The sequence below is a fragment of the Streptomyces sp. HNM0574 genome, from assembly GCF_012726235.1.
Taxonomy (GTDB): Bacteria; Actinomycetota; Actinomycetes; order Streptomycetales; family Streptomycetaceae; genus Streptomyces.
The window spans coordinates 398848-453521 of the sequence record NZ_JAASAH010000004.1 but is presented as its reverse complement, the minus strand read 5'-3'; the positions used below and the strand labels follow the sequence as shown (position 1 = coordinate 453521).

Genomic DNA, 54674 nt, shown 5'->3' with positions numbered 1-54674 from the left:
AACCGGCACCGCCCATCGTGAACGAGGGACGCACCACCACCGGGTAACCGCCCAGCTCCTCGACCCCGTTGAGCACATCGTCCATCGAGTGGCAGATGTAGGAACGCGCGGATTCGCCGTGCCCGGTCTTCCGCCGGACGGCCTCCACGACGTCCTTGAACTGTTCCCGGTCCTCACCCTTGTTGATCGCCTCGACGTTCGCGCCGATCAGCTCCACGCCGAACTTCTCCAGCACCCCGGAATCGTGCAGGGCGATGGCGGTGTTCAGCGCCGTCTGCCCGCCCAGGGTGGGCAGGAGCGCGTCCGGGCGTTCCTCCGCGAGGATTTTCGCCACGTATTCGGGAGTGATCGGCTCGACGTACGTCGCGTCGGCGATCTCCGGGTCGGTCATGATCGTGGCCGGGTTGGAATTCACCAGAATCACCCGCAGGCCCTCGGACTTGAGGACCCGGCAAGCCTGGGTACCGGAATAGTCGAACTCGGCAGCCTGGCCGATCACAATCGGTCCCGAGCCGATGACCAGGACGGACTGGATGTCGGTGCGCTTAGGCACGCTGGCCCTCCATCAGGCTCGTGAAACGGTCGAAGAGATACGCGGCGTCGTGCGGACCGGCCGCCGCCTCCGGGTGGTACTGGACGCTGAAGGCCGGCCGGTCGAGCAGGCGCAGGCCCTCCACCACGTCGTCGTTCAGGCACACATGGGAGACCTCGGCCCGGCCGTACGGGGTCTCGCTCGCCCCGTCCAGCGGCGCGTCCACGGCGAACCCGTGGTTGTGCGCCGTCACCTCGACCTTGCCGGTCGTCCGGTCCTGGACCGGCTGATTGATGCCCCGGTGCCCGTACTTCAGCTTGAACGTGCCGAAACCCAGCGCCCGGCCGAGAATCTGATTGCCGAAGCAGATACCGAACAGCGGGGTTTTCCGCTCCAGCACCGCACGCATCAATTCCACCGGGTGCTCCGCCGTGGCGGGATCACCCGGGCCGTTGGAGAAGAACACCCCGTCCGGACGCACGGAATAGAGATCCTCGACGGTGGACGAGGGCGGCAGCACATGCACCTCGATACCGCGTTCCGCCATCAGCCGCGGCGTCATTCCCTTGATGCCGAGATCGACGGCAGCGACGGTGAAACGCTTCTCACCGACGGCGGGGACGACGTACGCCTTCTCCGTCGCCACCTCGCCGCAGAGATCGGCGCCCTGCATCGGCGGTGCGTTCCGTACCCGGGAGAGCAGGGTCGCCTCGTCGGCCAGGGAATCGCCGGAGAAGACGCCGGCCCGCATCGCGCCCCGTTCGCGCAGATGACGGGTGAGCGCGCGGGTGTCGATTCCGCTGATCCCGACCACGCCCTGGGCGCGGAGTTCCTCGTCGAGCGGGCGCACGGAGCGCCAGTTCGAGGGAACCCGCGCCGGATCGCGCACCACATAGCCCGAGACCCAGATACGCCGGGACTCGGGGTCTTCGTCGTTGACTCCGGTGTTGCCGATGTGCGGGGCGGTCATCACGACCACCTGGCGGCGGTACGAAGGGTCGGTCAGCGTCTCCTGATACCCGGTCATGCCGGTGGAGAACACTGCCTCACCGAACGTCTCCCCCACGGCCCCGTAGGCACGGCCGCGGAAACTGCGGCCGTCCTCCAGGACGAGGGTCGCCGGGGAATGCTTACGAGTCGGCATCAGATCACCAAATTCACCAGGACCATGTAGAGGGCGAGTCCGCCCCCGATGGAGAGAAGGGAGTTGTCGGTCTTCCAGTACATGACTGCGGCGACCACGAGCGATCCGAGCAGGGGTAGCCCGTAGGGATAGGTCGTGAGGTCCTCGTCCTTGACGGTGTAGGCGACGAGGAGAATCATCACGCCGGTCGGCATCTTCTCGCCGAGGTACTTCATGTAGGCGCTGGACGAGAGCTGTCCGATGGCGAAGAACGGAATGACGCGCAGGGCGATGGTCACCAGCGAGATGACGGCGATGACGACGAGTGCCTGGGTGTCGCTGACCATCAGCCCTTCGCCTCCTTTTCCTTCTTGTACATGAAGCTGACGGCGGCGACGTAGAGCAGGAGGCTCACGATCAGGAAGGACTCCCCGACGAGATACTTGTCGACGAGGAATCCGACCACGCCGGAACCGGCCGCGAGGTAGACGAGGACCATGCTCCTGCTGGCCTTGACGGCGTTGACGGCCAGCGTCAGGAACATGGCGGTGAGGGCGAATTCGAAGCCCTTGACGCTGTCCGGGATGACCTGGCCGATGAGCGAGCCGAGCAGGGCGCCGAGCACCCACCAGACGTGGCTGACCACTTGGAGGATCGTGATCTGCCGGCCGGTCAGGTCGGTTCCGGGGCCCGCGGTGGTGATGCCGTACGTCTCGTCCGTCAGCGCGAAGACGCCGTAGATCTTCTGGGATTTCGTGCGCAGTCTGTGCAGCGGAAAGGAGAGTCCGTAGAAGATGTGCCGGAAATTGACGATGAAGGAGGTGAACGCCACCTGGTACGCGGGCAGTCCGGCGACCATGAATCCGACGGCGAGGAACTCGATGGACCCCGCGTAGATGACCAGCGTGGAAAGCGGCGCCCAGTACCAGTTGATGCCGCTGGCCGTGAGCAGCACGCCGAAGGCGATGCCCAGGGGAATGTAGGCCATGGCGACCGGGACGGTGAGCTTTACCGCCTGCCGTACCCCGGAGGACTCTTCGGGGCGGTCAGCGAGGTGTTCCTGTCGTGGGGGCGGATGCACTGTCTCTCCTAGGGACTCGGTTTACGCGCGCGGCCGTGGCGCGCGGCGGGGCAGGCGAGCGGGCGGGGAGGACGGCCGCGCGTACCCGGCGCCGGGATCGCCGTGCCGGGCCGCGGTCGGCCGTCCTCCCCGTTCACGTTCCGTCGTGTCCCGTGGTGCTCGGGGCCGGCGCTCAGCGGGCCGGGCTGGACGGGACCCAGTATGTCCCCGCGTTCCGGTCCCACTTCCGGGCGAGCGGATCACGGACCAGCCGGCTCACCAGGCCGACGGGCGTGACCACGACGGCGTAGACGACGGCAAGGAGTGCTGTGCGCACGGGAATCACTCTCATTTCGTTCGTGGACGGGCAGGGGCTTGCGGGGCCCGTCGGGGACGGCGGCGGCGCACCGCCCCCGACGGGCCTGGGTACGGGGCGTGTTCAGCGCAGGGCGACGAGCGCGCCGGCGCCGATGAACATGCAGCCCGCGATCCGGTCGATCCAGACCTTGGACTTCTCGGCGGCGAACGCCCTGCGTGCCGCCTCGGCGAGCAGCCCGTAGCCGAGGACGACGAGTGCCACCACGCCCAGCAGGATGGCGACGAGCAGCAGGTACTGCTCGACGCCGACGTGCGCCATGTCGATCACGCCGGGCAGCAGGGCCAGGTAGAAGGCGAGGGCGATGGGGTTGGACAGCGTCATCGCCAGGCCCAGCGAGAGGTCCGGCAGCAGTTTCCGCCGTCCCTCCTCGTGTTCCTCGGCGAGCACGGTGGCCCCGGCCCGGCGCCACCGTTTGACGCCGAGCCACACCAGGTAGAGCGCGCCGCAGTACTGGAGCACCGCGAAGGCCGGGCCCAGGCCCGCCGCCAGCGCCGCGAGACCGGCGACGGCGGCGGTGAGCATCGCCCACTTGCCCACGGCGATGCCGAGGGCGAGCGGGACGCTGCGCGGGATGCCGCCGGACAGCTGGCGTCCGAGCAGCGCGGCGATCTCGGGCCCCGGTGCCGCTGCCGAGGCGGCGAAGGTCACGGCGAAGAGCGCGTACTGACCCGAAAGGATCACTGGAAGCACCGGTGACCGGGGTCGACGGCCTTCGTCTCCTCGATCCACTGCTTCAACTGCTTGCTGGTGTAAAGACGTTCGCCCCACTGCTCGGGCGAGCTCGGCACCGGCTTGCCCTGGGCGATGTGGTCCGAGACGAGCTCGAAGTACTGCGCCAGGGAGACGGCGCCGACGTGGTGGCGCAGCGCGGTGGCGGTCTCGCCGGGCGCGATGGTGAACCGCTTGACGTCGATGATCTGGCCGGTGTCGACGGACTTGGCCATGTGGTGGCAGGTGGTGCCGAACGTCTCGTGGTTCTCGTGCAGGGCGTAGACGTGGCCGCCCAGCCCCCGGAAGTGCGGGGGGCTGGGGTGGAAGTTGATCGCGCCCTTGGCGGCCTTGGAGTAGACCCGCTCGGGGACGATCAGGTCACCGCGGAACGAGATGATCCACTCGCCCTCCCAGGCGTCGAGCTCCTCCGGGTACGGGTCGCCGTGGCCCCAGTAGATGGCCTGGACGTCGGCGAAGACGGCCCGGGTGAACTCCTCGGCGGTGCGGCACCATTCGACGGTGTCCGGGTCGGGGGACAGCAGGAGCAGGACCCGGTCCTGGCGGGGGTCGGTCGCGTCGGGGGCGGGGTGCGAGCCGGTCTCGGTCCGGGAGTGGGACATGGTGCCGCCTTTCTGGTGGTGCCTGAGGTGCGGTGAATCGGTGGTGCGGTGGTGCGGGTGGCTCCGGTGCGTCCGGGGCCGGGGGTGCGCGCGGCCGGGCTCAGTCGAGCGGGATGGCCTCGCGCCAGTCGCTCTCCTCCTTCCACTCGGGCTGGTCCTCCTTGCGCAGCAGCACGTTGCCGAGCGCGAGGACGTCGATGTTCGTCCGCATGAAGCATGCGTACGCCTCGGCCGGGGAGGCGACGATCGGCTCGCCGCGCACGTTGAAGGACGTGTTGACCAGCACCGGGCAGCCGGTCCGCGCCTTGAAGGCGGTCAGCAGCCGGTGGTACGGCGCGTTGTTGTCCTCCGTGACGGTCTGCACGCGGGCCGAGTGGTCGACGTGGGTGACCGCGGGGATGGTCGAGCGGTGGATCTTCAGCTTGTCCAGGCCGGTGACGTCCGCTTCCTGCCCGGCGTCCGTCTCCAGCCGCTGGGCGGGGGAGATGCCGGTGACGACGAGCATGTACGGGCTGGGCTGGTCCAGGTCGAAGTAGTCCTTGGCGTCCTCGGCGAGCACCGAGGGCGCGAACGGGCGGAAGGACTCCCGGAACTTGATCTTGAGGTTCATCGCGGACTGCATCGCCGGGTCGCGCGGGTCACCGATGATGGACCGGGCGCCGAGCGCGCGCGGCCCGAACTCCATCCGGCCCTGGAACCAGCCGGCGATCTTCCCCTCGGCGAGCACGCCCGAGACCCGCTCGCACAGCTCGTCCGGCGAGTGCACCGTGTACGGGGCGCCCTGGCTGTCCAGGTACGCGGTGATCTCCTCGTCGCTGAACTCCGGGCCGAGCAGCGAGCCGGACATGCCGTCCCGGCCCTCCGCGAGGTGCGAGCGGGGCGCGCCCCGCTCGGCCGCGACAATCAGGGCCGCGCCGAGCGCGCCGCCCGCGTCACCGGCCGCCGGCTGCGTCCACACCTCGTCGAAGATCTTCTCGTTGATGATCCGGCCGTTGGCGACGCAGTTGAGCGCGACGCCGCCCGCGAGGACGAGGTGCCGCTCGCCGGTGACCTTGCGGGCGTGCCGGGCGAGCAGCACGACGACCTCTTCGGTGACCTGCTGGACGGAGGCCGCGAGGTCGAACTCGCGCTCGGTCAGCGGCCCTTCGGGCGCGCGGCGCGGCCCGCCGAACAGCGTCTCGAAGCCGCTGCCGGTCATCACCTGGCCGCGCAGGTACTCGAAGTACCGCATGTCCAGCCGGAAGGAGCCGTCCGGCTTGATGTCGATCAGCCGGTCCTTGATGAGCTGCGCGTAGCGGGGCGTGCCGTACGGGGCGAGGCCCATCAGCTTGTACTCGCCGGAGTCGACCTTGAAGCCGCAGAAGTAGGTGAAGGCCGAGTAGAGCAGCCCGAGCGAGTGCGGGAAGCGGATCTCCGAGACGGGCGCGACCTCGCTGCCCCGGCCGTGCCACAGCGTGGTGGTGGCCCACTCGCCGACGCCGTCGACGCACAGCACGGCGGCCGACTCGTACGGGCTGGGCAGGAACGCCGAGGCGGCGTGCGACTCGTGGTGCCGGCGGATCTCCAGCGGCGGACCGCCGCCGTGCACGGAGCCCTGGCCGAGCGCGGCGAGCTGGGAGCGGACCACGTCGGCGGTCCGCCGCTTCCAGGACAGCCAGGCCGGGAGGGTGTCGCGGAAGGAGGCGAAGCCCGCGGGCGCGGCACCGGCGAAGGTGGTCAGGACGCGGCGGAACTTCAGCGCCGGGTCCTCGTAGTAGGCGACGGCGGAGACGTCGGCGAGGGTGACGCCCGCCTCGCGCAGGCAGTACTCGACGGCCTTGCGGGGGAAGGCCGAGTCGTGCCGGACGCGGGTGAACCGCTCCTCCTGGGCGGCGGCCACCGGGACGCCGTCGGCGACCAGCGCCGCGGCACTGTCGTGGTAGTAGGCCGAGATGCCCAGCACCAGTTCCGTCATGGGTTCTGCTCCTGATGAAGAGTCCGGGGGTGCCCGGAGTCCGTCGGGGACGGACGAGGGGTGGGTGGTCGGTGCGGCGCGCGGCGGTTCAGCGGGCGCGGCCGCGCGCGGCGAGGTTCGCGGCGCGGCGGCCCGCCTGCCGGGCGCGGAAGCCCGAGGGCGGGTTCAGGGAGCGGTATCCGGTGCGGATGCGGTCCCACGCGGTGTCCAGCGCGCCCTCGCCCTGCGAGGCGGTGATCGAGGAGAGGTAGGTGTCGATGGCGTCGGCGGCCCAGGCGGAGTGCCCCGTCGCGACGTTGTCGACGGTGTTGTGGATGTCCACGAAGCGGGTGCTGAAGCCGTACTTCTTCAGCGCGAGCCGGGCCCGCCGGTAGCTGCCGCCGACGCCGGACAGCTCCATCGCCAGGTTCAGCCCGAGCACCTCGGGCAGGAACGTCTGCGGGAACCGGCCGATCGCCAGCCAGTAGACGGGCAGTTCGAAGGAGCCGTCCCGGAACCCGTCCCACTGCGCGAACTCCCGGCTGGCGGTGGGGGGAAGGTGCACCCCCATCTCGTCGAGGACCTCGCGGTAGATCAGCGGGTGGTTCAGGTGCGCCTCGCCGTTGCCGAGTTCGTCCCAGTAGGTGTCGAACAGCGAGTGCCCGATCTGCGAGGAGGCGTGCGCGTAGTCGGTGAAGCCCGCGATCCAGGCGCCGTCGATCAGGGTGAGCGGCGCCTGCTGCACGGTGGCGTCGATCAGCGCCTCCTTGCTGGGCAGTTCGTCCTCGCTGCCGCGCTCGAACTCCTCGCTGTGCTGGTCGTGCATCTCGACCAGCCAGGGGCGCAGCCCGCGCGGCGTCCAGCGGTCGGGCAGCGGCATGCCGCCGCGGTCGATGCCGTGCCGGGAGCGGCCGAGCCAGCCGTGCACATAGGTCGTCGCCCAGTCGCGCAGGGCCGGGCTGCCGGTGCGGCGCAGCAGCTGGTGGTACGCCTCGCGCAGGTCGCGCGGAGCCGCCTCGGCACCGGCCGCCTCGGCCGCCGCGTCCCAGGCGGACAGGGCCAGCGCGGGCGGCTCGGACAGTACGGGGTTGCCGCCGAGGCCCGCGCCCCGCTCGGCCGGTCCGCTCAGCGAGCCGATCCAGCGGCGGACGACGGCCAGGTCCTCGGGCGAGAACACCCGGAACATCCGGCCGCGTTCCCCGACCAGACCGGTGACCAGCGGGCTCTTCTCCGGCTTGCCCGGCTTGATCAGCCGGCTGCGGGAGAGCGCCTCCAGCATCGGGTACGGGTCGGTGGCGCACTCCCGCAGCCAGTCCGAGAGCGGCTTGTCCTCCAGCGGGAACGTGTGGTGGTAGACGGCGCCCTCGCGGGAGCGCAGCCGCATCAGCTCGGCCATCTCGAACACCGGGTCGCGGGCGACGTCCAGTTCCTCGTGCAGCCGCTCGCTCCACTGCCGCAGCGCGGCCAGCGCCCAGCGGAAGCCGAGCCGCACCTCGTCGGCGGCGGCCGGGCCGTCCCGGGTGACGAGGGCCTCGACGGCGGCGCGGCTGATGGTGAGCCCGCTGTCGGCGTCCTCGGCGCGGGCGCCGGACGGGTCGATCACGGACCAGTCGGTGGCCGTGGGCAGCTCCTGGCGGACCAGGGCCAGCGCGGGCAGCGTGCCCACCGAGCGCAGGCACAGGTCGGCGCCGAGGAGCTGCGGGGTGAAGTCCTCCGGCCTGCGGCTCATCGTCAGCAGCAGCGCGGGCAGCAGGAAGTGGCCCTCGTCCAGGCGCTGGTCGCCGACGAGGCGGCTGGCGGGCACCGCGTTCTCGGAGAGCTTCAGGTGCCGCAGCAGCGCGAGGTAGGCGTCGCCCCGCGAGGCGTGCGGGGCGCCGACGCCGACGTCGTGCGCGTACAGCGCGAGCATGCGCAGCACGGCCGGGTCGTCGCAGTTGCCCGAGCTGGGCAGCCACTGGAGCCAGGCGCCGGAGTGCAGGGCCAGCGGCGCGCAGCCCAGGGTGGCGCGGCGGACGAGGACGGCGCGGTCCTCCGCGTCGTCGAGCAGGCCGAGCAGGCGCGTGAACCGGCCCGCTTCCTCGGCGGACCACGCCGCGGCCTGCTCGACGAGGGCGTCGAGGGTGTCGTCCGGCACGGCGGCGCGGCGCAGTTCCTCGCGCACCTGGTCGAGCAGCCGGCCGCCGGGGAGACCGGCCTCAGGGTCGGTGGCCCGCAGGTATGCCGTACGGACGGTGGGCGCGTGGGTCGTCGGCCCGGTGGGTGGTGCCACAGAAGCGGCGGACACGAGTGACCTCTTCTCTGGAGGGTCGGGTCAGGACGTCAGGACTCGGGAGGGCGGGAGGGGCGGCAGCGGGGCGGCCCGGGAGGGGGCGGGCCGCCCGGGCCCGGGGTGTGACGGCCGGGCCCGGGAGGTGCGGCGTACCGCTTTAGAACATCGGGTAGATGGAGGCGTCGTTCTTCGGCTTCGGTTTGCGGCCGAGCAGCTTGTTGATGATCTTGCGCAGGAATCCCATGGGTGTGCCTTTCGGATCGGTTCGCTGTGCGGTGGACGCACAGGGCTCTGAACGACGCGCGCGCACCCGGGCGTTGACGCGCGGGCGCGGGGCGCGTCAGGAGAGGCCGAGCTGCTGGGCGAGGAGACCGGCGACGAGGTTGTGGCCCTCGTCGGTGAAGTGGATGCGGTCCACGAAGATCCAGTCCTTCGGGCCGAGCGCGTCGGCCAGGACGGGGTTGAGGTCGACGAAGTTCACGCCGCTCCGCTCGCAGCCCGCGCGCAGTTCCTTGGCGTAGGCCGCCTGCGCCTCCATGGAGGAGATGTCGCCGTACACCGCACCGAAGTCGGAGATCGCGTCCAGTTCCTGGAAGAGCAGCTTCTCCTCCGGCGCGGGCTCCTCCCGCACCCAGGTGGCCAGCGGCTGCATGACGAAGGTCAGCTTGGCGCCCATGCCCTGGGCGAGCAGCCGCCAGTTGTCGAGGTTACGGACGGTCAGCTCGGTGGCCAGGTCGATCTGCTCGGACAGTTCGGGCACCGCGGTGTCGGCCGGCGCGGGCGCCGCGTTCTTGCGGGAGCCGAACAGGCCGAAGCCGGAGCTCTTGCGGTTCTTGGCCCGCAGCTCCTCCATCTGCCCGTAGAAGTCGTTGCAGTTGAAGAAGGCGCCGCTGTCGCCGCGCACCGACTCGGGGAGCCGGCTCAGGCCCAGGCTGTTGAAGCCGGAGAACAGCACGATCTCGTCCACCTGCGGCAGCAGGTGCCGGTAGAGCGAGAAGAGCAGCATCTCCTGGGTCGAATTGTGGCTGCGCCCCGCGAAGTTGAGCCACGGCAGGGACGGCGCGTGCCGGGACCACAGGTACGAGGGCAGGGTGTGACGGTCGCTGCTGGCGCCGATGCCGAACGCGGTGGAGCTCCCGGCGAGCAGCCGCACCGGGCCGTCCGGCAGCTGCTCGCCGACACCGGCGGCCGAGCCCTCGGGGCCGTGCGAGAAGCGGAAGCCGAGACGGTCGGTGTTGACCACCTCGGAGCGGTGCCCGGCGGCGTGGAAGTACATCAGGTACGGCATCCAGCGGATGTCGCCGCGGTCGTCGAACTTCTCCGCGTACTGGAGCATCTGGGGGGTCAGGTCAGCGCGATGGGACACGGGTGACTCCGTCCTGTGAAGAGGGATGACCGGTGCCCGCCAGGGCATGGCGGGGCAGCACCGGCCGCCCGCGTTCCGCGCGCCGGGCGCGGTGCGGTGGTGCGGCGGTGCGGATGCGGGGTGGTGCGTGCGCGGGTCGTGCACGGGCGGGAGCGTGGCCCGCTCGCGTGGGGGAGGGGCCGGCGGCGGTCCCGCGCGGGAAATGACGAAACCCCGGCGCGCGGCCGGGGTCCGGGGTGCCTGCGGGCCCTCCTTGCGGAGGCCAGAGGCGGGTTCGGGCACAGCTGTGCCGTGGAAGAAGCGTGACAGCAGGTTCGCTCCCGGTCAACCCCCGTCCGTCTCCGGCCACTTGGCGGCCAACTCGGGAAGACGACCCGGTAACACCCCGTCAGCCGCGGCCCGGAGTGCCGCGCTACCGCGGTGATACGGCGGTGATACAGGCCCGAAGGAGTCTCTTCGTGATCGCCCCGGAAGACGTCCGGGCCCTGACGGAGGGAGCGCAATGCCGCGGCTCGACACCCCTGCTGTGTACGACCTGAGCACCGCCGAACTGCGCGATCTGGAAGCGCTGTTGAGCGATGCGGCGCACTGCTCTCCGTCGGACGATCCGGGCAGCGAGGCGTACTACGAGCAGGTGCGGGAACTGGCGCACCGGCTGCCCTCCGGGCTGCGCCGCTTCCTGCGCGGGCTGCGCTCCGCCGCGTCCCCGCCCGCAGGGCTGATCCGCGGCTTCGGGGTGGACGACGCGGCGATCGGCCCGACCCCGGCGCACTGGCGCGAGGCCGCCGCCTCCCCGGCGGCCCGCCGCGAGGAGCGCTGGCTGGCCCTGCTCGGGCTCGCGACGGGCGAACCCTTCGCCTGGTCCACGCTCCAGCGCGGCCGCCTGATCCAGAACATGCTGCCGATCGCGGGCGAGGAGGTGCAGCAGAGCGGCCACGGGCAGGTACACCTGGAGTGGCACACCGAGGACGCCTTCCACCCGCACCGCTGCGACCACCTGATCCTGCTCGGCCTGCGGAACCACGACGCGACCGGCACCACCCTCGCCTCGGTGCGGGACGTGACGCTCGGCGCCGAACACCGCGCGGTGCTCGCCCAGAAGCGGTTCCACATCCTCCCCGACGAGGAGCACCTCAGACAGCTGGCCCGCAACGACCCGCACTCGCCCGCGCTCGCCCGGATGCTCGCCATGCGCGACGACCCCGAGCCGGTGGCCGTCCTCTCCGCCGCACCCGGCACCGGGAGCCCGGAGCACACCACCGAGGGGCTCCGGCTGCGCATCGACCCCTGCTACATGCGCTGCCTGCCCGGCGACACCGAGGCCGGACTCGCGCTGAAGCACCTGGTCGAGGAGCTCGAAAGCGCCCAGCAGAGCGTCGCGTTGCGGCCCGGGGAGGTCCTGGTCGTCGACAACCACCGTGCCGTGCACGGCAGGCAGGACTTCACCGCGCGCTTCGACGGCACCGACCGCTGGCTGAAGAAGATCACCGTCACCGGCGATCCGCGCCGCTCCCGTGACCTGCGCGCGCCCGCGGCCTCCCGGGTGATCTCGTGAGGTGCCCGCGCGAGCCCGGAGCCGTCCGCCGACGCGGCACCGGGGACTGACGCGCATGCCCGCCGTACCCCGCCCCACCGCCCCGAGCACGACCCTGCTCCTCGGCGGCGCCGTACCGCGCGCGGACTGGGACGCGCACGACAGCGCGCTCGTCACCCTCTTCCGGCTGCGCGACCGCGACAGCCGGATCGTGCTCACCGACCGCGCCGAACACCTGGCCGCAGCGCCCGAGTTGACCGCGCTCGCCGACGAGGTGCACGCCCTCGACCACGGCGACGTCACCGGCTGCGTCGCCTGGAGCTGGGCGCAGGGCCCCCGCTTCGACGCGGTGCTCGGCTTCCGAGAGGACGCCGCCGAGTCCGCCGCCGCCGTCGCCGAGGCGCTCGGCCTGCCGGGCAACCCGCTCACCGCCGTACGCCGGGTGCGGATGCGCGACCGATGTCGCGACTACCTGCGCAGACACGGATTCCGGCAGCCGCGGCTGCTGCTGTGCACCCGCCCGGAACAGGCCGAGGAACTGCTGCTCGCCAGCGGCCGCGTGGTCGTCCGGCCACGGGACGGCGCCGGGCCCGGGCGGGTCAGCCTGGTCACCGAGGCGGACCGGCTGCCGGACGCGTTCCGGGCCGCCGGCGCGGACGAGCGGGCCCCGGTCCTCGTCGAGTCCTGGGTGGGCGGCGTCGGATACCGCGTCGACGGGGTGCTCCTCGCCGGCCGCCCCCGCGTCCTGGCCGTCACCCGGCAGCCTGCCGCCCCGGAACCGGCCGCGGCCGCGCCGGTGCCCCGCCCCCGGACCCCGCCCGCCGCTTCCGCCGCTCCGGCCCGGGACCCGGAGGCGGCCGTGCGCGCCGAGGTGTGCGCCGCGCTCCAGGTGCTCGGGCTGCGGACGGGACCGTTCCAGGTGGAGTGCCGGACCGGTCCGGCGGGCGTGGTCGTCGGCGGCGTCCATGTCGGCCCGGGGGAGGCCGCGGGCCCGGCCGGCTGCCACCCGGGCTGCGAGCTGTACGGCACCTGGCTGGACGACCTGCTGACCAGCGGCCCCCCGCCCACCGTCCCGTCCCGCGCCCCCACCGAGCCGGGACCGCTCGCGGGCCAGGGCGGCGGCCCCGTCCCCGGCACGGCGGACACCGGACGCACCGGAACCCGCGACGCCGACGTCCAGGCCAACGGGCCGAGCGGCGCCGCCCGTTGACGCCGGCCGCCCGCAAAGGCGCCCGGGGCGTCAGTCGACGGTGGCCGGGCGCATCTCCTCCTCCAGGACCCGGGTCCTGGCCCGCAGCGACTCGGCCTCCGGGAGGCCGAGTTCGTCCAGGATGCGGATCGCGCGGCGCCAGTACTCGGCCGTCGCGGCCCGGTCGCCCAGCGAGAGATGCAGCTCGCCGCAGCGGACCAGGGTCTGCGCCTGGTTGTTGCGGCTGCCCAACTGGTCCAGCGAGGCGTCCAGTTCGATCGCCCGCAGATAGCAGCGCCGCGCCTCCTCCCCGGCCCCGGCGCGGTGGTGCGCCCAGGCGAGGCTGTCCCACACGTCGGCCTCGCCGTGCCGGTTGTCCAGTTCCCGGTACAGCTGAAGGGCCCGGCCCAGCGCGTCGACGGCCGTGTCGTGGTCGCCGAACTCGGTGCAGTACCAGCCGAAGGTGTTCAGCGTCTCGGCCTCGCCGTCCCGGTCGCCCGTCTCCCGGAACAGCGCCAGCGCGCCCCGGACGTGGGAGCGGAAGTCGTCCTCCTGCTCGCGGCGCCCGCAGAAGCGGGCCAGCCGCAGCCGGGCCCGCGCCTGCCCGTCCGCGTCGCCCAGCCGGTGGTACAGCTCCAGGGCCCGCAGCAGGTGCGTGTGCGCGGCCGGGCCCCGGTCGGTGAGGTCGGTGGCCCAGCCGAGCTGGAGCTGGGCCGGTGCCTCGCCCTCGTCGCTGTCGCCCTCCGCGACGGCGGCGGCCATCGCGCAGCGCGCCGCGTACGCCCACTCCTGCCAGTGGCCCGAGCGGCGCAGGAACACGGCCATCCGCTCGGCCAGCAGCCAGCTGAAGCGGGGGAAGCCGTCCTCGCGGGCGTGCGCGAGGTGCGCGAGCATCGCGTGCCGCTCGCGGACGAACCACTCCCGCGCGCTGGTCGCGTCCGGGAAGCACTCGACGGGCACCTCGCGCGGGCACGGTTCGGGCAGCGGGCCGCAGTGCTGCGCGGCGGCCGGGTCGGCGAGCGTCGCGGCGTGCTGCGCGGAGTGCAGGTAGTAGGCGAGCAGCCGCTCCACGGCGGCCCCGCCCTCACCGGCCGCGGTTTCCTCGCTGCCGCGGCGGGCCTGCTCCAGCGCGTACTCGCGGACGATGTCGTGCATCGCGTAGCGGCCCGGACCGTCGAGCGTGACCAGGTGGTGGCGGGCGAGTTCGGACACGGCCGAGTAGGTGTCGCTCGCGGGGGCGCCGACCAGCGCGGCGGCGGCCCGCAGCGAGACCCGCCCGCCGCGGTACAGCCCCAGCGCCCGGAACAGCCGGGCGCCGACGGGGGAGAGGTTGCGGTACGAGCCGACCAGCGCGGTGCGCACGCTGGTGCGGGTGTCGCCGGTCTCGAAGCGGTCCAGCCGGCTGGGGACGGCCTCGAAGTGGCCGATCACCTCGCGCAGGCTCAGCCGGGGCTGGGCGGTGGCGCTCGCCAGCAGGATGCGGGTGGTCAGCGGCATCCTGCCGCAGAGCTCGATCATGGTGGAGGCGAACTCGTCCGTCCCCGCGAAGCGTTCGGGGCCCAGCACCCGCTCGCACAGGCTGCGGGTCTCCTCCTTCGACAGCAGGTCCAGGTGGATGCCCTGCCCCGCGTCGCCCATCAGCAGCCCGGGCAGCTGCTGGCGGCTGGTGACCACCACCATGCAGCCGGACCCGGCGGGCAGCAGCGGACGGATCTGCTCCTCGTCCCGCGCGTTGTCCAGCACCAGCAGGACGCGGCGGTCGACGAGGACGCTGCGGTAGAGCGCGCACTGCGCCTCGAAGTCGGCCGGTATCCGCTCCTCGGGGACCTCGAAGGCGTCCAGCAGCCGCCGCACCGCCAGGGACGGCGCGAGCGGGACGCCGGTGGGGTCGAAGCCGTGCAGGTCCACGAAGAGCTGCCCGTCCGGGAACTCCCCGGCGACGCGGTGCGCCCAGTGCACGGCCAGCGCTGTCTTGCCGATGCCGCCGATCCCGACGACGGGCACCACCACGGCGCCCTGCCGCGGGTCCCGCCGGACCTCGCGGATCTCGTCCAGCATCCGCAGCTCGGCCTCCCGCCCCGTGAAGTGCGAGGTGGCGACGGGGAGTTGACGCGGCACGATCCCGTGCCGCCCCACGGCCCGCGGAGTCTCCTCCCGCCCGGGCCCCTCCCCGTCCTCCCGGCCGTCCCGCCCGTCCTGGTACGCGCGCCCCTCCGGGTGCTCCCGGCGCGCGCTCCCGTCCTCCTCGTCCCGCGCCGCCTCGCCCGGCGGCCCGTCCCACGGCGCCTGCTCCCGGGGCCGGTCCGGCGCGGGCTCCCGCGCCTCGGGCTCGCCCTCGGCGCTCCCGGGCCGGCGGACGGTGGTGGCCTGCCGGGGCTCGGGGACGGTGTCGGTGAGGATCTGCTGCTGGAGGCGGCGCATCTCCTGGCCCGGGTCGATGCCCAGCTCCTCGGCGAGCCGCCGGCCCGTCTCGCGGTAGGCGTCCAGCGCGTCGCTGCGCCGTCCCGCGTGGTGCAGCGCCGTCATCAGCTGGACGCAGAACCGCTCGCGCAGCGGGTAGCGGTCGACGGCGGACTGGAGCTCCCGCAGCACCTCCTGGTGCGCGCCGAGGGCCAGTTGGACGTCGTAGTGCAGCTCCAGCACGTCCAGCCGGAGCTGCTCGATGGTGGGCAGTTCCTGGTCGCGCAGCCGCTGGGAGGCCACGTCGACGAGGGGTTCGCCGCGCCACAGGGCCAGCGCGGTCCGCAGGTCGCGTTCGGCGGGTATCCAGTGGTCCGCGCGGACGGCGGTCTGCGCGGACCGGTGCAGCCTGCCGCAGTGCAGCAGGTCGATCTCGTCCGGCTCGGCCTGGACGAGGTACCCGCCGGCCCGCGTCAGCACCCGGGCGCCCAGCACGGAGCCCAGCGACTGGCGCAGCCGCATCACATAGGTGCGGACGGCGGTGTGCGCGTTCCGGGGTGGCCGCTCGTCCCACAGCACGTCCACCAACTGGTCCTGGGAGACGACCTCGTTGGCGTGGAGCAGCAGTGTGGCCAGCAGGGTGCGCTGCTGTCCCGAGGAGATCCGCACCGACTCCCCCCGGTGGGCCGCCTTCAGTGGTCCGAGTACTCCGGCTTCCACGCCCTCTTCCTCTCCCCGACGATCGAAGACTGCAGACCCGAAAGGGCGCCCGTGCCCGCGCCCCGGAACAGCGCGCCCCTCGGACAGTGTGCGCACTGCGGGGGGAACGGGTCTTCCCCCGGCCTCAGGCGGCCGACCACTTTGCGAGGTCGGTGCCGGTTCCCGGCGGGGCGCGGCCCGCCGCGTCCCCGTCCCTGCCTCTGGCCCCCGCCTCTCCCGTGGGCCCGTCCGGGCCCCTGCGCGGACCTGCCCCACCCGCGCCCCGCTGCCGCACCCGAGTATCGCGGGCCCCGGTCACGGCGGAGGGGTGGAGCGATGGAATCTGGCCGGGCGGTGCCTGTTCGTCAGCGAATTCCGGCCGCTTGACGGGAGGGGCGGCCCGTGCGTCCCGGCCCCGGGCGGGGCGCACACGGGGCGCGCGGCGTCCCGGGCGGGGGTGCTGTCGGGAGCGGGGCGGTACGAGATATCTTGATGTCGAGACGATATGGGACGTGAATCGGAGCATCGTGACTGACTCGACGATCATCTACACGCAGACCGATGAGGCCCCGGCCCTCGCCACCTACTCGTTCCTGCCCGTGGTCAAGGCGTACGCCTCGACCGCGGGTGTGGACGTGGAGAGCCGCGACATCTCCCTCGCGGGACGCATCATCGCGGGCTTCCCCGAGTGGCTGGAAGAGGGGCAGCGCATCGACGACGCCCTGGCGCAGCTCGGCGAGCTGGCCAAGACGCCCGAGGCGAACATCATCAAGCTGCCGAACATCTCGGCGTCGATTCCGCAGCTGAAGGCCGCGATCGCCGAGCTCCAGGAGCAGGGTTACGCGCTGCCCGACTACCCCGACGACCCGCAGACGGACCAGGAGCGGGACATCCGCGCCCGGTACGACAAGGTCAAGGGCAGCGCCGTGAACCCGGTGCTGCGCGAGGGCAACTCCGACCGCCGCGCGCCCGCCTCGGTGAAGAACTACGCCAAGGCGAACCCGCACCGCATGGGCGCCTGGAGCGCCGACTCGAAGACGAACGTCGCGCACATGGACGGCGACGACTTCCGCAGCACGGAGAAGTCCTACGTCGTCCCCGAGGACGGCGCGCTGCGCATCGAGCTCGCCGGTGACGACGGCTCCACCACCGTGCTGCGGGAGTCCGTGCCGGTGCTGGCGGACGAGGTCGTCGACGCGGCCGTCCTGCGGGTCGCGGCCCTGCGGGAGTTCCTCACCGCGCAGGTCGCGCGCGCCAAGGCCGAGGGCGTGCTCTTCTCCGTGCACCTGAAGGCCACCATGATGAAGGTCTCCGACCCGATCATCTTCGGCCACGTCGTGCGGGCCTTCTTCCCGAAGACCTTCGCCGCGTACGGTGCCCAGCTCGCCGCCGCCGGCCTCACCCCGAACGACGGCCTCGGCGGCATCTTCAAGGGCCTGGAGTCGCTGCCCGAGGGCGAGGCGATCAAGGCGTCCTTCGAGTCCGAGCTCGCCGAGGGCCCGGACCTGGCGATGGTCGACTCGCACAAGGGCATCACCAACCTGCACGTGCCGAGCGATGTCATCGTCGACGCCTCCATGCCCGCGATGATCCGCACGTCCGGCCACATGTGGAACAAGGACGACCAGGAGCAGGACGCGCTCGCGGTCATCCCGGACAGCAGCTACGCGGACGTCTACCAGGTCGTCATCGACGACTGCCGGGCCAACGGCGCCTACGACCCGTCCACGATGGGCTCCGTGCCCAACGTCGGTCTGATGGCGCAGAAGGCCGAGGAGTACGGCAGCCACGACAAGACCTTCGAGATCCCCCGCACCGGCACCGTGCGCGTCCTGGACGCCGGCGGCACCGCCGTGCTGGAGCAGGCCGTCGGCGAGGGCGACATCTTCCGGATGTGCCAGACCAAGGACGTGCCGATCCGGGACTGGGTCAAGCTCGCCGTCACCCGCGCCCGCGCCACCGGCGACCCGGCCGTGTTCTGGCTGGACGAGGGCCGCGCGCACGACGCCAACCTGATCGCCAAGGTCAAGCAGTACCTCCCGGAGCACGACACCGAGGGCCTGCGGATCGAGATCATGTCGCCGGTCGACGCCACCGCGTTCTCCCTGGAGCGCATCCGCCGCGGCGAGAACACCATCTCCGTCACCGGCAACGTCCTCCGCGACTACCTGACCGACCTGTTCCCGATCCTGGAGCTCGGCACGAGCGCCAAGATGCTGTCGGTCGTCCCGCTGATCAACGGCGGCGGGCTGTTCGAGACGGGCGCGGGCGGCTCGGCCCCCAAGCACGTCCAGCAGCTGGTCAAGGAGAACTACCTGCGCTGGGACAGCCTGGGAGAGTTCCTCGCCCTCGCGGTCAGCTTCGAGCACCTCGCGCAGAAGACCGGCAACGCCCGCGCGCAGATCCTCGCGGACACCCTCGACCGGGCGACGGGCACGTTCCTGGCCGAGAACAAGTCGCCCAGCCGTCGCGTCGGCGGGATCGACAACCGCGGCAGCCACTTCTACCTGGCCCTCTACTGGGCCCAGGAGCTGGCCGCGCAGACCGAGGACCAGCAGCTCGCCGAGGCGTTCTCGGCCCTGGCCAAGACGCTGGGCGAGCAGGAGCAGACGATCTTCGACGAGCTCGTCGCCGTCCAGGGTTCGCCCGCCGACATCGGTGGCTACTACCAGCCCGACGACGCCAAGGCGTCCGCGGTCATGCGTCCCTCGAAGACGCTGAACGAGGCGCTCGCGATCCTCGGCTGACCCTCCGGTCCGAGTGAGCGGTGACAAGGCCCCCGGGTACCGCCCGGGGGCCTTGTCCGTGCCCCGGCGCCCGCGGCCCCCGGTCCTCATCGGCCCTCCTCGGCAGCACCGGCGGCGCGGCCCCGTGCTAGAAAAGGGGGCATGGTAGGGCGAAACGGTCGATTCTCGGCCCACCGCGCCGGGGACGGTTCAGGACCGTTGCCGCCGCTGCTCTACGCCGCGCTCGGCGCCGCCGCGGCCCTCGCCGCCACCCGCGCCTCCGTCCGCCGCCGCATTCCGCACGACCCCGACGACCCCGCAGCCCCCGCCCCGCCGCCCGCGCCCGCCCGCGAGGACGCGGCGCCCGGGCCGCCCAGCACCGCCAGCACCCGGCTGGAGCTGCTGTACGACGCCGGGGTGCTGATCGGGACCACGCTCGACGTGGTGCGCACCGCCCAGGAGCTGGCCGAGGTCGCCGTCCCCCGGTTCGCCGACTACGTCACCGTCGAGCTCGCCGAGCCGGTGCTCAGCGGTGAGGAGCCGGGGGGCGAGGCCACCGAGATGCGGCGCGTCGCCGTCCACGGCATCCGGGACGACCATCCGTTCACCCCCGTGGGCGAGATGATCGGCTTCCTGCCCGCCGTCCCGGAGACCGGTCTCGGCCGGGCCTACTCGGTTCTCGCGCCCGATCTGGAGGCCGCGGGCCGGCGCTGGCAGGGGCGGGACCCCGAACGGGCGCGGCGGGTGCGGGAGTTCGGCGTCCGCTCGCTGTTGTCGGTGCCGCTCCAGGCCCGCGGCGTCGTCCTCGGCATGGCCGACTTCTGGCGCGCGGAGTCGGACCGCTTCGACGAGGACGACCTGTCCTTCGCCGAGGAGCTCGCGGCCCGCGCCGCGCTCTCCCTCGACAACGCCCGCCGCTACACCCGCGAGCACGACATGGCCGTCACCCTCCAGCGCAGCCTGCTGCCGCGCAGCCTGCCCGAGCACACCGCGCTGGAGGCGGCGCACCGCTACCTGCCCGCACAGGCCGGGGTCGGCGGCGACTGGTTCGACGTGATCCCGCTGCCCGGGGCGCGGGTGGCCCTCGTGGTCGGCGACGTCGTCGGGCACGGGCTGCACGCGGCCGCCACCATGGGTCGGCTGCGCACCGCCGTGCACAACTTCTCCGCGCTCGACCTGCCGCCCGACGAGCTCCTGGGACACCTGGACGAGCTGGCCTCCCGCAGCGACATCGACAACGGCAGCGAGGGCGCCCACGACGGCGAGGCACCCGGCCTCACCGGCGCCACTTGCCTGTACGCGATCTACGACCCCGTCACGGGACGGGCCACCCTGGCCAGGGCCGGGCACCCGCCGCCCGCGCTGGTCGCGCCCGACGGGACGGTCAGCTTCCCCGACGTGCCCGTCTCCCCGCCGCTGGGCCTGGGGGCCGGGCTGCCGGTGGAGACCGCCGAGCTCCAGCTGCCCGCCGGGTCCCTGCTCGCGCTGTTCACCGACGGGCTCATCGAGGCCCCGGACCACGATCTCGGCGCCGGCCTGGACCGGCTGCGCGGCGCGCTGTCCGGCCACCCGGGCCGGTCCCCCGAGGAGGCGTGCGCCGCGGTGCTGGAGGCGCTGCTGCCGGGACGTCCCGTCGACGACATCGCGCTGCTGGTGGCGCGCACCCGGCTGCTGGACCCGTCGCAGGTCGCCGACTGGGACGTGGTGCCGGAGCCGGCCGCCGTGGCCCCGCTGCGCGCGCAGGTCGACCGGCAGCTGGAGCAGTGGGGGCTGGCCGAGGTCGCGTACACCACCGAGCTCATCATCAGCGAGCTGGTCACCAACGCCATCCGGTACGGCACCGGACCGATCCGGCTGCGGCTGCTGCGCGAGCGCAACAGCCTGATCTGCGAGGTCGCCGACAGCAGCAGCACCTCCCCGCACCTGCGCCGCGCGACCACCACGGACGAGGGCGGGCGCGGGCTGTTCCTCGTCGCCCGCTTCACCCAGCGCTGGGGCACCCGCTACACCGCGCGCGGCAAGGTCATCTGGACCGAACAGCCGCTGCACGTCCCGTCCTCCGGCGACCCGGACGAGGAGACCACCGACGACCTCCTCGACCAGTGGACCGACGAACTCTGACCGGACGCCTCCTGGTGTACTGGCCGCACCGGCGCGTGAGGCGCCGGACGTCTGGAGAGGGAAGCGCCCTGTGAAGACAGTGATCCTGCTGTACGAGGAGTTCACGTCGCTCGACGCCGTCGGCCCGTACGAGATCCTGGCCCGGATTCCCGGCGCCGAGGTCGTCTTCGCCGCCGGCCGCCCCGGCCCGGTCACCGCGGACACCGGCAGTCTGCGGCTGACGGCGCAGGCCGCGCTGGAGGACGTCACCGAGGCCGACCTGCTGCTGGTGCCCGGCGGCCCGGGCCAGCACGCGCTGATGGCGGACGCGCGTCACCTCGACTGGCTGCGCGCCGTGGACGCGACGACCACCTGGACCACGTCCGTCTGCTCCGGCTCGCTGCTGCTCGCCGCCGCCGGACTGCTGCGCGGCCGGCAGGCCACCACGCACTGGATGCTGCGGGACGCGCTGGCCGAGTACGGTGCGGCCCCCTCCGGGGAGCGGGTCGTCTTCGACGGCAAGTACGCGACGGCCGCCGGGGTTTCGGCCGGCATCGACCTCGCGCTGCACCTCACGGGCCGGATCGCGGGCGACGCCACGGCCGAGGCGGTGCAACTGGTCGTGGAGTACGACCCGCGCCCGCCCTACTCCTCGGGCTCCACCGAGACGGCCCGCCCCGAACTCGTCGAGTCGCTCCGGGCCAGCGGGCTGATCGTGGAGCCGGGCACGGGCGGGAGCTGAACGGCCCCCGCCCGCACGGCACTTCGCCGCCCGTCAGTTCGCGGTGACCGGGTAGTGGTCGGAGAGGTTGGTGTAGGTGTACTCCTTGCCCCAGCTCTTCACCGTCCAGGGCGCGGAGCGCTCCTTGACGACGTGGTTGCCCCAGCCCTCCGGGCGCAGGTGGCCCTCGCGGTGCAGGACGAAGTCCAGGTCCTCGCTCGGGTCGTCCGGGTAGCGGTCTGCGGCGACGGAGTTCTCCGCGGTGTCGAACGAGTACCGGTGCCCGGTGCGCTCGTCGGCCGCGACCAGGCCCGCGTTGCCCAGCATCGAGGGGTACTCCTCGCCGTGCCGGTCGACGTTCATGTCCCCGGCGACCAGGACCTGTTCGTCGCCCGGGATGTTCTTGGCGTCGAGGAAGCTGTCGATCGCGCGGAACTGGCGGGCGCGGTCGGCGACGTCCTCGCCGTCGCCGCAGGAGGAGTCGGTGGCCTGGGTGTGCGTGCCGACCACGTGCACCTTCGTGCCGTTCACGTCCAGCACCACGTAGGCGAAGCCCTTGTTGGACATGGCGTCGGAGCCGCAGGCGTCGGCGTAGACGTGCTGTTCCTTGTGCAGGATCGGCCACTTGCTGAGCACGGCGACGCCGCCGTCCTCCGGGGTGGCGCCCGAGTAGGCGCCGCCGGTGGCGTCCCAGCCGTCCTTGCCGCGGCCGACCACCGGGGTCTGGTGCGGGTAGCGGTCGGCGGCCTTGCGCATCAGCGCGTCCGAGGAGGAGTTGTCGAAGACCTCCTGGAGCACCACCACGTCCTGGTCCTGGAAGAACCCGGCCTCGGGGATGGCCTGCGCGCGGTGGTCCTGGCCCCAGTTGGGGTAGAGGTTCTTGCTGAACAGGAAGGTGTTGTAGGTGAGCACCTTCAGCCGGGGCGTGGTCTCCCCGGAGCCGGACGGGGCCGCGGCGGCGGCCGGTACGGCGCCGGTCAGGGCCGTCGCGGCGAGCGCGGTGGCCACGGTGAGGGCGCGGGTCGTGCGGAGGACCGGTATCGGGACGCGCACTGGGATCTCCCGGTGATGTGGGGGGCGGGTGGTTTCCGTCGGGCCCATGTAAGCAGGCGGGCCTGCGAACGCCGACCCCCGGGACTCAAGGGGCGCGGGGAACTGCGCGAACGGCCACCTCGGACCCGCGGTCCACGACGGCACGTTCCTTCCCGATGAGGGGCGGCCCCTAGCGGCCGCCCCGCCGCGCCTCCAGCACCATCAGCGCCGTGTGCAGGGACGTCCTGGACTCGGCCGACTCCAGCGAGACGCCCAGCACCCGTTCCAGCGTCCGCAGCCTGCTGTAGAGCGTGGGCCGGCTGAGGCCGCTGCGCCGTGCCGTCTCCGTCTTGGAGCCCGCCGACTCCAGGTGGGTGCGCAGCAGTCCGAGCAGGTCCTCGCCGGTGCGCGCGTCGTGGTCGAGCAGCCGCCCCAACTCCGTCTCCGCGAAGGCCTGTACGCGGTGGTCGTCGCGGAGCAGGGCGATCAGCCCGCGCAGCCGCACGTCCGTCGAGCGGTACAGCCGCCCCCGCTCCGGCATGGTCACCCCGACGTCCGCGACGTGCTCGGCCTCCGCGATCCCGCGCGCCGCCGCCACCAGGCTGCCCGCGGCCGGTGCCGTCCCGGCCACCCACGCGGCGGTGCCCTCGCCGCCGGGCCGCCGGGGCGCGTGCCGTTCGGTGAGCCGCTCGCGCAGGCCGCGGCAGACGGCGGCGAGCGCGGTGTCCGCGTCCCCCTGGCCGAGCGCCCCCGCGCAGGTCATCACCACGGCGACGGTGCCCTCCCGGCGGATCGAGACGATCGCCGTGTGCCCGGCCGAGGTCACCGACTGCCGTACGGCGGTGAGCAGTTGACGGTCGACCTCGCCCTGCCGCAGCGCGTCCCCCTCGGGCAGCCGCGGCACCCGGACGACCAGCGGCACGTACCGGGTGCTGGGTGCCAGCCCCAGCGCGCCCGCGCGGGCCAGCGCCTCCGACTCGTCGCCGACCCGGCCGCTCAGCAGATCGTCCAGCAGCCCGCCGAGGGCCTGCACGACGAGCGCGTCCCGCTCCTGCTGGAGCATGCGGTGCAGTTGCAGCGACTGCGCGGCCCGCTCCAGCACCATCCGCGCCCGCGCGGGCGAGGGGCCGGCCGCGGGGAGGACGAGCCGCCCCCAGCGCTCGGCCCCGACGCCGACGGGTACGGACGGCCACGCGGCCTGTTCCGCTTCCTGGTCCGGGGCGCGGAGGCGGGAGCGTTCCGCCCAGTTGTCGAGCAGTCCGGCCGCCGGGGCGCCCGCCGTGCAGAAGGCGAGGACGTGCCGGGTGAGGTCCTCCAGGACCAGCGGGGCGCCGAGGATCTGCGAGGCGCGGGTGACGATGTCGGTGGTCGAGGCCCGCGCGATGTTGAGCGAGGTGAAGACCTCGTGCGTGGTGCGCGCGAACTCCACCTCCTCGTACCGGTCGGCGACGATCAGCCGGTGCACCTGCTGCGTCACCTCGACGAAGCGGATCTCCGCCGTCAGCGCCACCACCGGCACTCCGGCCGCGTCCGCGAGCGCGCCCAGCCGCCCGGGCACCTGAGCGATGTGCGTCCCGAGCTCCACCACGAGCCCGGCCACCCGCTGCTCGCCCAGCATCCGCAGGTACGCCTCGACGGACGCCTCGTCGCCGGTCAGCGGCAGGCCGGTGCTGAGGACGAGCTCGCCGCCCTCCAGCAGGTGCGTCAGATCGGTGGCCTCGCTGATGTGCACCCAGCGCACCGGACGGTCCAGGTGCCGCTCGCCGCCCACGACGAGGGGCCGCCCGGCGGCGAGGACGGGCAGCGCGAGCACCTCTCGCACGGTCGGGATCACCCCGGCAGTCTACCGACACTCTGTAAAGAAGACCTCGAACATCCGTACAGACCGTCGCCCCGAGCTCTGGCAGCCTCAACCGTGCAGAGGGCCGCCCGCGCATCCGCCTCCCCCCCCCCGGCGGGCGCGCGGGCGGCCGGGCACCCCGGGGCTCGGCGAGCGCGCGAGCCCCTTGAGCGAGCGAGGGCGAGGACGAGACCGTGGCGAACACCGCACGTGCGCAGATCAGCCATTGGCTGGGCAACACCACCTTCACCGGGACCAGCGGCAGCACCGCCCCCGTGACCAACCCGGCCACCGGCGAGGTCACCGGCGACGTCGCGCTGGCGAACGCCGAGGACGCGCACGAGGTCATCGCCTCGGCCCGCGCCGCCTTCCCCGGCTGGCGGGACACCTCGCTCTCCAAGCGCACCGCCGTCGTCTTCCGCTTCCGCGAGCTGCTGAACGAGCGGAAGCAGGAGCTGGCCGAGATCATCACCAGCGAGCACGGCAAGGTCGTCTCGGACGCGCTCGGCGAGGTCACCCGCGGCCAGGAGGTCGTCGAGTTCGCCTGCGGCATGCCGCACCTGCTCAAGGGCGGCTTCACCGAGAACGCCTCCACCGGCGTCGACGTCAATTCCGTACGCCAGCCGCTCGGCGTCGTCGGCATCATCTCGCCGTTCAACTTCCCCGCGATGGTGCCCATGTGGTTCTTCCCCGTCGCGATCGCGGCGGGCAACACCGTCGTCCTCAAGCCCAGCGAGAAGGCGCCCACCGCCGCGCTGTGGCTGGCGGAGCTGTGGCGCGAGGCGGGCCTGCCCGACGGCGTCTTCAACGTCCTCCAGGGCGACAAGCTCGCCGTCGACGAGCTGCTCACGCACCGGGACGTCAAGGCGATCAGCTTCGTCGGCTCCACCCCGATCGCGAGCTACGTGTACGCGCAGGGCACTGCCAACGGCAAGCGCGTGCAGGCCCTCGGCGGTGCCAAGAACCACGCCGTCGTCCTCCCCGACGCCGACCTCGACCTCGCCGCCGACGCCATGGTCAACGCGGGCTTCGGCTCCGCCGGTGAGCGCTGCATGGCCATCTCCGCGTGCGTCGCGGTCGGCGGTGTCGCCGACGAGCTCGTCGCGAAGATCGCCGAGCGCGCCCGCACCCTCAAGACCGGCGACGGCACCCGCGACAGCGACATGGGCCCGCTCGTCACCGCCGCCCACCGGGACAAGGTCGCCTCCTACGTCCACGCCGCCGAGCAGGACGGCGTGGACATCGTCGTCGACGGCCGGAAGGTCGCGGCCGACGGCGGCGAGGACGGCTTCTGGCTCGGCCCGACCCTGCTCGACCACGTCCGCACGGACATGAGCTGCTACACCGACGAGATCTTCGGCCCGGTGCTCTCCGTCCTCCGCGTCGACACGTACGAGGAGGCGCTGGAGCTGATCAACTCCAACCCGTACGGCAACGGCACCGCGGTGTTCACCAACGACGGGGGAGCGGCCCGGCGGTTCCGCAACGAGGTCGAGGTCGGCATGATCGGCATCAACGTGCCGATCCCGGTGCCGATGGCGTACTACAGCTTCGGCGGCTGGAAGAACTCGCTCTTCGGTGACACGCACGCGCACGGCACCGAGGGCGTGCACTTCTTCACCCGCGGCAAGGTCGTCACCACCCGCTGGCAGGACCCCAGCCACGGCGGCCTCAACCTCGGCTTCCCCCAGAGCTAGGCCCTTCGCGGGGGGCGGTCGCTTCTCGGGGTGCCCCTCGCTGCGCGCGGCCGGCCGCGGGCCCGTCGTGGCCGGTCGCGCAGTTCCCCGCGCCCCCGCTTCTCCCGCCGCGCTTGGGAGGTCTGCGCGAAGGCGCAGGGCTGGCAAGCGCAGCACCCCGGCGCGGGGTGCGCCTCGCTTCATGGGGTGCCCCTCCCCGTACGACGGCGCGTGCGGGTGCGTCCCGCTTGAGCGCGCAGTTCCCCGCGCCCCTTGACGGGCTCCGGGGTGCCCCGCCCCGAACGTCGCCGTGTGCACGCGCGTACCCGCTGAGCGCGCAGTTCCCCGCGCCCCTTGACGGGGCGCCCCTCCCCGCGCCCCTTGTCGGCGCGCCCCCTCCCAAGGAGTCACCCCTCATGGCACCTGAGCCCGGAACGTCCGCAGCCCGTACCTACGCGCTCGACAGAGCGCACGTCTTCCACTCCTGGTCCGCGCAGGCCGAGATCAGCCCGATGGTCGTCACCGCGGCCGAGGGCTCCTACGTCACCGACGGCGAGGGCAACCGGCTGCTCGACTTCTCCTCCCAGCTGGTCAACACCAACATCGGGCACCAGCACCCCGAGGTCGTCGAGGCGATCGCCGCGCAGGCCCGCGAACTGGCCACCATCGCCCCGCAGTACGCCAACGACAAGCGCTCCGAGGCGGCCCGCCTGATCGCCGAGCGCACCCCGGGCGACCTCGACCGGGTCTTCTTCACCAACGGCGGCGCCGACGCCAACGAGCACGCCGTCCGCATGGCCCGCCTCACCACGGGCCGCCCCAAGGTGCTCAGCCGCTACCGCTCGTACCACGGCGGCACCGACGCGGCGATCAACTTCACCGGGGACCCGCGCCGTTGGGCCAACGACAGCGGCACCTCGGGCGTCGTCCACTTCTTCGGCCCGTACACCTACCGCAGCGCCTTCCACGCGACGACCGAGGCCGAGGAGTGCGAGCGCGCGCTCGCGCACCTGGAGCAGGTCGTCCAGCTGGAGGGCCCGCAGACCGTCGCGGCCGTACTGCTGGAGGCCATCCCCGGCACCGCCGGCATCATGATCCCGCCGCCCGGCTACCTCGCCGGCGTCCGCGAGATCTGCGACCGGTACGGGATCATGCTCATCGTCGACGAGGTGATGACCGGCTTCGGGCGCACCGGTTCCTGGTTCGTCGCCGGTGACGAGGGCGTCGTCCCCGACCTGCTCACCTTCGCCAAGGGCGTCAACTCCGGGTACGTGCCGCTCGGCGGCGTCGCGATCGGCGGCCGCGTCGCCGAGCACTTCGCACACCGCCCCTACCCCGGCGGCCTCACCTACTCGGGGCACCCGCTGGCCTGTGCCGCCGCCGTCGCCACGATCGAGGTCATGGAGCGCGACGGCGTCAACGCGCACGCCCGCCGCATCGGTTCGGAGGTGATCGGCCCCGAGCTGGCCGCCTTCGCCGAGCGCCACCCCAGCGTCGGCGAGGTGCGCGGGCGCGGCGTCTTCTGGGCGATCGAGCTGGTCTCCGACCAGGAGACGCGCACGCCCGTCGCCCCCACCGGCGGCAGCAGCCCCGTCATGGCGGAGGCCGTGCGGACGGCGAAGTCCCTCGGCCTGCTGCCGTTCACCAACTCGCACCGCATCCACGTCGTCCCGCCGTGCACGGTGACGGAGGAGGAGGCGCGCGAGGGGCTCGCCGTCCTCGACAAGGTCCTCGGCCGCGTCGACGAACTGGTCCTGGAGGCCCGCGCGGGCGCGTGACGCCCACGACGCGGGGGCCCGGTGGCGATCCGCCGCCGGGCCCCGACTCGTGCGCGGGCGAAGGCGGTTGGCGGCTGCACGTATCTGGTGCCGTCCGGTAGCGGCGGGTTAGCGTGAAGTGTCCGCCGCACCCGAGGACCGACGTCCCCCGCCGGTCCGGTTCGCCGACCCGTCCGGCGTCGAGGGAGCTTCTCCGGCCGCCGGACGTCCAGTTGAGGAGCACCTCCGTGGGCACCACTCTCGACCGCCCGGCAGCCGCCGACCCCCGCCTCCCCTTCGACCGCCCCGACGTCCTGGCCCTCGCCCCGCTGTACGACGTACTGCGGCGGCAGGCGCCCCTCGTCCGCGTCCGCACCCCCGCGGGCGACCCCGCCTGGCTCGTCACCCGCTACTCCGAGGCCCGCGAGCTGTTCGGCGACCCGCGCCTCGGACGCTCGCACCCCAGCCCCGAGGACGCGCCCGGCGTCTCCGACGCGGCCGTCATGGGCGGCCCGCAGGGCGAGTACGCCACCGAACGCGCCGACCACCAGCGGATGCGGAAGCTGCTCACGCCCGCGTTCTCGGCCCGCCGCATGACCGCGCTCGCCGGCCACGTCCGGCAGCTGGTCGGCGAGCGGCTCGACGCGATGGAGGCCGCCCGGGCCGCCGCGCCGGACGAGCCCGTCGACCTGCACGCGCAGCTGTCCTTCCCCGTCCCCGTCCTCGTCATCTGCGAACTGCTCGGCGTGCCCTACGCCGACCGCGCCTACTTCCACGGCCTCTCGCAGCGCGTCGGCCGCCTCGACACCGGCGAGGACGCGCAGCTGGCCATGGACGAATTCCGGGCCTACACAGGTGACTTGGCCGCCGCGAAGCTCCGCGACCCGGGCGAGGACGTGCTCACCGACCTCGCCGTCGCCCAGCGCGACGACCCCGCCTTCACCCACGACGAGCTCACCCGCATCGCCTCGGGGCTGCTCTTCGCCGGGCACGAGACCACCGTCAACCGCATCGACCTCGGCGTCCTGATGCTGCTCACCGACACCGCGCGGCGGGACGCGCTCACCGCCGCCCCGGACCGGCTGGTCAACCCCACCGTCGAGGAGATCCTCCGGCTCTCCGCACCCGGCGGCCTCGGCCTGCTCCGCTACGCGCACGAGGACGTGCCCGTCGGCACGGTCACCATCGCCCGCGGCGACGCCGTGATCATCTCCTCCGGCGCGGCCAACCGGGACGCCGAGGTCTTCGGTGAACCCGACACCTTCGACCCGGAACGCAGCCCCAACCTCCACCTCGCCTTCGGCCACGGCGCGCACTTCTGCATCGGCGCCTCCCTCGCCCGCACCGAACTCCGCACCGTCTTCCGCGAGCTGTTCACCCGCTTCCCCACCCTCCACCTGACCCGCCCGGCCACCGAACTCACCGTCCGCACCGACCGCGTCACCGGCGGCGTGGACGAGGTGCCTGTGAGCTGGTGAGATCCGCCCCGCGGGATGGCCGGAATCCGCCCGCGCCGCGGATCAGGAGGCGGGGCGCGGGGCAGGGTGCCGGGCATGGTGAACAGCACGGCACACAGCGACGAGTCGGTACGGCGCTACTACGACAACGCGGACGTCGACGCCTTCTACGACACCGTGTGGGGCGGCGAGGACCTGCACGTCGGCATCTACGCGCACCCGGACGAGGACGTCGCCGACGCCTCCCACCGCACCGTCCGGCACGCGGGGGACACCGTCGCCGACCTGCTCGGCCCCGGCTCCACCGTCCTCGACCTCGGCTCCGGGTACGGCGGTTCGTCCCGCGCCCTCGCCCGGCGCTTCGGCTGCCGCGTGCTCGCCGTCGACCTCAGCGAGGAGCACAACGCCCGGCACCGCGCCGCCAACGCCCGGCTCGGCCTGGACGGGCTGATCGAGGTCGTCACCGGCACCCTCGACGCCGTCCCGGCCGGGGCCGGCCCGTTCGACGTGGTGTGGTCGCTGGAGGTCCTGTGCCATCTCCCGGACCGCGCACAGGCGTTGGAGCAGGCCACCGGGCTGCTCCGGCCCGGCGGCGCCCTGGTCTTCTCGGACATCATGTCCGCCGAGGGGACACCGCCCGAGGTGCTGCGCCCCGCCATCTCCCGCCTCGGCCTCCCCGACCTGGCGACCCCCTCCTCCTACCGCGCCGCCCTCACCGCCCTCGCCCTCGACGACGTCCGCTTCGAGGAGCGCACCCCCGACCTGGTCACCCACTACACCCGCCTCGACGAGGAAGTACGCCGCCGCGTCACCGAGTTGGAGAAGGTCATCACCCCCGCCTACCTCGACGGCCTCCTCGCCAACCTCCCCCTCTGGACCGACCTGGCCCGCCGCAACCACCTCCGCTGGGGGCTCTTCCACGGGCGGAGGGCGGCGGAGGGCTGAGCCGGCGGGGCCCGCGCGTCACCGTCCGTCGCGCCAGGACGGGGTGAGCCGGAAGACGCGCACCTCGCGCCCGCTGTGCCGCACGTACGCGTCGAAGACGGGCATGGCGCGGGTGATCCGGCCGTGTGCCGCCCGCAGTTCGGCCTCGCCGAGCCGCCGCGCCCGCACGGGGATGCGCCGGCCGCGCCAGTGCACCGTCGCCGCCGGGGTGCGCAGCAGCCGCTGCGACCAGGCGGGGTGCCGGGCCCTGCCGAAGTTGGTGCCCATGACGAGGAAGCCGCCGCCCGGCTCCCGGACCGTGAGCAGCGGGGTGCTGCGCGTGACGCCCCCGCTGTCCACGGTGTCGAGCACCAGGGTGGGCACGGCGGCGCCGCTGGGCATCCACCTGCCGCCGGTCCAGCGGTGACAGGCCAGATCGACCCGCGGCAGCACCCGCGGCCCCAGCCGCCGGAACACGCCGGTACGGCCGAGCCGGGCCAACACGCGGGCGGTCCGGGGGAGTTGGCCAGGGCCCGCTGCCGGGGCCCCGGCGGGCGGTGCCGTCCGCGTGCCCGGGTAGGTGACGTCCGTCAGCGCCGCCGACAGGTGCCACAGGCGCCGGGCGGCCTCGGGGTCGTTCGCCCGGCGTGCGGTGCGTACCCGTACGGCGGGCCCGCGGATCTCGAACCGGCCGCCGGGCCCGACGCACGCGCCGTCCGCCAACTCCCCGTCGACGGCGGCCCGCAGCAGCGGCACCGCCGCCTCCGCCGGGGTGTGCCAGCGCGCGCCTGGAGCCACCGCAGGGCCGCGGCCTCCCGGGGGCGTCCGGCGGCGTGCAGGGCGTCGGACCCCAGGGCCGTGCGGACCAGGCCCGGGTGGGCCGACACGGCGCTGAGCGGCATCCCGTGCTCGCGGGCCCACAGGTTCAGGCCGGTCGTGAACAGCAGGTTGGCGAGCTTGGAATCGGCGTACGCCCGCCACCGGTGGTAGCGGGGTGGCCGGTGCGGGGTGTGCGGGTGCGGACGGCCGAGCCGGTGCAGCACCGAGCTGACGTTCACCACGCGCGGCCGGGGCGAGCGCAGCAGGGCCGGCATCAGCAGCCCGGTGAGGGCGAAGTGCCCGAGGTGGTTGACGCCCAGGTGGGTCTCGAAGCCGTCCCGGGTGAGGCCCGGCGGGACGGCGGCCACACCGGCGTTGTTGAGCAGCAGGTCGATCCGGCCGTTCGCCGACTCCGTGATCCGGACGGCGGCCCGGCGCACCTGGGCCAGGTCGGCGAGATCGCAGGTGACGTGCGAGACGCGGGCGCCCGGCACCCGTGACCTCAACACGGCCGCGGCGGCGGCGCCTTGGGCCTCGTCGGGCGAGACGGTGAGGACGTGCGCGGCGTGCGGGGCCAGCAGCTCGGCGGCGGCGAAGCCGATGCCCGTGCTCGCGCCGGTGACGACGACGGTGCGGCCGGCCGCACCGCGTGCCACGTCGGCGACGTCCCACTCGGCCGGGGACGGCGCCGGCCGCTGCCACGGGGCGGGGAGGGAACGGTGGGACACGAGGGGCCTCCTGGCGTTCCGGCCGGGGGAGGGGGCTCCCGCGCGGGAGCCCCCGTCCGCGGCTACCGGGTGAAGACGATCTTTCCGGCGCCCGAGAGGCTGCGGAGGCCGCTCACGGCGCACCGGGTGACGTCGCTGGTCGGGGTGGTGCTGCCGCCGACGCGGGCGCCCGTGAGAGGGCCGGCGGTGACCTTGCCGCCGAGCAGGGTGTCGCCGGGGCTGAAGCCCTTCAGCGTGCGGGGCGTCGTGCTGATCCGCGAGGTTCCGGCACGGTGGCCCCGCTTGTCGTACCAGGTGACGGTGGCCCGCCCCTTCCCCGGCCGGACGGAGGTGCAGCCGGCCCGCGCGGGAACGTCGGCCCGCAGCACCCCCGTACGGAGGGCACGCGCCGCCTTGCCGGAGGCGGTGCAGGCGCTCAGCCGCAGCGTGCCCCGTACCCGGACGGTGCGCGGGCTCTGGGTGAGGGCGGGGCGGAAGGTGAGGGGCCTGCCCGCGGGAGTGCGGGCCTCGCAGGAGAGGAGACGGTCGGCGGTGCGCTGCGCCTGCCCGGCGGGGGCGGCGTGGCTCGCGGTCATCCCGCCCCCGCCGGACAGGCCGAGGAGGACGGCGGTCGCGGCGGCGAGCGCGAGGGCGCGCCCGCGCCGGTGCGGGGCGGCCCGGGTGGCGTCGGCTGCGTGGTGCATGGTCAGTCCCTTTCTGCTTCTGCTGGGGTGACGGGCCGGTGCTCCCGCGCCGGGCGGGGCACCGGGGTCGCGGGGCGGGGCCGGGGCGGGGCGGGCGGGGGAGGCAGCAGACGGGCCAACGGGCCGGGCAGCCACCAGTTGCGGTGCCCCAGCAGCCGCATCAGGGCCGGTACCAGGACGAGCCGGACGACGGTGGCGTCCAGCAGGATGGCCACGGCGACGACGAAGCCCAGCTGCTGGAGCTCCTGACGGTGGGTGAACAGCAGCCCGGCGAAGGTGACGACCATGACGCCGGCGGCCAGCGAGACGGTGCGCGCGGTGTCGCGGAGGCCGTCGGCGACGGCCACGGTGTTGTCGCCGCTCTCCCGGTGGCGCTCGGCGATGCGGTGGACGAGGAAGACGCCGTAGTCCATCGAGAGCCCGAAGACCAGCGTCACCGTCACCACGGGGAGCAGCAGGTTGACCGTGCCGTCGGCGAACCGGCCGACGGCCAGGGTGAGCAGCCCGAAGGCGGCGCCGAGGCACAGCAGGTTCAGGGCGATCGCCTTGAGCGGGACGAGCAGCGAGCGGAACAGCAGCAGCGTCAGCGCGAAGGTGCCCAGCAGGATCAGCGCGAGCACCTGCCAGAGCCGCTCCCGCAGCTCCCGGTCCAGGTCGTGCACGGTCGCGCTGGGGCCCGCGAGGTGCACCGGCTGTCCCGGCAGCAGCCGGGGCACCAGCCGGTCCCGCAGGTCGCGGTGGAGATCCGCGGCGGCGGGGGAGTCGACGGGGTGCCGCTCGCCGATCAGCAGCACGGTCGTGTCCCGGCCGTTGTCCAGCGCGGTGACGGTGGAGACGCGCGGGTCGGCGCGCAGTTCCCCGGCCAGCCGCTGGGTGTCGACGGGGCCCTCCTTCGGCGGGTGCGGCAGGGCCAGCTGTGTGACGCTCGCCAGACCGTCGGCCTCCATCCGGGCCAGCGCCTGCCCGGCGTCGGACCCGGCGAAGGCACCCCGGTCGAAGTGCACCCCGGTCTGCACACCGCCCAACGGGGCGGCGGCGAGCGCCAGCAGGGCCGTCCCGGCCGCGGCGTAGCGCACCGGACGGCGCATCAGATGCCGGGCCCAGCGCGCCGGTCCCGCTCCCGGCGCGGCCCGGCCGGCCCAGGGCATCGGGCCCCACCCCAGCAGGCGGTCGCCCGTGACGAGCAGGGCGGGGACGAGGGTGAGGGCCGCCGCGGTGGCCAGCCCGGCGGCGAGCACGACGGCGACGGCGAGGGCGCGCACGCTCGGGATGTCGACGACCAGCAGACAGGCGGCGGTCAGCAGCACCGCCGTGCCTGCCCAGGCCGCGGTCGACCCCGCGGTGGCCGCGGTCCGCGCGGCGGCCTCCCGCGGTGTGCCGCCGGCCCCGCGCAGGCGCCGGTAGCGCAGCAGCAGGAGCAGGGCGTAGTCCAGGGCGAGGCCGAGGCCCACCGTGGCGGCGATCGAGACCGTCGTCATGTCGACGCCCTCGTCGGGTCTGGTGAGGGCGAGGACGCCGAGCCCGGTCACCACGACGGCACCGGCCGACAGCAGCGGCAGGACGGCCGCGCCGACCGAACCGAGACCGGCCGCGAGCAGCACGGCCACCACCGGCGCGGTGATCAGCTCGACGGTCCGCAGATCGGCGAGCTCGGTGCGAACGCCCGCCGCCAGCACCGGAGTCACCCCCGTCGGCGCGACCTCCACGTTCCCTGCCGAGGCCCTGCTCGCGCTCGCCCGGAGCGACGCGCTCAGCTCCGGCGGCAGCGGCCGCTCGCCCCGGACGCCGAGCAGCAGATAGGAGTGGCGCGGGTCCTGCCCCGCCACCGGCGGGAGGGGCATGACGGCGCCCACCCCGGGCTCCTCGGCCGCCTTCGCGGCGACGGCCCGGACGGCGCGCCGGTACCCGGGGTCGGAGGCGGGCAGCCCGGACGAGGCGAAGGCGAGGATCACCTGCTGGGAGCCGAGCTGCGGGTACTTCTCGGCGACCAGCTCGGCGGCGGCCGCCGAGGGGGAGCCCTCGATCCGGGTGTCCGGCGGCACCAGCGCCCGCACCAGCCCCGGCAGCAGGGTGAGGGAGAGGAGGACCAGGCCCAGCCACACGGTGAGCACCGCGCGGCGGTGCCGCACCGCGGCGTCGCCGATCCGGGCCGCGGCCGCCGCGCGGCAGGTGAACGGGGGCGCCTGCGGCGCCACTTGAGCATCCCGAGGACTGCCGTTGCCCTTCACTCCTGCTCCAACGCCGCGCCGGAACCGGCGTCACGGGCCTGTCACCTGCGCGGCCCAGCCCGGTGGGCGCGGCGTGCGGCGACGGTGTGACGCCGGTGTCCCGGCGGCCCCCGGCTCGTTTCACCGGCCGTGGCAACGATCTTCGTGGCGCCGGTCCGTACGCGGCTGGCACAGGGGCTGGAGACCTGCTTCACGCCTCCGGTGGTGCCGCTCGTCGTCGGCGTCGTCTGCTGGTACGAGACCTGGCCGCGGCCCGAGGGTCTGCTGTGGGCGCTGGGCGGCATCGGCTCCTGGCTGACGCTGTGCCTGGCCGCCGCCTTCTGCGCGGTACGCCTGGGCTGGTGGCCGGAGTTGATGCCCACGCGGCGGGGGCACCGCGTGGCGCTGCTGGTGATGGTGACGGTCCTGTCGGCGGTGGTCTGGCTGGGGTGCGCCTACGGGGGAGCCCCGCCCCGGCTGCTGGCCTTCGGGGCGGCCGGTCCGCTGCTGGTGGTCCTCGTCCTCCTCGGTACCTGCGCCACCAACGTCTCGCTGCACACCAGCGCGGCCGCCGCCGGCGTCACCCAGCTGACCCTGCTGCTCGACCCGCGCTGCGTCGTCCTCTACGGGGTGGTGGCCGCGATCGCCTGGTCGCGCCTGTACCTGGGGGCGCACACCAGGGGCCAGGTCCTCGCGGGTGCGGCGCTGGGGGTGGCGGCGTGCGCCGCGCTGGCGGAGTTCACCCGCTGACGGCGCGCCTCATTCGACCCTGAACCCCGCGTACCCCCGTGCCGCGACCTCGTCGCACTTCTCGCGGTACGGGGTGACGCCGCCCGCGTAGGGCATGAAGCCGTGGGGTTTTCCGGGGATGTTGGAGCCGGTGTACCAGGAGCGGGCGCGGGGGTAGAGGGTGGCGGCGGCGACCTCGTCGACGTGGGCGGACCAGGCGGCCTCGGCGTCCGGTTCGGCCTCGGCGAGCGGGGTGCCGTCGGCGGTCAGGCGGGCCAGGAAATCGGTGATCCACTCCACGTGCTGCTCGATGGAGACGACCATGTTCGTCAGGACGGACGGGCTGCCGGGGCCGGTCATCAGGAACAGGTTCGGGAACCCGGCCGTGGCCACGCCCAGGTAGGTGCGCGGCCCGTCGGCCCACTTGTCGCGGAGCGCGAGGCCGTCCCGGCCGCGGATGTCGATGCTCCGCAGTGCGCCCGTCATCGCGTCGAACCCGGTGGCGAACACGAGGCTGTCGACGGGGTGTTCGCCGTCGCTGGTGGCCACCCCGTCCGGGGTGATCCGGGTGAGCGGGGTGGCGCGCAGGTCGACGAGGCGGACGTGCGGCTGGTTGAACGCCGCGTAGTAACCGGACTCCAGGCAGGGGCGCTTGGTGCCGAAGGGGTGGCCGCGCGGGGTCAGCGCCTCGGCCGTCGCCGGGTCGTCGACGAGGCCGCGGAGGCGGGCGCGTACGTAGTCGGCCGCGGTGTCGTTGGCCCGCTGGTCGGTCAGCATGTCCGTGAAGGTGGTCAGGAAGGACACCAGCGTGCCCTCGTCCCAGGCCCGCCGGTACCGCCGCTCCCGCTCCTCGGCGTCGACCTCCAGCGCCGACTCGGTGGGCATCCGGACGCCGCTGCCGCCCTCCGGCGGCAGGTCCAGCGGGCCGAATCCGGACAGTCTCGCGTCGGCCCGGACCTGCGCGTACCGGCTTTTGACGGCGGCCTGTTCGGCCGGGTCCAGCGGGCGGTTGTGCGCGGGGACGGCGAAGTTCGGGGTGCGCTGGAAGACCGTCACCCGGGCCGCCTGTTCGGCGATCCGGGGTATGGCCTGGACGCCGGAGGAGCCGGTGCCGATCACGCCGACGTGCTGCCCGGTGAAGTCGACGCCCTCGTGCGGCCACCGGGCGGTGTGGAAGGCGGGCCCGGCGAAGTCGTCCAGTCCGGGCAGTTCGGGGAGTTTGCCGCGGGAGAGGCAGCCGGTCGCCATCACGCAGTAGGTGGCGGCCAGTTCGGCACCGTCGGCGGTGCGCACCCGCCAGCGGCCCGCGGTCTCGTCGAAGTGCGCGGCGCTCACCCGGGTGCCGAGCCGGATGTCCGGCCACAGTGCGAAGCGGTCGGCGACGTGTTCCAGGTAGCGCAGCAGCTCGGGCTGGCCCGGGTACCGCTCGCTCCACTCCCACTCCTGCTCCAGCTCGGGGGAGAAGGAGTACGAGTAGTACAAGCTCGGGACGTCGCAGCGGGCGCCCGGGTAGCGGTTCCAGTACCAGGTGCCGCCGACCCCCTCGGCCTCCTCCAGCACGAGGGTGCGCAGGCCCAGTTCACGCAGCCGGTGCAGCAGGTACAGCCCGGAGAACCCGGCGCCGACGACGATCACGTCGTACCCGGCTCCTCCTCCGTCCCGCTGCGCCTCCGTCTCCCGCGCGGCCCGTGCGGACATCGCTCACCCTCCAAGGTCGGCCACCGCTTGGGCGTTCCAAGATCGGTTCCGCCTGGGCCTACCCGCGCCCGTCCCGCCGCACGCCTGTACGGGCCCCCGCGCGCCCGCCGGACGCCGGGGCGCCGAAGCGGACCGGGACGCCGGGGGAGTACAGGACGCTGACGGGCGGGCCCTGCGGCGCGGGCACGCCCGCCGCGGTGATCAAGTCCTCGTCGCAGTCCAGGAGTTCGGCGCGGTGCAGCGGCCAGCGGGGGTGCGCGTTCGGCAGGTGCAGCGGGCGGCCGAACAGGGTGCTGTGCAGGCCCCAGCGCGCGGTGAGGAAGTGCTCCAGCTCGCCGGGCTCGGTCAGCGGCTCGCCCGGTCGTACGGTGATCCGGCTGCGCGCCCCGCGCGGCCCCGGCCACCGCCGGGAGCTGGCGTAGCTGACGGTGCCGTCCGGGCCGGTGCGCACGGCCATGCGGGACCAGACGTACGGCAGCCGGAAGCAGCTGCGCGCGAGGGCCACCGGGATCAGCCGGGAGGCGTCCAGCGAGCGGAAGACGACGCCGCGCCGCCCCTGCGCGTCGACCGAGTACAGCCGGACGTTGGTCTCCGGGAAGGAGCCCAGGTACGGGATGCCGGGCAGCCGGAACCAGCCCACCCGGTGCATCCGGAAGGCGACAAGACCGACGTAGGTCACCCCGTCCAGGGTGTCCGGAACGGTGCCCTCCGGCAGCAGTCCCGCGACGTCCTCCGGGGGCAAGGCCCAGTGCAGGAAGGCCAGGTCGAGCCAGGACTGGGTGAGCAGCGGACGCGCTATCCGGTCCGGGGCGTCGACGGTGACGGGCCCCGCCGGTACGGCGGGCGCGGTCACGGGCCGGCGGGAGACGGGGGCGGGGTCACGGCCGTCAGCTTTCCAGACGGCCGTGACCGCTCTCGGCGCCGGGGTGCGGGGGCGGGGCTTCCGCCCTGCTCGGGGGCCCGTCAGCCGGCGCGGGAGGTCTCGGCCTCCGCTTCCGGCTCCGCCGGCGCGGCGGGCCGCAGCAGCACCCAGGCCTGCACGGCGGCCAGCACCAGGACGACGGCGCCGGCGAGCCCCGTGATCTGGATGCCCCCGGTGAACGCCTCCCGGGCCGCGGCCGCGAGCGCGCGTCCGGCCTCGCCGCCCAGCTCACCGGCGGCGTGCAGCGCGTTGCCGAGCGTCTCGCCCGCCGCGTCCATCACCCGGTGCGGCACCCCTTCGACGGGGTCGAGGCCCAGCCGGTACGCGGAGGAGAGCACGCTGCCGAGGACGGCGACGCCCATCGCGCCGCCCAGTTCGATACCGGTCTCGGACAGCGCGGAGGCGGCGCCCGCGCGTTCGGGCGGGACGGTGTCCAGCACGATGCTGTTGGTGAGCGTCAGCACCGTCCCGGCGCCGAGACTGATGAAGCAGAAGGCGACGGCGACGAGCGCGGCACCATTCCCCAGCGAGAGCGCCGTCATCGCCGCGTACCCGAGCGCGGTGACCGCCAGCCCGCCGGTGATCAGCCGCCGCACGCCCGCGCGCTGCGCCGCGGCCGCCGCGAGGAACCCGGCGGCGATGGACAGTGCGGCGCCCGGCAGCAGCAACAGGCCGCCCTCCAGCGGCGAGAGGCCCTCGGAGAGCTGGAGGAACTGCGGGACGAAGAACATCGAACCGGCGAGCACGAAGATGATCACGACCTCGGTGACCAGCGCCGCCGAGAAGCGCCGCACGGCGAACAGCGTCACGTCGATCATCGGGTGCGTCAGCCGCCGCTGGCGCCGGACGAAGACCACGCCGAAGCCGAGCCCGGCGGCGAGGAACGGCAGCGCCGTCAACGGCTCCCCGTGCGCGAAGGACTTGATGGCGTAGACGACGGGCAGCACCGTCAGCAGGGAGAGCGCCGCGCTGGGCAGGTCGAAGCGGCCGGGGGAGGGGTCGCGGGTCTCGGGCACCAGCAGCGGCAGCGCGAACAGGGCGATCACCACGAGCGGCAGGTTGAGCAGGAAGACCGAGCCCCACCAGAAGTGCTCCAGCAGCACCCCGCCGACCACCGGGCCGAGCGCCGTGCCCGCGCTGAACGCCGAGCCCCAGGCCGCGACGGCGGTGAGCCGCTGCCGCTCGTCGCGGAACATGTTCCGCAGCAGGGACAGCGTGGACGGCATCAGCGTCGCCCCCGCGACACCGAGCAGCGCGCGGGCGGCGATCAGCCCGCCCGCGCTGGGCGCGTACGCGGCGATCGCGGAGGCCGCGCCGAAGCCCGCGCAGCCCAGCATCAGCAGCTTGCGGCGCCCGATCCGGTCGCCGACGGTGCCCATGGTGACCAGCAGGCCGGCGAGGACGAACGAGTAGATGTCGACGAGCCAGAGCAGCTGGGTGCTCGACGGCGCGAGGTCCTCGCTGAGCGCGGGGATGGCGAAGCCGAGGACGTTGAGGTCGATGGCGATCAGCAGGACCGGGAGGGTGAGCACCCCCAGCCCGATCCACTCGCGCAGTCCGGCCTTCGCGTGCACCTCGTGCGGCATGGAAGGCGTCATGGCCCCCACCTCTCCGAATCTCCCCCGACGAACGTATGTGCCCAGAATTTGTGTACGGCCGTACGCAAATTCCTGTACTAGCGTACACAGAAAATGTCCGGAACAGCGATCCGTTTCCCGGGGCAGGGAGCTTCCGGGGCGAGGAGGCACGTCAGCCGATGGGAACCAAGCGCGGACCCGCCGACCCCGAGCGCCGGGAGCGCATCCTGGCCGCGGCCGAGCGGCTCCTCCTGGAGCACGGCATCGCCCGGCTCAGCCACCGCGCGGTGGCCCGCGAGGCCGGCGTCCCGCTCGGCTCGACCACCTACTACTTCGCCACCCTGAACGACCTCCTCGACGCCGCCACCCGCCGGCTCACCGCGCGGTACGCGGAGTGGCTGCACGCCTGGGGCGAGGGGCTCGGCGAGGTCAGCCCCGCCCAACTCGTCGAAGCCCTCGCCGACCTGGTCGAGCAGCAGATCCGCGAGGCCCGCGACGTCGTCGTCCTCTCCTACGAGCTGATGACGGCCGCGATGCGCAGGCCCGAACTCCGCGAGTCCGCGCTGCTCTACGCGGCCACCGAGCGCGAGGTCCTCTCCCGGCACACCGACCCCCGCACCGCGGCCGCCCTCGTCACCACCCTCGACGGCCTCCTCATGCAGTCCCTCGCCGCCGCCACCCCCCTCACCCGCACCCAGCTCACCGAACCCCTGGCGGCGATCCTCACGCCGGAGGAATGAGGCCCCCCGCCACCAACCCCGGCACGTCCGCGAGGAGTTGGGGCAGGGCTTCCGGGGCGACGCCGCCGCCCTGGGCCGTCTCCGGGCTGCCGCCGCCGCGGCCGGAGAGCAGGTGTTTGACCAGGTAGGCGGCCGAGGTGCCGGCGTCCTGGGCCGGCTTGTTGACGGTGACGACGAGGACGGCCCTGGCGTCCTCGGTGGTGGCGCCGACCGCGACGAGCGCGGGACGGTCCCGCGGCAGGCGTTCGCGCACCTCGGTGGCCAGGCGGCGGGCCTCGTCGGCGCCGCCGCGCTCCTCCGCGGTGACCACCAGGGTGCCCCCGGACTCCCGCGCCCCGGCCGCCAGCTGCGCGGCGCGCGCCTGCGCGGCCTGCTGCCGCAGCCGCTGGTTCTCGCGGTCGGTGGCCTTCAGCCGCTCCAGCAACGTCCCGATCCGCGCGGGCAGTTCGGCGCGCGGTGCCTGGAGCTGCTCGGCGACCCGGGTGACGAGGTCACGCTCGCGCGCCAGATGCCCGAAGCCCTCCACACCGACGGCCGCCTCCAGCCGCCGCATCCCCGAACCGACCGACGCCTCCGAGGTCAGCGCCACGACCCCGACCTGCGAGGCGTGGTCGACGTGCGTCCCGCCGCACAGCTCCCGCGACCAGGCCCCGCCGATCTCGACGACCCGCACCAGCTCCCCGTACGTCTCGTCGAACAGCGCCAGCGCGCCGATCTCCTTGGCCTCCGGCAGCGTCATCCACCGCTCGCCGACGGGCAGATCGCGGCGCAGCGCGCGGTTCGCCGCGTCCTCGATCTCCGTGCGCGCGGTGGCGGACAGCCCGCCGCGCCACGGGAAGTCCAGCCGCAGATAGCCCGGCCGGTTGTACGAACCGGACTGGAGGGCCGTCGGCCCCAGCACCTCGCGCAGCGCCGCGTGCAGGATGTGCGTGCCCGAGTGCGCCTGCCGGGCGCCGAGCCGCCACTCGGGGTCGACGGCCGCGTGCACCGTGTCCCCCTGGGCCAGCTCGCCGCCGGTCACCTGCACCTGGTGGGCGACGAGCCCCGGCAACGGGCGCTGCACGTCGAGCACATCGGCCTCGACGAAGGTGCCGGAGATCCGCCCCGCGTCGCTCTCCTGCCCGCCGGACTCCGCGTAGAACGGGGTGGTGTCCAGCACGACGGTGACGATCTCGCCCGTCCGTGCCACCGGCTGCGGCCCGCCGGGCCCGAGCAGGGCCAGCACCCGGGAGTCGGTGGTGAGGGTCTCGCGGGCCCGCCAGTCGGTGGTGCCGTGCCGGTCGAGGACGGAGCGCAGCGCCGAAGTGTCCACCACCGCACCGGACTTGCGCGCCCGGGCGTCGGCGCGGGCCCGCTCCCGCTGCTCGCGCATCAGCGCGGCGAAGCCCTCCCGGTCGACCTCGACGCCCTGCTCGGCGGCCATCTCCAGGGTGAGGTCGACGGGGAAGCCGTAGGTGTCGTGCAGCAGGAACGCCTGCGCGCCGGGGAGCGCGTGCCCGCCCGCCGCCTTCACCTCCCGCACGGCGGTGTCCAGGATCGTGGTGCCCTGGCGCAGCGTCGAGCGGAACGCCTCCTCCTCGGCGTACGCCTGGTCCGCGATCCGGTCGAAGGAGGCGGCGACGTCCGGGTAGCTGGGGGACATGCAGTCCCGCGCGAGAGGCAGCAGCTCGGGCAGCGCCGGATCCTGGTGGCCCAGCAGCCGCATCGAGCGGACGGCGCGCCGCAGGATGCGGCGCAGCACGTACCCGCGGCCCTCGTTGCCCGGGGTGGTGCCGTCGGCGAGCAGCATCAGCGCCGTCCGCACGTGGTCGGCGACGACGCGCAACCGGACGTCGTTCTCCGCCTGTTCGGGGATGTCGGGGTGCGCGGCGTAGCGGACGCCGGCGAGCGCGGCGGCGCGGTCGAGCACCGGGCGGGTCTCGTCCGTCTCGTACAGGTTGTCCACGCCCTGGAGCAGGGTGGCCATCCGCTCCAGGCCCATGCCGGTGTCGATGTTGCGGTGCGGGAGCTCGCCGAGGATCGGATAGCCGGTCTTGCCCGCGCCCTCGCCCCGCTCGTACTGCATGAAGACCAGGTTCCAGAACTCCATGAACCGGTCCTCGTCGGCGTCCGGGCCGCCGCCGCGCCCGTACACCGGGCCCCGGTCGTAGAACATCTCCGAACTGGGCCCGCACGGCCCGGGCACGCCCATGGACCAGAAGTTGTCCTCGTCCCCGCGCGCGACGATCCGCTCCTCCGGCAGCCCCGTCAGCCGTCGCCACAGGCCACGCGCCTCGGCGTCGTCGTGGTGCACGGTGACCCAGATGCGGTCCGGGTCCAGCCCGTAGCCGCCGTCGCCGGGAGAGGTGACGGACAGCTCCCAGGCGAGCGTGATCGCCCGCTCCTTGAAGTAGTCGCCGAACGAGAAGTTGCCGTTCATCTGGAAGAACGAGCCGTGCCTGGTGGTGCGCCCCACCTCCTCGATGTCGAGGGTGCGCACGCACTTCTGCACGCTCGCCGCACGCGGCCACGGCGGCGCCGCCTCGCCCGTCAGATACGGCTTGAACGGCACCATGCCCGCGTTGACGAACAGCAGCGTCGGATCGGGCGTGGGCAGCGGCGTACTGGGGACGGCCGTGTGCCCGCGTTCGGCGAAGAAGTCGAGGAAGCGGCTGCGGATCTCGGCGGTGCGCACAAGGGACTCCGAAGGCGGTGGCGGACGGGGGGCGAATACGGGCGAATCCGGCGTCGGCGGGTGCTTACGATGATGCGCCCGCACCCGCCGGGACCGCAGCCGCGTTTCCGGCGGCCGCCGCGCCCGCACCCCGCCCGCGCGGGTGCAGGGCCGCGTACCCGAGCGGGGCCGACGGGTCCACCGAGACGTCCCACGGCGCGGGCTCCGCCCCGGCGCGAACCAGCAGGTCGCCGACGGCCGCGATCATCGCCCCGTTGTCGGTGCACAGCCGCGGCGGCGGCACGCGCAGCGTGATCCCGGCGGCCCGGCAGCGCTCCTCGGCCAGCGCCCGCACCCGCGAGTTCGCCGCGACCCCGCCGACCACGACGAGGGTGCCCACCCCGCGGTCCCGGCAGGCGGCGACGGCCTTGCGGGTGAGCACGTCGGCGACCGCCTCCTGGAGACTCGCCGCGCCGTCCGCGACCGGCAGCGGCACACCCTCGGCCCGGTGCCGCTCGGCCCACCGGGCCGCCGCCGTCTTCAGCCCCGAGAAGGAGAAGCCGTACCGCTCGTCCCGGGGCCCGGTCAGCGGACGCGGGAAGGCGACCGCGCGCGGATCGCCGTCCCGCGCGGCCCGGTCGACGGCGGGCCCGCCCGGGTACGGCAGCCCGAAGACCCGCGCGACCTTGTCGAAGCACTCGCCCGCCGCGTCGTCCAGGGTGTCGCCGAGATGGGCGACCGGCTCCCGCGCCAGATCCGTGACGTGCAGCAGCGAGGTGTGCCCGCCGGAGACGATCAGCACCATGCACGGGTCCGGCAGCGGCCCGTGCTCCAGGGTGTCCGCCGCCACGTGCCCGGCCAGGTGATGCACGCCGTGCAGCGGGACGTCCAGCGCGTACGCCAGCCCCTTCGCCGCGGCCAGGCCCACCTGGAGCGCGCCCGCGAGCCCGGGCCCCGTCGTCACCGCGACGGCGCCGACGTCCGCCGGACGCAGCCCCGCGTCGTCCAGGGCGCTGTGGACGACCTGCCGGATCGCCTGCACGTGCGCGCGGGCCGCGATCTCGGGGACGACGCCGCCGAAACGCGCGTGCTCGTCCATGCTCGACGCCAGCGCCTGGCCCAGCAGCCGCCCGTCCCGCACGAGCCCGACCCCGGTCTCGTCGCAGGACGACTCGATCCCCAGCACGACCGTCATCGCACCGCTCCCGTCTCGCTTCCTGCTGATGTTCCGCAGTTGCAAAGTGTATGCAACAAGCCGGGAGGGCGAGACCGGCCTCCGGCGGCGGGGAGGCCGGGCAGTAGAGTGCCGTCCCGTCCCGTCCCGACGTCGAGGTACCTGGCCCGTGAACTCCGCAGCAGCCGCAGCACCGGCCGTGACCGTCGTCGGTATCGGAGCCGACGGCTGGGACGGGCTCCCCGCCGCCTCCCGCACGGCACTCCGTGAAGCGGACGTCCTGATCGGCGGCGGGCGGCAGTTGGCGCTGCTGCCCCCCGAGTGCGCGGGCGCCCGCACCCCCTGGCCCACCCCGCTGCGCCCCGCCGTCCCCCGGCTGCTCGCCGAGCACGCCGGACGGCGGGTGGCCGTGCTCGCCAGCGGCGACCCCTTCTTCCACGGCATCGGCCGCGCCCTCGCCGAGGAGCTCGACGTCCCCTCCGGCGCGCTCCGCGCCCTGCCGCACCCCTCCTCCGTCAGCCACGCCTGCGCCCGGCTCGGCTGGCCCGTCGAGGACACCGAGACCGTCACCCTCGTCGGCCGCCCCCTCGCCCGGCTCACCGCCGCGCTGCACGACGGGCGGCGGCTGCTGGTGCTCAGCGCCGGGTCCGGCACCCCGGCCGAGGTGGCCGCGCTGCTCCGCGAGCGCGGCTTCGGGCCGACCCGGATGCGGGTGCTCGAACAACTCGGCGGCCCCGACGAGCGGTTGGGCGAGCCCGGCACCGCCGACGACTGGCGGCAGCCGCCCGGCGCCGCGCTCAACCTCGTCGCCCTCGAATGCCGCCGCGCACCCGGCGCGACCCGTCTCTCCGCCGTCCCCGGCCAGCCCGACGAGGCGTACGAGCACGACGGGCAGCTCACCAAGCGGCACGTCCGCGCCGTCACCCTCGCCGCGCTCGCGCCCGCGCCCGGCGAACTCCTCTGGGACGTCGGCGGCGGCTCCGGCTCCATCGCCATCGAGTGGATGCGCACCCACCGCACCTGCCGCGCCCTCACCGTCGAACGCGACCCCGTACGGGCCGAGCGCATCGCCGGGAACGCGGACCGGCTCGGCGTCCCCGGCCTCCGCGTCGTCCAGGGTGCGGCACCCGGCGCGCTGGACGAACTGCCCACGCCTGACGCGGTGTTCATCGGCGGCGGCCTCACCGTCCCCGGCATGCTGGAACGCTGCTGGGAGGCGCTCCCCGAGGGCGGACGGCTGGTCGCCAACACCGTGACCCTCGAATCCGAGGCGCTGCTCGCCTCCTGGCACCGCGCCCACGGCGGCGACCTCGTCCGGATCGCCGTCTCGCACGCCGCGCCCGTCGGCGGCTTCACGGGCTGGCGCCAGGCCATGCCCGTCACCCAGTGGTCCGTCACCCGCGGACCCGTACAGCAAGCGACGACAGGAGCCAGTCGAGCATGACGGTGTACTTCATCGGCGCGGGCCCCGGAGCCGCCGATCTGATGACGGTGCGGGGCGTGCGGACGCTCGCCCGCTGCGGCGTCTGCCTCTACGCGGGCAGCCTCGTGCCCCGCGAACTCCTCGCCGAGTGCCCGCCCGACGCGCGCCTGATCGACACGGCCAGGCTCGACCTCGACCGGATCACCGAGGAACTCGTCCGCGCCGACCGCGAGGGCCACGACGTCGCCCGGCTGCACTCCGGCGACCCGTCCGTCTTCAGCGCCGTCGCCGAACAGATGCGACGGCTCGACGCGGCCGGGATCGACTACGAAGTCGTCCCCGGCGTACCGGCGTTCGCGGCCGCGGCCGCCGCGCTCAAGCGGGAGCTGACGGTGCCCACCGTCGGCCAGACCGTCGTCCTCACCCGCCTCGCGCAGCGCGCCACCCCCATGCCCGAGGGCGAGGACCTCGCCACCCTCGGCCGCAGCCGCGCCCTGCTCGTCCTGCACCTGGCGGCCCAGTACGCCGACCGCCTGGTCGCCGAACTCCTCCCGCACTACGGCGCCGACTGCCCCGCCGCCGTCGTCGCCATGGCCAGCCGCCCCGACGAACTCGTCCTCCGCGGCACCCTCGACACCATCGCCCACCAGGTGAAGGAAGCCGGCATCCGCCGCACCGCCGTCATCCTCGTGGGCCAGACCCTCGCCGCAGAACACTTCCGCGACAGCCACCTCTACTCGACGGGGAGGGACCGGGAGGGGGATTGCTCGGTGGAGGCGAGCGCGGGCTGAGGGGGCCGAGGGCCGCTGAGCGGGGGTGAGTCCGGCTCCGCTCAGGGGGTCAGGAGCCGGAACCCGCCGTCCCGGGCTCCCCGGACTCGCCGTCTCCTCGGGATTCCATGCCGTCCTCGTGCCCTCCGCCGGCCCGGTATTCCTCCCCGTGCCCCGGGGTGCCGTCGTCGGCGCCCTCTTCGGGGACCCCGTCGTCGAAGGTGATCGTGAGGGGGCGCGGACCCGAGGTTCCCGCTCCGTGGATGCCGTCGCGCAGTCGCCGGTAGAGGGTCTCGGCCAGGGCCCAGTCCGCGTCGGCGCCGTCCACGGCGGGGAGTTCACGTCCGTGTGCGAGGCGAGTCTCGCGCAGGGTGCTCAGGGCGGCGATGAGACTTCGCCCGGACAGTACGGCACGGACCCGCCCCTGGCCGTGGTCGGTGACCTCCCGGGGTGGACGGAAGTGTGCGTGGCCCGAGGCGCGGGCGACGAGGAAGTCCCACGTGTCGCGGTGACAGATCACCGCGCCGGAGGAGATGCCTGCCGCGCGCAGGAGCAGCGCCCGGTACTCGACCTCCTCGCCCGACGGGACGTGGTTCTCCTGGCCCTCGCGAGAGGGTTCGGCCGGTTCCTGGGGTGTGTGCACTGCGGGGTCCTTCACGGTCGAGCCGGTCGTATCGGGGCGCTGTTCCGCCGGACTCTGCTCCGGCGTCGTGCGCGGCGAGGGCACGAAGGGCTTGTCCGTCACCGGACCGGTTTCCGTGGGCGTTCCGGCCGGAGCCGTGGCGTGCTCGGCCGCGGTCCGGCCACCCACTGCGCCGCCGCTCCCGGTGGGTGCGGGCACCGGCGCCTCTGACGGCGCCTGTGCTTCGTGCCGCAGACGGCTGAGATCGCTCGCCGCCGAACTCAAGGCCGCTGACAGCGCGTCCACCTTGCGGTGGAGGCGGAGGAGGTTGTCGACCGTGTCCGCTGTGCGGGTTTCGACGGTCGTCACGCGGTTGTGGGTCTGCGTGAAGTCCTTGCGCAGCTTGGCGAGTTCGGACTTCGTCTCTTCTCGGGTCTGCCGCTGCGCAGTCTCGGAGGACTGGCGGAGTTCCTGAAGGTTCTCGTGGAACGAACTCGTCAGCCCCTGCAGTTTGTCCAGTATGGAGCTGTGCAGCATGGCAACTGAGCTGACGTTGTCCCGTCCGGACCTGAACACGTCCCTCCCCTGGGCTCGTTCGTCACCGTAAGCACGTAAATGCTTTCGGTGGGTAGTATGCCCGGCGTGATCACCGAGGAGCCGGGGCTCGCTCCGTGATCACTCGGAAGGGGTTTCCGAGGGGATGGGATCCGGCCAACCGGCAGGAGTGACAGGGGAGTTGGCTGTCCCGCGAACCCCTCAGCCCCGCGCCCCCCTCACCTCCGACCGCCCCACGACGTTGCCCGCGCGGTCGATGCAGAGGACGTCGACGGTGACGGGGGCGCCGCGGAGGACGGTGAGGGACTGGTCGCGGGCGTGGGTGGCGACGAGGTCGCCGAGGGGGACGCCGGCTTCGGTGCAGAGGTGGAGGGCGGCGAGGCCGGTGTTGGCCTCGGCGACGGCGGTGGCGAGGCGTTCGTCGGCGCCGCCCTCGCGGGCCAGTTCGGCGAGGTGGCTCTTGTCGACCTGGGAGCGCGCCGAGTGCAGGTCCAGGTGTCCGGCCGCCAGCTTCGACAGCTTCGCGAACCCGCCGCAGACGGTGAGCCGTTCGACGGGGTGGCGGCGTACGTACTTGAGCACCGCGCCCGCGAAGTCGCCCATGTCCAGCAGCGCGTCCTCCGGCAGGCCGTACTCGGCGACGACCGTCCGCTCCGAGGTGGAGCCCGTGCAGCCCGCGACGTGGGTGCGTCCGGCGGCGCGTGCCACGTCCACGCCGCGCCGGATCGAGTCGATCCAGGCCGAGCAGGAGTACGGGACGACCACGCCGGTCGTGCCCAGCACCGAGAGGCCGCCGAGGATGCCCAGGCGCGGGTTCCAGGTGCTGCGGGCGATCTCCTCGCCGCCGTCCGCGCCGATCGTGACCTCCACGTCGCCGCTGCCGCCGTGCTCGGCCGCCACCCGGGCCAGGTGCTCCCGGATCAGCTGCCGGGGCACGGGGTTGACCGCGGGTTCGCCCACGTCCAGCGGCAGCCCGGGGCGGGTGACCGTGCCGACGCCCGGGCCCGCGCGGAAGACGACGCCGCTGCCCGGCGCGGCCTCCCGTACCGTCGCCCGGATCAGCACGCCGTGCGTGACGTCCGGGTCGTCGCCCGCGTCCTTCACCACGCCCGCGGTCGCCGCGTCCGCGGTCAGTTCCTCGACGGCCAGCGCGAAGGACGGGGTGTGGCCCTTGGGCAGGGTGACCGTCACCGGGTCGGGGAAGTCGCCGGTCAGCAGGGCCGTGTAGGCGGCGGTGGCGGCGGCCGTCGCGCAGGCGCCGGTCGTCCATCCGGGCCGCAGGCCGGTGTGCTTGAGTTGGGCGCTGCGGCCGCCGCTCACGGCGGTGCCGGCGGATGTGGACTCAGTCACGGAAGGACTCCAGGAAACCCATGGCCTCCACGGACACAGCAGTCCCGCACGTGCTCGTCCTGGGCGGTACGAGCGAGGCCAGGGACCTCGCGGCGCGGCTGGCGGAGAGCATGCCGTGGCTGCGCGTGACGACCTCGCTGGCCGGGCGCGTGGCGCGGCCGCGGCTGCCCGTGGGCGAGGTGCGGGTCGGAGGCTTCGGCGGCCCCGAGGGTATGGCGCGGTGGCTGCGCGAACAGCGGGTCGCCGCACTCATCGACGCCACCCATCCTTTCGCCGGAACGATCAGTTTCAGCGCGGCCGAGGCCGCTGCCGCCGTCCATGTTCCCCTGCTCGCCCTGCGCAGGCCCGGGTGGGTCCCGTCGGACGGCGACCGGTGGACGCACGCGGACTCGCTGGACGACGCGGCCCGCCTGCTGCCCGGACTCGGCGAGCGGGTCTTCCTCACCACCGGCCGCATGGGCCTCGCCTCCTTCGCGCACCTGGACGCGCTGTGGTTCCTCGTCCGCTCCGTCGACCCGCCCGAGCCGCCGCACCCGCCGCGGATGGAGACCGTGCTGGACCGGGGCCCGTTCACGCTGGACGGGGAGCGGGAGCTGATCCGGCGGCACCGCGTCGACGTCGTCGTCACCAAGGACAGCGGCGCCGCGGCGACGGCGCCCAAGCTCACGGCCGCGCGCGAGGCGGGCGTCCCCGTCCTCGTCGTCCGCCGCCCCGCGACGCCCGACGGCGTCCCCGTCGCCCCGGACCCGGGGAGCGCGCTGGAGTGGGTGCGGGAGCGGCTGGGCTGAGGCGGGAACCTCCCGGGTGCGCCGCGCGTTGCGGCCTTCGACCTGATCTTTTGACATGTGACACGACGGCGCGGCCGTCGGGGGAAATGAGCGAACCGTGGCCATGGTGGGCCTGTTCTGGATCGCCGAGGGCGATGTGTACGTGGGCGCGAAGCCGGCCGGGGCGGCTCCGGGGGTGCGGCTGACCGGCGAGGGCGTGGTGTCCCTCGGCGAGGCGCAGTCCGGCCTCCGCCTGTGGGAGGACGTGACGGCTCTGACGGTGACGGACGTCCCCCTGAAGTCCCTCGTACGGCAGGCCGGAGTGGTCAAGGACCTCGCGCTCGGCACGGTGGGGAGCCTGGTCCTCCCCGGGGCGTACGCGCACACCGAGGACGCCCCGCCGCTGATGACGGTGCGGGTCCAAGGGCCCGACGGCGAACAGGAGTCGGGGGCGTACGCGGCCGCTGCGGTCGGCTACCCCAAGGCCGAGGCGGACCTCTCCCTCGCCCTCCTGGCCCGCCTCACCGAGGGCGCCGCGACGATGGAGACGACGCTGGCCGCGATGGCGGAGTGGGGCCGCGCCCACGAGGGCGGGACGCCGCGCCAGGCGGAGCGGGAGCGGCTGCTGCGGGAGTGGGCCGGCTAGTCCCCGTCCTCCTCGGGTACCTGGACGACGAAGAACAGGAAGCAGGTGCTCGTCGAGAGGGTCGCGAACTCCTCGGGGAACAGTTCGCGCGCCGCCGGTTCGGGCTGCGGCTCGCTGAGGGCGGTGATCCGGAAGCCCGCCGCGGTGAAGGCCTCGGTCATGGCGTGCAGCGGCTTCCGCCAGAACCGCATCGGGTGGAGCCGTCCGTCGAACGACCAGTCGAAGGTGTAGCTGGTGGACGCGAAGTAGTCCGGCCGCGGGTCCTGGAGGGTGTACGCCACGAAGGGGTGGTCCACCGAGGCCACCAGCCGCCCGCCGGGCCCGAGCACGCGCCGCAGCTCGGCCAGCGTCGGCCCCCAGTCCTCCAGGTAGTGCAGCACCAGCGAGGAGACGACGACGTCGAACGCGCCGTCCGCGAACGGCAGTCGGCCGGCCAGGTCCGCCAGGTGCAGGTCGGCGTCCTCGCCGAGGCGCCGCCGCGCCAGCTCCAGCATCGCGGGGCTGACGTCGACGCCGGTGACGTGCGCCCCGCGCTCGCGCAGCGCGGCGGTCAGCGGCCCGGAGCCGCACCCGGCGTCCAGCACGCGGCGGCCCGCCACGTCCCCCGCGAGGCGGACCATCGCGGGGCGCGCGTAGTACCCGTTGACGAGGTTGTTCTCGTTCTCCGCCGAGTAGGCGGCGGCGAAGCTCTCGTAGTCGTTCAGGCGGGGCCGGTCGGAGTCCTGTGGCGCGTCGGTCGCTCGGTCCGTGTCCATGCGCCGCAGCGTAGCCGCGCGGGCCGGGGCACGGGCCCGGAAACGCACCGGGCCCCAACGGCGGGCGGGGGGCGGGGACTTGGATCGTTCCGTGGCCTGTCTGTCGAGCGGTGCACGCCCGGCCACGGCGCGGCCTGCGTACCGGGGTCGGTCAGGACGTTCCTTCAGCCGGTAGATCCCGCTGATGGAGCATTGACCTATTAGCGCAGGATTCCGAGCCAGGCCAGAAGTGGCAAAGAAAAAGCAGCCGCAACCACGAGCAGGAATGCAGTGGACGCCCAAGACGCGCCGGGCGCGACTCGATGCCTGCTGGTTTTTCCGAAGGGGACGGCGACCTGGAGGCCTTGCCAGTGGGCTCGATTGCCCCGGAACACCGGGTACATCGCGTGAATGAGCCGATTTCGCATCTTGCGCATGCTGGGACGAACGGCGACTCGGCCGAGGTGCAACTGGGCCAACGGGCGCTCTTTGAACGGAACGAAATGCGGCGTCCAGTCCTGCTCGAAGTAGATCAGGCCGTGGATCTGTTCCCGCCCTTCCCGGGAATACGTGTCCTTCTTTCGTGGGTCATCGGGCAGTCCCAGCCAGAAGTACGCACTGGTTTGTGCTCGAAATCGCTGGTAACCAGCGCGGCTGAGCGGCACGAGGACGACCAGCCTCTGGGGCGACACGAGCGAGGTCACCTGCTCGAATTCCCAGCGCAGCCCGTTGCCGTGTCCCGCCGATATCAGAACGAGCGAAGAGGAGTGCACGAGCCTCAGTACTTCCGACTGCCATAGCGCGAGCTGTCCGTGCACCCTTTCTGGTTCGAGCTGCGGTGGCACGTAGATGTGAGAAGGGCCCAACCCGGGGAGCGAATCAGCTGGATTGCCGATCGCGACCATATTGCCGAACGGGCGAACCGCGGTGGCGAGTTCCTCGACGTATGACGTGCGAGCTCCGAAAAGTGCTGACCTGATCTTTGGGCCCGGTGTTTCCAGCAGAGCATCGTGATCAAAAGAACGAAGGTACAGAACGGGAGGCCGGCTTCCGGCGTAAAATTGCTGAGGCCTTGCCGGGGCCTGGTGTACCGGCGTCCGGTGTTTCCTCCCCAGCCGTGTCAGGCGTACGCCCACCGAGATGAGAATCCAGGCCAGCAGGAAATGCATAATACTGTGGAAAAGGCTCAAGCCGAAATACACGCCGAACAGGGTGCAGATCACCCCCAATGACCTGTAGGCCAGCCCGAGACGTCGGTTCTGCCCCTGTGGTGTCCGTATGATTCCGCTCGTCAGGTGGTCATAATGCTGGAATGTGATGCGCTCGCCCTGCTCGCCGAGGTAACCGTCCAGGCCAAGGAAGGGAACGAGGCCGGCGGCTGAACCGAACCATTCGGGTTCGAGGCCCCACTCCTCCGCATGCGAGAAAACGGTCTCGCCGGCCTTCGGCAAGTCCTCGGCGGACCGCTCCTCCGCATATGAGAAAACGATCCCGCCGGCCTTCCCCGCGTCCTCAGCGGAAACGTCATGCTCAGAGTCTTGTTCGTCCAGCGCGTTCTCGATTGCCTTCCTCAGCGCCTTTCCGGAGCGGGTGACGTTGAGTGGAAGTGTGCCCTCGCACAGAAGCATGGGAATGATGGTGACAAACAGGTGGCCCAGCAACATGGCAAAGAGAACATTGCCCGACGTATGCTCCAGTCCGACGAAGGTCGCCGTTGCGATCAGCGGGAGCACGAATAGGGCGCGTATCAGCCATGTGACGACCATGTGCCGCCGATGGACGACCATGAGCCCGTATGAAGCCATCCTGGACCGCAGGTGCCCGGCGACATCGGTTCGCGCGAAAGCAAAGGTGAGCAGGTGCAGGTTCCGGCTGTGCGGAATGAGATCGAGTACCTGACGCTGCACAGGGTCCCGGGCGCGCTGATGAGCATCCTGCCTCGGCTGGAGCTCGGGGTCACGGCCGGGGTGAACGCCTACCGCGCCCGAATCAACCAGGTAGGTGAGTGCGGTCTCGACGACACGGCCGGAGTTTCCGAGCAGCATCGCGACGTCGTAGGGACCCAGGCGTTGTGGGTGGGGTGCTGGGACGGGTTTTCTGGACTGTGTCCGGAAGTACGCTGCTACTCGTACTGTTATCGCGGCACTGGCCAGAAGCAACTGTAATCCTAGGTACACCCACATTGAAGATCTCATTCAGTAGGGTTCGGCTGCTGCTCTGTCAACGGTCATTTCAACGCGAACGCGATAAGACAATGCAGAACTTTATGCCCGAAGATCAGCATGCGTCCCGCAGGACGGGGACTCAGGAGGCGACCCGCTCCCGGTCGGTCTCTTCCTCGGGTACCGGGCGGCTGATCTCGGTCCACACCGCGTCGAGCGAGAGGCCGAGGACGTCGGAGATCGCCGCGATGGTCGGGAAGGCCGGGGTGGCCACGCGGCCCGACTCGATCTTCCGGAGGGTCTCCGGCGAGACGCGGGCGTCGAGCGCGACGTCGAGCATCGAGCGCTCGCCTCTGGCCTGTCGCAGGAGCGCGCCGAGGCGCTGTCCGCGGGCGACCTCTTCGGGGGTGAGCGGCAGTCGGACCATGCGGCCGATTCTAGTACCGGTACAGTTTGACCGGTAATTTTTGACCGGTATAGTTATTGGGCATGATCGAGATCCTCAACCACCCCGCCCTCCTGGGCCGGGCGAGAGACGCCGGCGCCCTCGTCGGCGACATCCTGCGGACGCTCAGGGCCCGGACCGCGGTCGGCACGAACCTGCTGGACATCGACCGGTGGGCGAAGGAGATGATCGCCGAGGCCGGGGCGCAGTCCTGCTACGTCGACTACGAACCGTCCTTCGGCCGCGGCCCGTTCGCCCACTACATCTGCACCGGCGTCAACGACGCCGTCCTGCACGGCCGCCCGCACGACCGCACGCTCGCCGACGGCGACCTGCTCACCCTCGACCTCGCCGTCTCCCTGCGCGGCATCGCCGCCGACGCCGCCGTCAGCTTCCTCGTCGGCACCTCGAAGCCCCCGGAGAGCGTCGCCATGATCGACGCGACCGAACGCGCCCTCGCCGCCGGCATCGCCGCCGCCCGCCCCGGGGCCCGCATCGGCGACCTCTCGCACGCCATCGGCACCGTCCTCGGCGAGGCGGGGTACGCGGTCAACACCGAGTTCGGCGGCCACGGCATCGGTTCGACCATGCACCAGGACCCGCACGTCCCCAACACCGGCCGCCCGGGCCGCGGTTACCGGCTCCGCCCCGGCCTCCTCCTGGCCCTGGAACCCTGGGTCATGGCCGACACCGCCGAACTCGTCACCGACCCCGACGGCTGGACCCTCCGCAGCGCCACCGGCTGCCGCACGGCCCACTCCGAACACACCATCGCCGTCACGGAGGAGGGGGCGGAGATCCTCACTCTGCCGAAGCGGGCGGGCAGTTGAGCGGCGCCGGACACGTGCCGCCGGACTGCCCGCCGCCCTACCATCGGACGTGACGCCACCACGCCCGAACCCGCTGAGGTGCACACGTGAGCAACTGGGCTGATCTGACGACCGGTAAGCGCATCAAGGCCCTACGGGGCACCGACCTGACACAACAGGGCCTGGCCGAAGCGGCGGGCGTCTCGTACGCCCTGATCCAGAAGGCCGAGCAGGACCGCGGCGAACTGTCCGTCGGCTCCCTGCTCAAGCTCGCCGCCGCGCTCCGCACGGACGTGGGCGTGATCCTGGGCCAGCAGGCGCCGCGGCGGGGGATGAGCAGGGATACCCGGACCGCTGTCCGGCGGCTTTCCGACGCGGTGCACGACAGTGCGCTCGGTGGGTGGGAAGGCGTT

General features: G+C 73.4%; 42 protein-coding genes and 2 pseudogenes (1 of these 44 running past the window's edge). 17 read left to right on the top strand and 27 right to left on the bottom strand.

What is annotated here, in order from left to right; translation table 11 throughout:
- The 10 genes and pseudogenes from carB to HCC30_RS10965 all read right to left on the bottom strand — a co-directional run.
- Positions 1-553, bottom strand: a pseudogene (gene carB / locus HCC30_RS11010) (carbamoyl phosphate synthase large subunit); the annotation flags it as partial.
- Positions 546-1676, bottom strand: coding sequence for a glutamine-hydrolyzing carbamoyl-phosphate synthase small subunit (carA, locus tag HCC30_RS11005; protein ID WP_169442238.1), 1131 nt, complete (start codon positions 1674-1676; stop codon positions 546-548). The gene carA and the pseudogene carB, both read right to left, overlap by 8 nt.
- Positions 1676-2002 carry an AzlD domain-containing protein gene (locus HCC30_RS11000; protein WP_169442237.1) on the bottom strand — a complete coding sequence of 109 codons (327 nt, stop codon included), beginning with the start codon at positions 2000-2002 and terminating at the stop codon, positions 1676-1678. The genes carA and HCC30_RS11000 overlap by 1 nt, the downstream gene beginning before the upstream one ends.
- Positions 2002-2643, bottom strand: a complete 642-nt coding sequence (locus HCC30_RS10995) for an AzlC family ABC transporter permease (protein WP_169442236.1) — start codon at positions 2641-2643, stop codon at positions 2002-2004. Before HCC30_RS10995 ends, HCC30_RS11000 begins: the two co-directional genes overlap by 1 nt.
- 265 nt (positions 2644-2908) lie before the next feature.
- On the bottom strand, positions 2909-3052 hold the full coding sequence (locus HCC30_RS10990; protein WP_169441893.1) for a hypothetical protein: 144 nt from the start codon (positions 3050-3052) through the stop codon (positions 2909-2911).
- Between the two features lie 102 nt (positions 3053-3154).
- Positions 3155-3775, bottom strand: a complete 621-nt coding sequence (locus HCC30_RS10985; protein WP_206323614.1) for a LysE family translocator — start codon at positions 3773-3775, stop codon at positions 3155-3157.
- Entirely contained in the window at positions 3772-4425 is a 654-nt protein-coding gene (locus HCC30_RS10980) for a formyltransferase family protein (protein ID WP_169442235.1), read from the bottom strand. Before HCC30_RS10980 ends, HCC30_RS10985 begins: the two co-directional genes overlap by 4 nt.
- Before the next feature lie 100 nt (positions 4426-4525).
- The gene (locus HCC30_RS10975; RefSeq protein ID WP_169442234.1) at positions 4526-6379 is read right to left on the bottom strand and encodes a carbamoyltransferase; all 1854 of its coding nucleotides are present in this window, start codon (positions 6377-6379) and stop codon (positions 4526-4528) included.
- 88 nt (positions 6380-6467) lie between these two features.
- On the bottom strand, positions 6468-8642 hold the full coding sequence (locus HCC30_RS10970; RefSeq protein ID WP_169442233.1) for an iron-containing redox enzyme family protein: 2175 nt from the start codon (positions 8640-8642) through the stop codon (positions 6468-6470).
- Positions 8643-8967: 325 nt separating this feature from the next.
- On the bottom strand, positions 8968-9993 hold the full coding sequence (locus HCC30_RS10965) for an SGNH/GDSL hydrolase family protein (protein WP_346776578.1): 1026 nt from the start codon (positions 9991-9993) through the stop codon (positions 8968-8970).
- Positions 9994-10495: 502 nt separating this feature from the next.
- On the opposite strand from HCC30_RS10965, the gene HCC30_RS10960 reads away from it, so the two are divergent.
- Both HCC30_RS10960 and HCC30_RS10955 read left to right on the top strand, forming a co-directional pair.
- On the top strand, positions 10496-11548 hold the full coding sequence (locus HCC30_RS10960) for a TauD/TfdA family dioxygenase (RefSeq protein ID WP_169442232.1): 1053 nt from the start codon (positions 10496-10498) through the stop codon (positions 11546-11548).
- A 55-nt stretch (positions 11549-11603) separates the two neighbouring features.
- A complete protein-coding gene (locus HCC30_RS10955; protein WP_169442231.1) occupies positions 11604-12737 on the top strand; it encodes a hypothetical protein in 1134 nt (377 codons plus the stop codon).
- Positions 12738-12767: 30 nt separating this feature from the next.
- On the opposite strand, the gene HCC30_RS10950 is transcribed toward HCC30_RS10955, so the two are convergent.
- Positions 12768-15836 carry an AfsR/SARP family transcriptional regulator gene (locus HCC30_RS10950; RefSeq protein WP_169442230.1) on the bottom strand — a complete coding sequence of 1023 codons (3069 nt, stop codon included), beginning with the start codon at positions 15834-15836 and terminating at the stop codon, positions 12768-12770.
- Between the two features lie 506 nt (positions 15837-16342).
- Here HCC30_RS10950 and HCC30_RS10945 point away from each other — a divergent pair.
- From HCC30_RS10945 to HCC30_RS10935, 3 genes and pseudogenes are all read left to right on the top strand, one after another.
- Entirely contained in the window at positions 16343-18562 is a 2220-nt protein-coding gene (locus tag HCC30_RS10945) for an NADP-dependent isocitrate dehydrogenase (RefSeq protein ID WP_169442229.1), read from the top strand.
- Between the two features lie 369 nt (positions 18563-18931).
- A pseudogene (locus HCC30_RS10940) lies at positions 18932-20662 on the top strand (ATP-binding SpoIIE family protein phosphatase); the annotation flags it as partial.
- Between the two features lie 70 nt (positions 20663-20732).
- On the top strand, positions 20733-21383 hold the full coding sequence (locus tag HCC30_RS10935) for a DJ-1/PfpI family protein (RefSeq protein ID WP_169442227.1): 651 nt from the start codon (positions 20733-20735) through the stop codon (positions 21381-21383).
- Positions 21384-21416: 33 nt separating this feature from the next.
- Here the strand turns inward: HCC30_RS10935 and sph are convergent, their stop codons facing one another.
- Together sph and HCC30_RS10925 are read right to left on the bottom strand one after the other, a co-directional pair.
- A complete protein-coding gene (gene sph, locus HCC30_RS10930) occupies positions 21417-22421 on the bottom strand; it encodes a sphingomyelin phosphodiesterase (protein ID WP_346776584.1) in 1005 nt (334 codons plus the stop codon).
- Positions 22422-22584: 163 nt separating this feature from the next.
- The gene (locus HCC30_RS10925) at positions 22585-24228 is read right to left on the bottom strand and encodes a PucR family transcriptional regulator (RefSeq protein WP_169442225.1); all 1644 of its coding nucleotides are present in this window, start codon (positions 24226-24228) and stop codon (positions 22585-22587) included.
- Between the two features lie 200 nt (positions 24229-24428).
- Here HCC30_RS10925 and HCC30_RS10920 point away from each other — a divergent pair, with 200 nt between their 5' ends.
- The 4 genes from HCC30_RS10920 to HCC30_RS10905 all read left to right on the top strand — a co-directional run bounded on the left by HCC30_RS10920 (position 24429) and on the right by HCC30_RS10905 (position 30069).
- Complete coding sequence (locus HCC30_RS10920) at positions 24429-25931, top strand: CoA-acylating methylmalonate-semialdehyde dehydrogenase (RefSeq protein ID WP_169442224.1); 1503 nt, start codon at positions 24429-24431, stop codon at positions 25929-25931.
- Positions 25932-26326: 395 nt separating this feature from the next.
- The gene (locus HCC30_RS10915; protein WP_169442223.1) at positions 26327-27688 is read left to right on the top strand and encodes an aspartate aminotransferase family protein; all 1362 of its coding nucleotides are present in this window, start codon (positions 26327-26329) and stop codon (positions 27686-27688) included.
- A 227-nt stretch (positions 27689-27915) separates the two neighbouring features.
- Positions 27916-29145, top strand: coding sequence for a cytochrome P450 (locus HCC30_RS10910; RefSeq protein WP_169442222.1), 1230 nt, complete (start codon positions 27916-27918; stop codon positions 29143-29145).
- Between the two features lie 75 nt (positions 29146-29220).
- Positions 29221-30069 (top strand): class I SAM-dependent methyltransferase, encoded by an 849-nt coding sequence (locus HCC30_RS10905; RefSeq protein ID WP_169442221.1) that lies wholly within the window; start codon positions 29221-29223, stop codon positions 30067-30069.
- Between the two features lie 18 nt (positions 30070-30087).
- Here the strand turns inward: HCC30_RS10905 and HCC30_RS10900 are convergent, their stop codons facing one another.
- The 4 genes from HCC30_RS10900 to HCC30_RS10885 form a co-directional block, all read right to left on the bottom strand.
- Positions 30088-30552 (bottom strand): nitroreductase/quinone reductase family protein, encoded by a 465-nt coding sequence (locus HCC30_RS10900; protein ID WP_169442220.1) that lies wholly within the window; start codon positions 30550-30552, stop codon positions 30088-30090.
- A gap of 86 nt (positions 30553-30638) precedes the next feature.
- Positions 30639-31595: an SDR family NAD(P)-dependent oxidoreductase gene (locus HCC30_RS10895; protein ID WP_169442219.1), complete on the bottom strand. Its 957-nt coding sequence runs from the start codon at positions 31593-31595 to the stop codon at positions 30639-30641.
- Positions 31596-31657: 62 nt separating this feature from the next.
- Positions 31658-32278 carry a hypothetical protein gene (locus HCC30_RS10890; RefSeq protein WP_169442218.1) on the bottom strand — a complete coding sequence of 207 codons (621 nt, stop codon included), beginning with the start codon at positions 32276-32278 and terminating at the stop codon, positions 31658-31660.
- Positions 32279-32280: 2 nt separating this feature from the next.
- Complete coding sequence (locus HCC30_RS10885; protein WP_169442217.1) at positions 32281-34473, bottom strand: MMPL family transporter; 2193 nt, start codon at positions 34471-34473, stop codon at positions 32281-32283.
- Between the two features lie 162 nt (positions 34474-34635).
- Here HCC30_RS10885 and HCC30_RS29145 point away from each other — a divergent pair, with 162 nt between their 5' ends.
- Positions 34636-35235 carry a phosphatase PAP2 family protein gene (locus tag HCC30_RS29145; RefSeq protein WP_169442216.1) on the top strand — a complete coding sequence of 200 codons (600 nt, stop codon included), beginning with the start codon at positions 34636-34638 and terminating at the stop codon, positions 35233-35235.
- A 9-nt stretch (positions 35236-35244) separates the two neighbouring features.
- Here the strand turns inward: HCC30_RS29145 and HCC30_RS10875 are convergent, their stop codons facing one another.
- The 3 genes from HCC30_RS10875 to HCC30_RS10865 form a co-directional block, all read right to left on the bottom strand.
- Positions 35245-36912: an NAD(P)/FAD-dependent oxidoreductase gene (locus tag HCC30_RS10875; protein WP_169442215.1), complete on the bottom strand. Its 1668-nt coding sequence runs from the start codon at positions 36910-36912 to the stop codon at positions 35245-35247.
- 58 nt (positions 36913-36970) lie between these two features.
- Positions 36971-37765, bottom strand: a complete 795-nt coding sequence (locus HCC30_RS10870) for a DUF2071 domain-containing protein (RefSeq protein ID WP_169442214.1) — start codon at positions 37763-37765, stop codon at positions 36971-36973.
- 110 nt (positions 37766-37875) lie between these two features.
- A complete protein-coding gene (locus HCC30_RS10865; RefSeq protein WP_240979462.1) occupies positions 37876-39432 on the bottom strand; it encodes an MFS transporter in 1557 nt (518 codons plus the stop codon).
- 158 nt (positions 39433-39590) lie between these two features.
- Here HCC30_RS10865 and HCC30_RS10860 point away from each other — a divergent pair, with 158 nt between their 5' ends.
- On the top strand, positions 39591-40151 hold the full coding sequence (locus tag HCC30_RS10860) for a TetR family transcriptional regulator (protein WP_169442213.1): 561 nt from the start codon (positions 39591-39593) through the stop codon (positions 40149-40151).
- On the opposite strand, the gene alaS is transcribed toward HCC30_RS10860, so the two are convergent.
- Both alaS and tsaD read right to left on the bottom strand, forming a co-directional pair.
- Positions 40135-42825 (bottom strand): alanine--tRNA ligase, encoded by a 2691-nt coding sequence (gene alaS, locus HCC30_RS10855; RefSeq protein ID WP_169442212.1) that lies wholly within the window; start codon positions 42823-42825, stop codon positions 40135-40137. The genes HCC30_RS10860 and alaS overlap by 17 nt on opposite strands.
- Positions 42826-42889: 64 nt before the next feature.
- Positions 42890-43999 (bottom strand): tRNA (adenosine(37)-N6)-threonylcarbamoyltransferase complex transferase subunit TsaD, encoded by a 1110-nt coding sequence (tsaD, locus tag HCC30_RS10850; RefSeq protein ID WP_169442211.1) that lies wholly within the window; start codon positions 43997-43999, stop codon positions 42890-42892.
- A 148-nt stretch (positions 44000-44147) separates the two neighbouring features.
- On the opposite strand from tsaD, the gene cbiE reads away from it, so the two are divergent.
- Both cbiE and cobM read left to right on the top strand, forming a co-directional pair.
- Positions 44148-45422, top strand: coding sequence for a precorrin-6y C5,15-methyltransferase (decarboxylating) subunit CbiE (gene cbiE, locus HCC30_RS10845; RefSeq protein WP_346776577.1), 1275 nt, complete (start codon positions 44148-44150; stop codon positions 45420-45422).
- A complete protein-coding gene (gene cobM, locus HCC30_RS10840; RefSeq protein ID WP_169442209.1) occupies positions 45419-46192 on the top strand; it encodes a precorrin-4 C(11)-methyltransferase in 774 nt (257 codons plus the stop codon). Before cbiE ends, cobM begins: the two co-directional genes overlap by 4 nt.
- Positions 46193-46241: 49 nt before the next feature.
- On the opposite strand, the gene HCC30_RS10835 is transcribed toward cobM, so the two are convergent.
- Both HCC30_RS10835 and HCC30_RS10830 read right to left on the bottom strand, forming a co-directional pair.
- A complete protein-coding gene (locus tag HCC30_RS10835; RefSeq protein ID WP_169442208.1) occupies positions 46242-47369 on the bottom strand; it encodes a hypothetical protein in 1128 nt (375 codons plus the stop codon).
- Between the two features lie 180 nt (positions 47370-47549).
- Positions 47550-48698, bottom strand: a complete 1149-nt coding sequence (locus tag HCC30_RS10830) for a cobalt-precorrin-5B (C(1))-methyltransferase (protein WP_346776576.1) — start codon at positions 48696-48698, stop codon at positions 47550-47552.
- A 20-nt stretch (positions 48699-48718) separates the two neighbouring features.
- Between HCC30_RS10830 and HCC30_RS10825 the strand changes: the two genes are divergently transcribed.
- Positions 48719-49486, top strand: a complete 768-nt coding sequence (locus HCC30_RS10825; protein WP_169442207.1) for a cobalt-precorrin-6A reductase — start codon at positions 48719-48721, stop codon at positions 49484-49486.
- A gap of 103 nt (positions 49487-49589) precedes the next feature.
- Complete coding sequence (locus HCC30_RS10820; protein ID WP_206323680.1) at positions 49590-50111, top strand: hypothetical protein; 522 nt, start codon at positions 49590-49592, stop codon at positions 50109-50111.
- On the opposite strand, the gene HCC30_RS10815 is transcribed toward HCC30_RS10820, so the two are convergent.
- The 3 genes from HCC30_RS10815 to HCC30_RS10805 all read right to left on the bottom strand — a co-directional run bounded on the left by HCC30_RS10815 (position 50108) and on the right by HCC30_RS10805 (position 53434).
- Complete coding sequence (locus HCC30_RS10815) at positions 50108-50866, bottom strand: methyltransferase domain-containing protein (protein WP_169442205.1); 759 nt, start codon at positions 50864-50866, stop codon at positions 50108-50110. The genes HCC30_RS10820 and HCC30_RS10815 overlap by 4 nt on opposite strands.
- 200 nt (positions 50867-51066) lie before the next feature.
- On the bottom strand, positions 51067-53028 hold the full coding sequence (locus tag HCC30_RS10810; RefSeq protein ID WP_240979461.1) for a TIGR04222 domain-containing membrane protein: 1962 nt from the start codon (positions 53026-53028) through the stop codon (positions 51067-51069).
- A 121-nt stretch (positions 53029-53149) separates the two neighbouring features.
- Positions 53150-53434 (bottom strand): helix-turn-helix transcriptional regulator, encoded by a 285-nt coding sequence (locus tag HCC30_RS10805; protein ID WP_169442203.1) that lies wholly within the window; start codon positions 53432-53434, stop codon positions 53150-53152.
- Between the two features lie 62 nt (positions 53435-53496).
- Here HCC30_RS10805 and map point away from each other — a divergent pair, with 62 nt between their 5' ends.
- Together map and HCC30_RS10795 are read left to right on the top strand one after the other, a co-directional pair.
- The gene (gene map, locus HCC30_RS10800; protein ID WP_169442202.1) at positions 53497-54282 is read left to right on the top strand and encodes a type I methionyl aminopeptidase; all 786 of its coding nucleotides are present in this window, start codon (positions 53497-53499) and stop codon (positions 54280-54282) included.
- Between the two features lie 86 nt (positions 54283-54368).
- Positions 54369-54674, top strand: partial view of a helix-turn-helix transcriptional regulator gene (locus HCC30_RS10795; protein WP_169442201.1) — the 5' end (the start) only. Its footprint extends 897 nt past the window's final position; the window shows 306 of its 1203 coding nt (coding positions 1-306); its start codon is at positions 54369-54371; the stop codon falls past the right edge of the window.

What these genes read in the sequence shown, in the direction of transcription:
- carA (WP_169442238.1), bottom strand. Translation starts at nt 1,676, where the DNA reads ATGCCGACTCGTAAGCATTCCCCGGCGACCCTCGTCCTGGAGGACGGC.
- HCC30_RS11000 (WP_169442237.1), bottom strand. Translation starts at nt 2,002, where the DNA reads ATGGTCAGCGACACCCAGGCACTCGTCGTCATCGCCGTCATCTCGCTG.
- HCC30_RS10995 (WP_169442236.1), bottom strand. Translation starts at nt 2,643, where the DNA reads ATGGCCTACATTCCCCTGGGCATCGCCTTCGGCGTGCTGCTCACGGCC.
- HCC30_RS10980 (WP_169442235.1), bottom strand. Translation starts at nt 4,425, where the DNA reads ATGTCCCACTCCCGGACCGAGACCGGCTCGCACCCCGCCCCCGACGCG.
- HCC30_RS10975 (WP_169442234.1), bottom strand. Translation starts at nt 6,379, where the DNA reads ATGACGGAACTGGTGCTGGGCATCTCGGCCTACTACCACGACAGTGCC.
- HCC30_RS10960 (WP_169442232.1), top strand. Translation starts at nt 10,496, where the DNA reads ATGCCGCGGCTCGACACCCCTGCTGTGTACGACCTGAGCACCGCCGAA.
- HCC30_RS10955 (WP_169442231.1), top strand. Translation starts at nt 11,604, where the DNA reads ATGCCCGCCGTACCCCGCCCCACCGCCCCGAGCACGACCCTGCTCCTC.
- HCC30_RS10915 (WP_169442223.1), top strand. Translation starts at nt 26,327, where the DNA reads ATGGCACCTGAGCCCGGAACGTCCGCAGCCCGTACCTACGCGCTCGAC.
- HCC30_RS10905 (WP_169442221.1), top strand. Translation starts at nt 29,221, where the DNA reads ATGGTGAACAGCACGGCACACAGCGACGAGTCGGTACGGCGCTACTAC.
- HCC30_RS10890 (WP_169442218.1), bottom strand. Translation starts at nt 32,278, where the DNA reads ATGCACCACGCAGCCGACGCCACCCGGGCCGCCCCGCACCGGCGCGGG.
- HCC30_RS10875 (WP_169442215.1), bottom strand. Translation starts at nt 36,912, where the DNA reads ATGTCCGCACGGGCCGCGCGGGAGACGGAGGCGCAGCGGGACGGAGGA.
- HCC30_RS10865 (WP_240979462.1), bottom strand. Translation starts at nt 39,432, where the DNA reads ATGACGCCTTCCATGCCGCACGAGGTGCACGCGAAGGCCGGACTGCGC.
- HCC30_RS10860 (WP_169442213.1), top strand. Translation starts at nt 39,591, where the DNA reads ATGGGAACCAAGCGCGGACCCGCCGACCCCGAGCGCCGGGAGCGCATC.
- tsaD (WP_169442211.1), bottom strand. Translation starts at nt 43,999, where the DNA reads ATGACGGTCGTGCTGGGGATCGAGTCGTCCTGCGACGAGACCGGGGTC.
- cobM (WP_169442209.1), top strand. Translation starts at nt 45,419, where the DNA reads ATGACGGTGTACTTCATCGGCGCGGGCCCCGGAGCCGCCGATCTGATG.
- HCC30_RS10825 (WP_169442207.1), top strand. Translation starts at nt 48,719, where the DNA reads ATGGCCTCCACGGACACAGCAGTCCCGCACGTGCTCGTCCTGGGCGGT.
- HCC30_RS10820 (WP_206323680.1), top strand. Translation starts at nt 49,590, where the DNA reads ATGGTGGGCCTGTTCTGGATCGCCGAGGGCGATGTGTACGTGGGCGCG.
- HCC30_RS10815 (WP_169442205.1), bottom strand. Translation starts at nt 50,866, where the DNA reads ATGGACACGGACCGAGCGACCGACGCGCCACAGGACTCCGACCGGCCC.
- HCC30_RS10810 (WP_240979461.1), bottom strand. Translation starts at nt 53,028, where the DNA reads ATGTGGGTGTACCTAGGATTACAGTTGCTTCTGGCCAGTGCCGCGATA.
- HCC30_RS10805 (WP_169442203.1), bottom strand. Translation starts at nt 53,434, where the DNA reads ATGGTCCGACTGCCGCTCACCCCCGAAGAGGTCGCCCGCGGACAGCGC.
- map (WP_169442202.1), top strand. Translation starts at nt 53,497, where the DNA reads ATGATCGAGATCCTCAACCACCCCGCCCTCCTGGGCCGGGCGAGAGAC.